Below are 47,163 nucleotides of genomic sequence, written 5' to 3'. Positions count from 1 at the left end.
TGATTGGTTGCCAGAGCGGTTGCGGGAGCCCCTTAACTCCTCCCCGCGTCATCCCGCACGAAGCGTGAGCCAGATGCGGGATCGGAGAGCCGAGGGCCTGTGAGGTGCGCTCCCCGGACGCCCCTTGAGCGCCGGGGCTCCCCGGTCCCGGATCTTCGGCCTGCGGCCTCGTCCGGGAAGACGCGGGGAGAGGCTGGAGCGCATGAGCCAGGCTGCCCCGTCGGCTCGCCTCGCGCCTGCTGAGGGCGCCAGTGGTTCCCGGTTCTGCGCTGCGCCTTGCCCGGGATGACGCCGGGAGAGGTATGCGCAAAGTCGTCCGTCACCGTAGCGTCCGGGTTTGACGGGCGGAGAGGGTGGCTGGCCCCGTCGGCCCGCCTCGCGCCCGCTGAGGTCGCCAATGGGTCCCGGCTCTGCGCTTGCGCGCGGCCGGGACGACGTCCTGAGAGGGAGGAACGGCCTTGCATCCCCTCGACCGTCACGCCGGGCAAGCGAAGCGCGACCCGGGGTCTATTGGTTGCCAGAGCGGATGTGAGATGCGCAAACCTCTCTCCTCGTCATCCCGCACGAAGCGCAGCGAAGATGCGGGATCGGAGAGCCGAGGGCGCTGGCGGCAGCACGCCCGAACAACACCACAACCGCCGGGGCTCCCCGGTCCCGGATCTTCGGCCTTCGGCCTCGTCCGGGAAGACGCGGGGAGAGGTTTGCGCAAGGGATGACGCCGGGAGAGGTATGCGCAAGGGAGGACGACGGCGGGCCTGCGGAAGATGCCGGGAAAAGGGGAGCCGGGAAAAGGGAAGGACAAAAACGAACGCCCACCGGTGGGAGGAGGTACCGGTGGGCGTCGTTTTGGGTGGCCGGTGAGGGAGGAGGAACACCGGCCGGTACGGGAGCGAAGCGTGGGAGGAGGATCGCTTGCTCCGTTGGTTGAGATATGGGGGAGTCGCGCCCCTGTTTAAAGAGACGATGTTGCATATCAGCCCTGCTTTTTGTGCAGAGCAGCATAAAATTTTGAAAGTTGATTTTTTTCAATAGCTTAAAAGAAAACGCCGCCCCCGAAGGGACGGCGTCTTCCGTTTGCGGTGCCCCCGCGAGGGCTGTGCGTCGTCTCAGCGGGTGTGGCTGCGGGCGATGAAATCGATATCGCCGCGGCCGATTCCCAGATCGCTGAGCTCGCGATTGGACAGGCGGGACAGCTCGTCATAGGTGCGACGGTACTGCTGCCAGGAATTGTACTTGCGAACGAGGGTGTTGAACATGATGTCGGTCCTGATGTCGGGGCTGGCGCCGGGGGGCCGGGGTGGCGCGGATTGGGCGCCAGCATCCCGAACCGCCGCACTGCGGCGAAGCCGGTGTTTCGTTGGGGTTGCGCCCGCCCGCCGGTCGGGAGGAGGGTACCGGCGGGCGGCGCGTTCGACTGACGGGTCCGGGAGGAGAAGACCCGCCGGTTCGAGATGGGATCAGCCGATCACCGCGCGGCGAGCGACGGTCGGGATCTCGCCACGCGAGATGCCGAGATCGTCAAGCTCGCGCGGGGTCAGGCGCGACAGCTCCGTGACGGTGCTGTGATAGGCCCGCCAGTTGCGGTATTTGCGAGCGAGGGTCGTGAACATGTCGAACTCCGTGATCTTTTTCTTATTGCTCCCGAAGCGGCCGCTCTTCGCTCATTTTTTGCGCTGCGTCATCGTTCGGTGACACTGATATGGGCTGCGTCGCGCCGTTTGTGAGGCGCTATTTTCGCATGCCCGGATTGCGGCTTTCGCCGAGGTCGCACACCCAGCGGGCATGCCCAAGAAAAAAGCGACGCCCGCCGGTGGGAGGAGGTACCGGCGGGCGTCGCAATGTCCGAACGGGATTGGGAGGAGGATATCCCGTCGGCAACACGTCAGGAGACAGGGGAGGAGGTCTATCTCCTTGAACGTGAACTGTTAACGGCTGGCGTTCCGGGCGATGAAGGGAATGTCGCCGCGGGCGATGCCGAGATCGTTGAGCTCGCGGGTGGTCAGCCGCGACAGCTCGGAAACGGTGGTCTGGTAGGTCCGCCAGTTGCGGTATTTGCGAGCGAGAGTGTCGAACATGGCAACCTCATATGCACGACATGTGGGAGTTGGCTGCCTGGGTCATTCCTCGTCAGCGCTCCGATCCGATGACCAGAAGGTAGTTTTTTCAGGTGCCGAAAAAAAGCGCAGATAGTGCACAGCAGCTATGCAGATTGTGCATCGCAAAATAGTTGCGCGCGCGCTCGTTATGCCGGCGACTCGGAAGAGCCGCCGGAGCGGGCGGAAAGGGCGCGCGGTTGACCGCGCGGCAGGGGAGAGCTAAGAGCCGAACCCCTGAGCCAATGCCATCTTTCACCGGGTTTCAGCCAAGGCCATGCGCGTCGACGATTTCGACTTCGAGCTGCCGCCGGAGCGCATCGCACTGCGCCCGGCCCGTCCGCGCGATGCCGCGCGCCTGCTGGTGGTGCGCCCGAACGGCGCGCCGCTGCCGGGCGAGGTGCTGGAGGATCGGGGCGTGCGCGACCTGCCGATGCTGCTGGAGCCGGGCGACGCGCTGGTCTTCAACGACACGCGGGTGATCCCGGCGCAGCTCGAGGGCACGCGCACGCGCGGCGAGGCGGTGGCGCGGATCGGCGCGACGCTGCACCTGCGCGCCGGAGGCGACCGCTGGTGGGCCTTCGTGCGCCCGGCCAAGAAGCTGATCATCGGCGACCGGGTACGGTTCGGCGGAGAAGGCAAGGCCTGCCTGCTCGGCACGCTGGACGCGACCGTCGCGGACAAGCGCGAGAGCGGCGAGGTGCTGCTCGCCTTCGACCTCGCCGGCCCGATGCTGGACGAGGCGATCGCCGCCGTCGGCCATATCCCGCTGCCGCCCTATATCGCGACCAAGCGCGGCGAGGACGAACAGGACCGGCAGGACTACCAGACGATCTTCGCGGAAAAGGACGGGGCCGTCGCCGCGCCGACCGCCGGCCTCCATTTCACCGACGATCTGCTGGCGGCGCTCGACGCGCGCGGCATCGAGCGGCACCGGGTGACACTGCATGTGGGGGCGGGCACGTTCCTGCCCGTCAAGGCGGACGACACCGACGAGCACCACATGCATGCCGAATGGGGCGAGGTGAGCGCGGAAACGGTCGCGGCGCTGCGCGCCGTGCGGGCACGCGGCAACAGGGTCGTCGCCGTCGGCACCACCTCGCTGCGCATCCTGGAAAGCGCGGCGCAGGGCGAGGAGGGGCTGGCGCCCTTTGCCGGCGAAACATCGATCTTCATCACGCCGGGCTACCGGTTCCGCGCCATCGACGCGTTGATGACCAATTTCCACCTGCCGCGCTCGACCCTGTTCATGCTGGTGTCGGCGCTGTCGGGCCTTGAGACGATGCGCAAGGCCTATGCCCATGCCATCGCCACCGGCTATCGCTTCTATTCCTATGGCGACGCCTCGCTGCTCTTCCCCAAGGATCCTGCATGACCGCGCCGTTTTCCTTCCGCCTCCTTGCAACCGACGGCATGGCCCGGCGCGGCGAGATCGTCACGCCGCACGGACGGGTCGCAACGCCGGCCTTCATGCCGGTGGGCACGCAGGCGACCGTCAAGGCGATGTATCCGGACCAGGTGCGGGAGCTCGGCGCCGACGTGGTGCTGGGCAACACCTATCACCTGATGCTGCGGCCGGGCGCCGAGCGCATCGCCCGGCTCGGCGGGCTGCACCGCTTCATGAACTGGCCGCACACGATCCTGACCGACTCGGGCGGTTTCCAGGTGATGTCGCTGGCGCAGTTGCGCAAGTTGACCGAGGACGGCGTCACCTTCCAGAGCCATATCGACGGCTCGCGCCATGTGATGACGCCGGAACGCTCGGTCGAGATCCAGCAGTTGCTCGGTTCCGACATCCAGATGCAGCTCGACGAATGCATCGCGCTGCCGGCGCCGCGCGAGGACGTGGAGCGGGCCATGCGCCTGTCGCTCCGCTGGGCGGAACGCTCGCGCGCGCAGTTCGAGACGATGGGCGGGCCGGGGCGCGGCCAGGCGCTCTACGGCATCGTCCAGGGCGGCGACGTGCCGGACCTGCGCATCGCGTCGGCTGAGGCGCTGGGGCAGATGCCGTTCGAGGGCTATTCGGTCGGCGGGCTGGCGGTCGGCGAGCCGCAGGAGGTGATGCTGGCGATGCTGGAGATCACCACCCCGGCGATGCCGGTGGACAAGCCGCGCTATCTGATGGGCGTCGGCACGCCGGAGGACATCCTGGAGAGCGTCGCGCGCGGCATCGACCAGTTCGACTGCGTGATGCCGACGCGGGCCGGCCGCCATGGCCTCGCCTATACCCGCTACGGCAAGGTGAACCTGAAGAATGCCCGCCATGCGGACGATCCGCGCCCGCTGGACGAGGCCTCGGACTGCCCGGCGGCGCGGGACTATTCGCGCGCCTATCTGCACCATCTGGTGAAGGCGGGCGAGGGGCTGGCCGCGATGCTGCTGACCTGGACCAATCTCGCCTATTACCAGACCTTGATGCGCGAGATGCGCGCGGCGATCGAGGAGGGCCGGTTCGAGGATTTCCGGGCGAAGACGCGCGAGGACTGGGCCCGCGGAGATCTGGCGCCGCGAGACTGACGGGCCTGCGCGCCGGCGGGCGCAACCGTCCCCGTGAAATCTTCCGCGCGCTTTACCATCCGTTCACGCGATCGGAGCTATCAGGCTGTATTCAATTGCTTATTCCCGAACCGGCGCTCCGTCCGGCCAGAGGATTTCCCGAATGCGTCACAAGCCGAAGGTGCGCGGCGAGCTTCGCTCGGCCCCCAGAGCCCCTTGTCGAATTCCCGCCATCATCGTCGACCGGGGCGTGTCGATCTCCTGCATGGTCGAGGATCTCAGCATCACCGGCTGCCGTGTGCGCCTCGCCGGCCAGCACATGCTCGCCGAGCGGTTTGCCTTCGAGTTTCCCCGGCGCGCCATCACGGTCGATGCGGAACTGGTCTGGATGCAGGGTGACGAGGCGGGCATCCGCTTCCTGCACAAGAAGGCGAGCGAGGCGCACGCGGTAGCCGGCAGGCCGCACGTTCCCCCGGTCGATACGTTCGATGAACGTGTCGAGATCGGTTAGAGCCGAGAAAGGAGCGCGGGCGTCGGCCAGCCGTCCGCCGGAATGCCGAGGCGCAGTTGCTCGGCCCGCACCGCCGCGCGGGTGCCGGCGCCGAGGATGCCGTCGATCTTGCCGACGTCATGGCCCCTTGCGGCAAGCTTTTCCTGCAACTGCTTCATCTGCGCGTCCGACAGGCCGGGGTCCGGATTGCCCGGATCGTAGCGGGGGGCGCCGGCGAGCCGCGTTGCCAGATAGGCGGCGGTCGTCGTGTAGATGAACGACTGGTTCCACTCCAGATAGACGCGGAAATTCGGGTAGGCGAGGAAGGCCGGGCCCTTGTGGCCCTGCGGCATCAGCAGCGCGGCGGGCAGGTTCGCCGCCGGCAGACGGCCCTGGCGGGCGGTGACGCCGGCGCTGGCCCATTCGCCGACGGTGGAGTCGAAGTTGAGGCCGGTCTTCTCCCAGGGCAGGCTGGCGGGCAGCTTGACCTCGGTCAGCCAGGGCTCGCCGGCGCGCCAGCCGAGGCTCTTGATGAAGCCGGCGGCGGTGAGGATCGTGTCCGGCGCACTGCCCTTGAGGTCGACATGGCCGTCGCCGTCGCCGTCCTTGCCGAAGCGGATGATGTCCGCAGGCAGCATCTGCACCTGGCCGATCTCGCCGGCCCAGGCGCCGGTGGTGCGGGCCGGGTCGAGGTCGCCATGGGCGACCATCTCGATGGCGGCGATGAGCTGCGGGCGGAAGAGCTGCGGCCGGCGGCAGTCATGGGCGAGCGTCGCCAGCGCGTTCACCGTGTTGAAATCACCCTGGACGGCGCCGAAATCGGTCTCCAGCGCCCAGAAGGCGGTGATCACCGGCGCCGGCACGCCGTAATCGGCCTCGGCCCTTGCGAAGATCGCGGCGTGCTTCTTCATGTTGGCGGCGCCGTGCTTCAGCCGGTAGTCGCTGACCGAACGCCTGGAGAAGGTGAGGAAATCCTGCTTGAAGACGCCTTGCGCGCGGTCGCGCGACAGCACCGTCCTGTCGATCTGCGCGCCGCCCAGCGTCTTGCGGATCGCCGCATCCGGCAGCCCCTTGGCGCGGGCTTCCTCGGCGACGCCGCTCAGAAACGCGCCGAAATCGCCGCCGCAGGGCGTGCCGGCCGCCGCCGGCGATGTGGCGAAGAGCGCAGCGAGGCAGGCGGCGGCAAGGGAGAGGCGAGGCAGGCGGCAGATCATCGGCGGGCCCTTTCGGCTGGACGAGTCGCCCCTGATCTTGCGGGAGGCGACCCTGCGGAAACAAGCCCGGCGCGGCAAAATTCCGCTCAGCCGGTACGCGAGCGTGGCTGCCGCTCGGCGAGATAGTCGACGGCGGCCTCGAAGGGCAGGGGGCGGCAGAACAGGAAGCCCTGGCCGAACTGGCAGCCGCGCTGGTGCAGGTAGCGGGCCTGCGCCCGCGTCTCGATGCCTTCCGCCACCACCATCAGGCCAAGGCCCGAGGCGATCGCCAGGAAGCCGTCGATGATCACCTCCGAGGAGCGGTCGCGGCCGATGCCTTCGACGAATTCGCGGTCGACCTTCAGCTCGTGGATGGTGAATTCGCGCAGGTGCTTGAACGAGCCGTAGCCGGTGCCGAAATCGTCCATCGAGATGCGGACGCCGAGGGCGGCCAGCATGTCGACATTGTCGCGGATCGTCTCCGCCGCGCGGGCGATGAACACGTCCTCGGTGATCTCCAGGGTGAGCAGCCGGGCGAGCTGCTGGTTCTCCATCACCAGCCGGCGCAGATCGTCCATGCCGCTGCGGGTCGCCAGCATGGATTCCTCCATGTTGAAGGAGATGCCGCGGCTGTCGAGGCCGAGCTCGGCAAAGCGCCGGAGATCCTCCACCACCTGCCGCGCGACCTTCATGGTGAAGTCGCCCTGCAGGCCGAACTCGTCGATCTTCGGCAGGAACTGGTCGGGCATCAGGAGCCCGCGCTGCGGATGGCGCCAGCGGGCGAGGGCCTCGAAACCGGCATGGGCATTGTCGGCGAGCGCGACCTTGGGTTGGTAATGCAGCACGAATTCGCCCTCGCGCAGCGCCCGCTCGACCTCCTCCCGCTCCTCCAGCCCGAAACGCTGCGGCGCCATCTGCGGCGAATAGATGGTGAAGGACGGCCGCTTCTCCTGTTTGGCGACATACATCGCCCGGTCCGCCGCCGCCATCAGCGCCTGCGGCCCGTAAGGAACCTCCCGGCTGCAGGCGACGCCGATGCTGGCGCCGACCCGGAGCTCGCGTCCGGCGTGGCGCACCGGCGTCACCGTCGCCTCCAGCACCCGCTTGGCGAACTGCTCGGGATCGCGGCTGCCTTCCCGCGAGACGATGGTGATGGCGAATTCGTCGCCGCCGAGCCGGGCGACCATGTCGCCGGGGCGCACCAGGGCGCGATAGCGCTGCGCCAGTTCCCGCAGCACCGTGTCGCCGGCCGCATGGCCATAGGCGTCGTTGATCGGCTTGAAACTGTCGAGGTCGATCAGCAGGAAGATGAGGTCGCCGTCGCTGCCGGCGGCGAGCGCCGCGCTGTCCATATAGGCGTCGAAGGCCTTGCGGTTGGCGACGCCGGTCAGCCCGTCATGGGCGGCGATGAATTCCAGTTCCGCCTGCTTCTGCTCGCGCTCGCGCGCCAGCTCGCGATTGCGCACCAGCGCCCGCTGGAGCTCCTGCACGGAGCCGGCGATGCTGCCGATCTCGTCGCGCCGCGCGGTGCAGGGCACCGGCGTCGACAGGTCGCCGCGCAGCAGCGCCTGGATGGCACGGACGAGACCGGTGATCGGCCGGGCAATGGCCCGCGAGGCGGCGATGCTGACCCCCACCACGACCAGCGCGGCGAACAGGGCGAGGATCAGGAAATGCCGGTTCAGCCGGTCGAAGGTGGCGCCGGCCTCGCTCATCGCCCTGCGGAACTGCTCGCTCGCCCGGTCGCCGATCGCCTGGGCATGGTGCTCGACCTCGGCATAGGTCTTGTGGCCGCCGCGGGTCGCCATCGCGCCGAGCGTGGCGTTGCGCAGGATCAGCAGCACCGCCTGCGAGGTGTTCTGGCGATAGGTGGCAAAGCCCCGCCGCAACTCCTCCGTCCCTTCGAGGCCGGCCCTGTCGAGCAGGGTAATGTCGATGGCCGCCCGCTCGAGCCCGTAATTGATCGCGCGCAGGGTCCCTTCGAGCTCGCCGCCGCGCACGCCGATCTCGCTCCACATCGACAGCTTGTAGAGATTTGCCTCGACGCTGGCCAGGTGATGGGACACTTCATGGGCGCGGTGCAGCACCGTCTCCAGCCGGGTGAGGTTGGCGACGATCGCCGCCCGCTGCTGGGTCAGCGCGTGCCAGGCGAGCATGACCATGACCGCAAGGGCGATCAGGGTCGCGAGCGGGGCCGCCATCACCTTGGCCAGGATCGGCCAGTTGGAGAAGCGGAGGCGGCCGGCCAGGCTATCCGGTCGGCGCATCTTCGAAAGCCCCCGCGCACAGGACGCGCTCGCCGTCCTCCAGCATGAAACAGGTGTGGAAGCCGATCGCCGACTTCGCAGTCTTCGGATGCGGGAAGAGCAGCAGGAACACCTTCTCGCCCGTTTCCAAAGCGGAGGCGACCGCAAGCTGCGTCCAGAACCGGCCCTCGATGTCGGTGATGTTGGAGACGTCGATGCCGACCAGCTCCGGATGGCCGGTGTCGAACCAACTGACGCCCGCGGTGGTGACGCCCCACAGGTGCAACCCGTTCGCCTCGCGCAGCCAGGGCGGATTGCGGAAATCCTCCAGGGCGGTTTCGAGACCGGCTTCGTCGATGTGCCGGCGCGCCAGTTCCGCCAGCTCCACCACATGGCTGCGCACCAGGTCGAGGTCGGCGCCGGCCGTGCGCGCGTGCAAGGCCTCGGCGGCGGCGACCGGCGACAGCGCCCCGTCGGCCTCGGCGAACGCGGCAGCAGGCAGGGCCGCCAGCAGGCTCAAGGCAACGGTCAGGGTTTGCACGGAACCAGTCATCCACTCCTCCAAACCGCTACTGAAACCGATACAACCGAGTCATGAAAGCGCCTTTAAGGCATGTTGTGAACTTTTTGCTACCAAGGTCGCGGACACGCAGTTGTGCCGGGTCCCGCAAGAGTTGCGAGGCTGCGGCCTGGGGCAACGAAACGCCGGCTGAGCCATTTTCGGGGAGGCGGAGGACCGCGCGCGACGGGCAGGGCATGCGCCGAGATCCCCTTGCGACAGACCGCGAGGGATGTCTGTGATCCATGTCACGAAGTGGGCGCCAGGGGCGCACCACACCCGCACCCTTCGGCTCGCCGGGGCGGCTGGCGAGAACGCACGGTCTTCCCATCACCCTCACGGCGCGGGACGGGCGCACATCGTCAGAACCGGAAAGTGTCAGAACCGGAAAGTGTCAGAACCGGAAAGTCGCGCCGATCAGCGGTCCAGTCATGTCGATGTCGAGCTTCATGCCGCCTCGGTCATAGTCGAGAGCCATGTGGCGATAGCCGGCGGACAGAAAGACGCGGTCGTTCACCCGGTAGTTCAGCGTCCCGACGGCCTGCCAGGTCAGGTTCGAGCCGGCGCCAAAGCCACCGACATCCGTATAGGCAATCACCGACCAGTCCGGCGCGAACTGCCACCGCGCCCGCGCCGCCAGCACCGGATCGAGCCAGGTATCGCTCTTGCTGGCGGCAAGGCCGGTGCCGCGGATATTGACGCTGGCGTCGATATGCCACAGGCGGGCGCCGGCCAAGAGGTCGAGCGTGAACTCGGGCCGGGCGACCACGGAATAGCCGCCGGCGAGCGTCGCAGAGAGTTGCCGCACCTGGCCGTGCACATCGAAGCCGAAGGGGGCGAAGGGCAGGGCGATGCGGTCCTGCTCGGTCACGGCCGACCAGGTGAAATCGCCGAAGATCACGAAGCGGTCGTAGCGGGCCGTACCGCTGACGAAGAAGGCGCCGTCGAGATTTTCGAGAATGTCGCTGAACGGACGGTCGAAGGAGGCGGTCGGCAGGAACGGGCGCGGCTTGACGGTGCCCGACAAGGAGGGCGCCCAGGCATAGGGCGTGACCTGGAAACGCCAGCCGTCCTCGGCATGGGCAGGGCGCGCCAGCAACTGGGCCGCTACGAGCAGCGCCGGCAGAAGGACGGCAAGGAACCATGCCCCGCGGGCGATTCGCCGGCTGACTATGGGCGTAGAGCCCTCTGATCGGTCAACCATGGGGCCGCTCCTCCTTGCAACGCGCGATCAAGCCCGCACCTTGCAATGCGCGATCAAGCCCGCAGCGCGGGCGGGCTGCGAAGGCGACACGAAAGCTACTGCCCCGCAGATCGACGCGTCAATCGCCCAAGCGGCAATTTGGCGACTTCTGTTGCCGTTTCGCCCGGGAGAGTGCCAGTTTCAGGCGGCCGAAAGACTTGGAGAATAGCCGTTCTCCTGCCCCTTCATCCAGTTGTCATGCCGGTATCACGAGGCGGGGGCATCTTGAATATTTCGTCATATCCGAACGTAAATTGTCGAAACTGACGATAGTCTTTCCTGTGGTTTGACAGCCCTGTCGAACACGACCCAGAATGACATGCGTTTCGGCATGTTCAGCGAGGTGTGTGATGCTTCTGTGCGCCTGTTGTTTCACTGGGACCCCCTATCAGGATCGGGTTCCGATGGCCTGCCGCTGCGGGGCGCCGGAAACGCTTGCCGCCTATCGCCGCATGGAGGTCGAACTGTCGCGCCGGGAGATGATCGGCGGCGCCGCCGCGGTCATGGGCATGTTCGCCGGTTTCGGTCTTGCTTCCTCGCACGCCCAGACGGGCGATCCGGGCCGGCCGCTGCTCCTCACCAATCTGCGGCTTTTCGACGGGCAGGAACTGTCGATCCGCGAGGATGTCGACATCCTGATCGAGGACGGCCACGTCTCCGCCTTGCCGCCAAAGGGGCAGGGACCGGCCGAGGCAATCCGGCTCGATTGCGGCGGCCGTGTCGCCATGCCGGGGCTGATCGACTGCCACTGGCACTCGACGCTGGCCAGCGTTTCGCAGGTCACGGCGCTCACCGGCGACATCGCCTATGTGCATCTTCTGGCCGCGCGCGAGGCCGGTGCCACGCTGTTGCGCGGCTTCACCACCGTGCGCGACGTCGGCGGCCCCGCCTTCGCGCTGAAGCGGGCGATCGACGAGGGCGTCGTCGCCGGGCCGCGGATCTTTCCCTCCGGCGCGCTGGTCTCGCAGACCTCGGGACATGGCGACTTTCGCATGCTCAACGACCTGCCGAGGGCCGACCGCGATCCGCTGAGCTATCCCGACCGGGTCGGCGTCACCGCGATCGCCGACGGCGCCGACGAGGTGCTGCGCCGGGTTCGCGAGCAACTGATGCGCGGGGCCAGCCAGATCAAGATGATGGCCGGCGGCGGTGTGTCGTCCGCCTACGATCCGCTCGACAGCACCCAGTTCACCGAGGCGGAGCTGCGCGCCGGCGTCGATGCCGCCTCCGACTGGGGCACCTATGTCTGCGTCCACGTCTACACGCCGAAGGGCATCCAGCGCGCCATCCGCGCCGGCGTGCGCTGCATCGAGCACGGCCAGCTCGCCGACGAGGAGACCGTCGCGATGATGGCCGACAACGGCATCTGGTGGTCGTTGCAGCCCTTCCTTTCCGACGAGGATGCCAATGTCCATCCCGATCCGAAGCAGCGCGCCGATCAGCAACGGGTCTCGGAAGGAACGATCCGCGCCTATGAGACGGCGAGGCGTCTCGGCGTGCGCTCGGCCTTCGGGACAGACATCCTGTTGAACCCCGGCCGGTCCGCGTCACAAGGTCGCCAACTGGCCAAGCTCGCCCGCTTCATGAGCCCGCTGGAGGCCCTGCGCGCAGCAACGGGGCGTGCCGGCGAGCTGCTTGCCATGTCGGGCGACCGCAACCCCTACCGCGCGCCGGTCGGGGTCGTGGCGCCGGGGGCGCTCGCAGACCTGCTGGTGGTCGACGGCGAACCCGAGACGGATCTCTCGTTCCTGGGAACGCCGGACACGTCGCTGCGGCTGATCATGAAGGGCGGCGAGGTGGTCCGCTCCAGCCTGTAGCGCGCGATTTTCGGCAAGTGGCATCCCGGAATCCCCGCACGCGCGCGGACCTGCTCCTAGAGCCCTTTCGGCCAATTCGAAGTCAATTCTGCTTCTCGATTGGAGCGGCGATCCGGCGTCGAAACGGTCGCCGCGCGATGCCTTCGCATCGGGCAAGATCGGTTCGGCGTCGGGTGCCCGCCAATCGGAAGCCCTGCGGGACGGGCGATTTTGCGCCAATTCCAGCGCAAAGCCCCTTGTCCGTATCCAGATACGGCCTGCATGCCTTTGCTTGACCTTGTCACAAAATCGCTCCGTCAGAATGGCTCCGAATTGGCCGAAAGGGCTCTAGGTGTTTTCCGGACTAGGCCTTGCCGGCGCTCTGACCCAAATTCGGCCGGACCTTTCCCGGGCCTCCGCCCCCTCCAGAGACCACGGACCAACGCCCATGAGCAGTGATCGCGACCAAGACATCGCCGAGGCCCATGCCCGCGATGCCGGCACCGTCCTTGCCGCCCTCGACACCACGCCGGCCGGCCTGTCGGCGAGCGAGGTCGCCGAGCGGCTCGCCAGATACGGGGAAAACCGGCTGCCGGCAGCGCCGCGCCGCGGGCCGCTGGTGCGCTTCCTCAGCCAGTTCCACAACCTGCTGATCTATGTGCTGATCGCCGCCGCCGCGATCACCGCGCTGATGGAGCATTACATCGATACCGGCGTCATCCTGGCGGTGGTCATCGTCAACGCAATCATCGGCTTCATCCAGGAGGGGCGGGCCGAGCAGGCGATGGACGCGATCCGCGACATGCTGGCGCCGCACAGTTCGGTTGTGCGCGACGGCCGGCGGCAGGGGATCATGGCGAGCCAGATCGTGCCCGGCGACATCGTGCTGCTGGAGCCCGGCGAGCGGGTGCCGGCCGACATGCGCCTGCTGGAGGCGGCGGGCCTGCGGATCGACGAGGCGCTGCTGACCGGCGAATCCGTCCCGTCCGAAAAGGAGACGCAGGCCACGGCCGCCGACGCGCCGCTCGGCGACCGGCACGGCATGGCCTATAGCGGCACGCTGGTCACCGCCGGCACTGGCCGCGGTGTTGCCGTCGCCACCGGCCCGGCCACCCAGATCGGCCGCATCAGCGGGTTGCTGTCGTCGGTCGAGACCCTGACGACGCCGCTGGTCCACCAGCTCGACGGCTTCGCCCGCTGGCTGACCCTGCTGATCCTGCTGGTCGCCGGCCTGGTGCTCGCCTGGGGCTATTATGTCATCCACATGCCGTTCGACGAGCTGTTCATGGCCGTGGTGGGCCTCGCCGTCGCGGCCATTCCGGAAGGCCTGCCGGCCGTCCTGACGATCACGCTCGCCGTCGGCGTGCAGGCGATGGCGAGGCGCAACGCCATCGTCCGCCGGCTGCCGGCGATCGAGACGCTGGGCTCGGTCTCGGTGATCTGCTCCGACAAGACCGGCACGCTGACCCGCAACGAGATGCTGGCGGCGACCGTCGCCACCTCGCGCCACCTGTTCGCCGTCACCGGCGAAGGCTACTCGCCGGAGGGGACGATCCGGCTCGACGACCGGGACGTCACGGCCGGCGAGCATGGTGTGCTCGCGGAAATCGCGCGGGCGGCCGCCCTGTGCAACGACGCGGCGCTGCATCCGCACGAGGAGGGCTGGCGCACCGAGGGCGATCCGATGGAAGGGGCGCTGAAGGCGCTCGCCGCCAAGATCTCCGGCGACGGCCACGAGCCCTATGGCGATCATGCGCGGCTGTCGGAGATCCCCTTCGACGCCGCCCATCGCTACATGGCGGTGCGCCATCGCAGCCCGGACGGCCACACGGACCTTCACGTCAAGGGCGCGCCGGAGCAGGTGCTGGCGATGTGCGCCGGCCAGCGCACCCCGGAAGGGGGGATCGAGCCGCTCGACAAGGACTTCTGGACCCGCGAGATGGACGCGATCGCCGGCCGCGGCCAGCGGGTGCTGGCGCTTGCCACCGTCGACGACGCCTGGCAGCCCTCCGGCGATCCGGCCGTGCTGCGCAAGGAGGACCTGGCCGGCCGCCTCATCATCCTCGGCCTTGTCGGGCTGATCGACCCGCCGCGCCCCGAGGCGGTGGTCGCCGTGGCCGAATGCCACGGCGCCGGCATCCGGGTGAAGATGATCACCGGCGACCATGCCGGCACGGCGGCGGCCATCGGCCGGCAGATCGGCCTGAAGAACCCCGACAAGGTGCTGACCGGCAACGATCTCGACGCCATGGACGATGCGGAGCTTTCGGCGCAGGTGGTGGAGACCGACATCTTCGCCCGCACCAGTCCGGAGCACAAGCTGCGGCTGGTGACGGCGCTGCAGGCGCATGGCCTGACCGTCGCGATGACCGGCGACGGCGTCAACGACGCGCCGGCCTTGAAGCGCGCGGATGCCGGCATCGCCATGGGCCGCAAGGGCAGCGAGGCGGCGAAGGAGGCGGCCGACCTGGTGCTCGCCGACGACAATTTCGCCTCGATCGCCGCCGCCGTGCGCGAGGGCCGCACCGTCTACGACAACATCAAGAAGGTGCTGAGCTGGACCCTGCCGACCAGCGGCGGCGAATCGATGACCGTCGCCCTGGCGCTGCTGCTCGGCATGGCGCTGCCGATCACCGCCGTGCAGATCCTGTGGGTCAACCTGATCACCGCCGTGACGCTGGGCATCTCGCTGGCCTTCGAGCCGACGGAGGACGGCACGATGCGCCGCGAACCGCGCCCGCGCCGCCAGCCGATCCTGGGCGGGGCGCTGCTCTGGCACATCGTCATGGTGTCGGCGCTGATCCTGGCCGGGGTCTTCGGCATCTATTTCTACGCCATCGACCGGGGATACTCGCAGGATGTCGCCCGCACCATGGCGGTCAACACGCTGGTGGTGCTGGAGATCTTCCACCTGTTCTTCATCCGCAACATCTACGGCACCTCGCTGACCTGGAAGGCGGTGCAGGGCACGCCGATCGTCTGGGCCTGCGTCATCATCGTGACGCTGGCGCAGTTCGCCATCACCTATGTGCCGACGCTGCAGATCGTGTTCGGCACGGCGGCGGTGCCGTTCTTCGACGGCGTGCTGATCGTGATGGTGGGCGTGGCGTTCTTCGCGCTGATCGAGATCGAGAAGCAGTTGCGGCTGGTGTTCCGCCGCAACGGCGACGGCGAGCACTGACAGGGACGGGGGACGACGGGGGCGGCGGCCGGGCGGGCGGCATGACAATGGAGCAGGCGGGCACGACACGGGAGGGAGGCGCGCAATGCTGCTGAGAGGCGAGGTGCTGGAGGGGATCAGGGCAGGGCGGATCAGCCTGCAGTTCCGCCGCTGGAGGCGCCGCACGGTCAAGCCCGGCGGAACCCTGCGCACAGCGATCGGCGTCCTTGCCATCGGCGACATCTCGCCGGTCGAGGCGGGTGCTGTGACCGACGACGACGCCCGCGCGGCCGGCTTCCCGGATGCGGCGGCGCTGCGCGACTGGCTGGATGGCGGCAGGCCGGGGACGCTGGAGCGGATCGAGGTGTCCTGGGGCGGCGAGGACCCGCGCGCCGGGCTGCGCGAAGAGGCCGGCCTCGACCCGCAGGCGCTGGCGGAGATCGCCGGGCGGCTCGATGCCATGGACGGGCGGGCACGCGAGGGACCCTGGACCGGGCGGATCCTGGATCTGATCGCCCGCAACCCGGAGCGCCCGGCGGCGGAACTTGCCGCCGCGATGGGCCTGGACAAGCTCGCCTTCAAGACCCGCGTGCGCCGGCTCAAGGAGCTCGGGCTGACCGAGAGCCTGGCGGTCGGCTATCGCCTGTCGCCGCGCGGGGCGCGCGTCCACGCGGTCCGGTCGGAGCGGCCTTGACGGATCAATAACCATTCGGTTATGAGATAAACCCATAGCCATGGAGTTATGGGTTTCATGCCGCACGCCGAAGACACTGCACAAGTCACTGGCCCAGACATTGGCCCAGACACTGGCCAAGACATTGGCCAAGACGCCCTCTTTCGCTCGCTCGCCGATCCGACGCGGCGGGCGATCTTCGAACGGCTGTGCCGCGACGGCGAGCAGAGCGTCGGCGCGCTGACGGCGCAGGCCGGCGTGTCGCAGCCGGCGGTTTCCAAGCATCTTGCGGTGCTGAAACAGGCCGGGCTGGTGCGCGACCGGCAGGCGGGGCGGCAGACCCACTACAGCGCCGATGTCTCGGCCCTCGCTCCGCTGGCCGACTGGACGCGGCGGATGACCGGCTTCTGGGAAGCCCGCTTCGACGCCCTTGAAGACCTGCTTGGAAGGATGGATCAGTGACGGATACCCATGAAGACACGCTGTCGGTCGTCGTCGAACGCGATATCGCCCACCCGCCGGAGCGGATCTGGCGGGCCTTGACCGAGCCGCATCTGATCGAGGAGTGGCTGATGAAGGGCGACTTCCGCCCGGCCATCGGCCATCGCTTCGGCTTTCGCGCCGACTGGGGCTCGGTCGATTGCGAGGTGCTGGACATCGAGCCGCCGCTCCTGCTCGCCTATAGCTGGGGCGACCATGATCTCAAGAGCATCGTCACCTGGACGCTGACCCCGACGCGCGGGGGAACGCGGCTGCGGATGGAGCAGACCGGCTTCCGCCGCGACCAGCCGCGCTACTATGGCGGCGCCAAGGCCGGCTGGCCGCATTTCCTCGATGCGCTGGAAGAGGTGCTGGCGCGCATGGAGTGACCGGCTCCACCGCGACCTGAACCACACCGTCCCCCCAAACCTGGAACTTGTCATGACCCGAAACGGATGGATCCGACAGACCCACCGCTGGCTGTCGCTCGCCTTTACCCTGGCGGTCCTCGCCAATATCGCCACGAACCTTGCCGGCACGGCCTCCGTCTGGGTGGGGGTGCTGGCGCTGGTGCCGCTGATCCCCCTGATGCTGACGGGCCTGTGGCTGTTCGCCCAGCCGTGGCTCGCACGGCGGGACGGCACAGCGGCAGCGACCAGAGAGGCCCGTCCCTAATCCCGCCGCAGCGGCGCGATGAAGGGGCTGTCGAGCAGGCGGGCGGCATCGAGATGGTGCGGCGCGATCCGGCCACGGTCCGGCAGGGCGCCGTCGGCGAGCAGCGTCAGCAGGCTGGCGGCATAGCCGGTGGCGACCGAGGTCAGCGCGTTGAACGGCCCGTAGGCGGCATTGGGCGCGAAGCGGTAGCGCAGCGTGCGCTCTGCCTGCTGGCGGCCACGCTGGCCGCGCGCGGTGAGGACCACATGCAGCACGTCGTCCTCGATCAGCGGCAGGCCGTTGGACAGCAGCGTGCGCAGCAGGTCGCGGCGATGGCGCAGGCCGAGATCGTCAAGCAGGAAGCGCATGTAATCGAGATGGCCCGGATAGCGCAGGGTCTTCACCGTGACGTTGCGCGGGGTGAAGCCGGCGAGCGCGTCGAGATCGGCAAGCCCGCCGGCGGTGACGAACGCCTCGTAGCCGATGCCGTCGAAGGTGAGGCGCTCATACTCCTCCAGCGGCGTCAGTTCGACCGCGGCGCCGTCGCGGATGGCGGCGCTCGGGCGGGTGTATTCCTCGATCAACCCGTCGACATTCCAGATCTGGCCGTAGCCGAGCCGGTTGGTGGGATGGCGCGGGATGGCACCGACCCGGATGACGAGATCGGAGACCGGCGCGAAGTCCTTGAGCAGGCCGCAGGCGAGCACGCCGATCAGCCCCGGCGACACGCCGCAGCCGGTAAGCACCGCGCGGTGGCCGGCAAGGGCGTCGAGGCTGTGGCGCGCGGCCCGGGGCGTCGGGATGAAGTCGAGATAATGCGCCTTCACCAGCAGGGCCGCCTCGGCGACGCGGGCGACGGCCTGGTCCGGCACCGCCGCGACGACGATGTCCTGCCCCTCGATCAGGCGGTGCGCCTCCTCGCCGGGGGCGAGATGGCGCAGGGTCAGCGGCAGGCCGAGGCCCTGCAGCCGGTCGAGCGCGTCGTCGGACCCGTCGACCACCTGCACGGCGAAGCGGCCATGGCCGGCAAGGACGGTGGCAAGCGCCGTGCCGACATGGCCGGCGCCGAACAGGGTGAGCTTGACCTGCGACATTTGCTAGCCCTTGAACCTGGCGACGAAGGCCTGCAGGCGCGGGTTCGTCGGTTCGAGGATGACCTCGGCCGGGCTGCCCTCGGCGGCGATGACGCCCTGATCGAGGAACAGGACGCGGCTTGCCACCTCGGCGGCGAAGGCCATCTCGTGGGTGACGATGGCCATGGTCATGCCGGCCTCGGCAAGGGCGCGGATGACGGCGAGCACCTCGCCGACCAGTTCCGGGTCGAGGGCGCTGGTCACCTCGTCGAGCAGCAGGACTTCCGGGCGCATGGCGAGGGCGCGGGCGATGGCGACGCGCTGCTTCTGGCCGCCGGACAGGTGATTGGGATAGGCCGAGTGCTTCTCGGCGAGCCCGACCTGTTCGAGCAGCGCCATCGCCTCCTCTTCCGCCTCGCGGCGCGGCCGCTTGCAGACGATCACCGGACCCTCGGTGACGTTCTGCAGCACGGTCTTGTGCGGAAAGAGGTTGAAGTGCTGGAACACCATGCCGACATGGCGGCGCAGCGTGCCGATGCCGAGGTCCTCGCCGCGATCGCGGAAGCCGTCGCGCACCCGCTTCTGGCGGAAGCGGATCTCGCCGCCGGTCGGGGCCTCCATCCGGTTGAGGCAGCGGATGAAGGTGGACTTGCCCGAGCCCGACGGGCCGATCAGGGCGACGACCTCGCCGCGCGCAAGGCCGAGGTCGAGACCTTTCAGCACCTCGTGATGGCCGAAGGTCTTGCGCAGGCCGATGGCCTCGATGACGGGGGCGGGCGCGGCGGACAGGGATGTGGCGGTCATCTGGATCTCCTCAGTCGCTGACGCGCAGGCGCTTTTCCACCCAGTCGGCGATCTGCGTCATGGGCAGGAGCATGGCGATGTAGAGCACGGCCATGACGGTGTAGGATTCCAGCGGGCGGTAGGTCTGGCCGTTGACGACGGCCGCCATATAGGCGAGGTCGGCGACGGAGATGACCGAGACCAGCGAGGTGTTCTTGAACTGGATCACCGACTGGTTGATGAAGGACGGCAGCATGCGCTTGAACGCCTGCGGCAGGATGATGCGATGCATCGCCTGCCAGGGGCTCATGCCGATGGCGGCGGCCGCCTCGCGCTGGCCCTTGTCGATGGAGACGATGCCGCCCCGGAAGATCTCGGCGTAGAAGGCGCCGACATAGAGCGACAGGGTCAGCATCGCCGCGACGCGGTTGTCGATGTTGCCACCGACCAGCAGCGGGAAGGCGTAGTAGAACCACAGGAGCTGCACCAGCAGCGGCGTGGTGCGGAAGATCTCCTGATAGACGCGGGCGATGAAGCTGAGCATGCGCCAGCCCGACAGGCGCATCGAGCAGGTGAGGAAGCCGATCAGCACGCCGAAGACAATCGAGCCGACCGTGTAGACCACACTGATCCACAGGCCCCACATGAAGAGGTCGCGGTACTGCCAGACCGAGTGGAAATCCCAGGTATAGGTCACGGCTGCGCCTCCCTGCCGGGACGGCGCGGGGCCTGTCGCGTCGCTGTCATTGTCTCGGGTCCTCTGGTTTCTTGTTCGTGTGGACGATCACGCCGCATCGCGGCCGCTCCTGTCCATGGCTTGAGGCAGTGTCCTATGCGGCGCGCGGGCGCCGCAATGCAAAGCAAGGGCGCCGGCTTAGCGCATTTCTTGGAAGCTGGCGGCGGCATCGGCGAAGCGGCCGAGGATCGCCGCGATGGTCTCGCGGCTGGCATCCGTCACCGGCACCATCGGCAGGCGCAGCTCCGGACCGGCGAGATTGGCAAGGGCGAGCGCCGCCTTGACCGGGCCGGGGTTGGACTCGATGAAGAGGCCGTCGGCGAGCTCGGCGACCAGCTCGTGCAGGGCGAGCGCGCGGGCGGTGTCTCCCGCCTCCCAGGCCTTGACCATCTCCACCATCTCGCGCGGGGCGACATTGGAAACGACGGACGTGACGCCGACGGCGCCGAGCGACAGGAACGGCAGGGTCAGGGCATCGTCGCCGGAATGGATGATCAGCCGGTCGCCGCAGGCCTGGCGCAGCCGGGTGACGCGGGCGGAGGAGCCGCCGGCCTCCTTGATGGCGACGATGTTGGCGTGGCGCTCGACCAGCCGGGCGCAGGTTTCCGGCGCGATCTCGACGCCGCAGCGGCCGGGCACCGAATAGAGCACGATCGGCAGGCTGGTCGCCTCGGCGACGGCGCCGTAATGGGCGAGCAGGCCGGCCTGGGTCGGCTTGTTGTAATAGGGCGTGACGACGAGCACCGCGTCCGCCCCGGCGGCCTCGGCGCGCGTCACCTTCTCCACGGTCTTGCGGGTGTCGTTGGCTCCGGCGCCGGCCAGCACCATGGCGCGGCCGGCGGTCAGCGCGACGGTGCGGGCGATCAGGTCCTCGGCCTCCGCCTCGGACAGGGTCGCCGCCTCGCCGGTGGTGCCGACCGGCACGAGGCCGGCGACGCCCGCCGCGAGCTGGCGCTCCACCAGCGCGGCGAAGGCGGCATGGTCGACCTCGCCGTCGCGGAACGGGGTGACGAGGGCGGTGAAGACGCCGCGGAAACGGCTGGCCATGTCGGTCATGGAAGATCCTCCTTGCAGAAGTCAGTTTGAATTGGTGTCGGCGAGCGCATAGCGCCCGTTGGCGGGACGGCGGGCGGCGAGCCACTGGGCGGCGGCGAGCGCCCCTTCGGCATAGGCGGCGAGGGTGTGGACGCGGTAGCTGAGCAGCAGTTCGGCGGAGCCAAGGTCGAACCGGAGCTCGTTGACGCCGACCGTGTCGCCCTCGCGGGTGACGCGGATGTCCGGCTCCGGCGCGTCGAAGCCCATGGCGGCGGAGCGGGCCTCGCGCACCGTGGCGGCGAGCCAGCGCGAGGTGCCGGAGGGCTCGGCCTTCTTGCGGGCGTGATAGACCTCGCCGACGCCGGCCTCACCGCCGGGCATCAACCGGGCGAAGCGGCCGGCGATCTGGCGGAAGGCCTCGAAGCCGAGGGCGAAATTGGCGCTGACCACCATCGGCCGATGGGCGGCGAAGGCGGTGAGCGCGGCGTCTTCTTCGGCGGAAAAGCCGGTGGTGCCGATGACCATCGGGATCGGCTTCTCGCCGACCTCGCCCTGCAGGGCGAGCGAGGCGGCGGGCGAGGAGAAGTCGACGATCACGTCGCAATGGCTGTTCATGGCCGCGTCCGAGGGGCGGTACTCGATGCTGCCGCCGGCGACCGGCGTGCCGACCAGGGCCGAGCGGGGCGAGACCAGCGCGGCGGCCAGCTCCAGCCCGGGACTGGCGAGGACGAGTTCGACGAGGCGGGTCCCGACGCGGCCCGACGCGCCCATGACGGCGATGCGCATGGCGGGTTCCCTCAGTCGATCACCACCTTCGGCTCGCTCATCTCGCGCAGGGCGATGCGCACGCCCTCGCGGCCGAGGCCGCTGCGCTTGACGCCACCGAAGGGGACGTGTTCGGCGCGGAAATCCGGGCCCTCGTTGATCATCACGCCGCCGACGATCAGCTCGCGCGAGAACAGCTTGACCATGGCATGGTCGTTGGTGAAGACGCCGGCCTGCAGGCCGTAGGCGCCGGCATTGACCTCGGCGATGGCGGTGCGGGCGTCCGAGAAGGTGCGGATGGCGATGACCGGGCCGAAGGTTTCCTCGGCGATGATCGGCGCGTCGGCGGCGACGTCGCGCAGCACCGTCGGGGCGACCAGCGTGCCCTTGCGGCCGCCCCCGGCGAGGAGACGCGCGCCCGAGGCGAGGGTGGCGCCGACGCGCTCCTCGACCAGCCGCGCGGCGGCCTCGTCGATCACCGGCCCCATGTCGGTGGCCTCGTCCGCCGGATCGCCGGCACGGACCCCGGCGACGGCGGCGACCAGCCGATCGATGAAGGTCTCGGCGATGGCGGAGTGGAGATAGAGCTTCTTCACCGCCGCGCAGCTCTGGCCGGCGATCTCGAAACGATGGCCGATGGCGGTGGCGACGGCGCGGTCGAGATCGGCATCCGGCAGGACGAAGAGCGGATCGTTGCCGCCGAGTTCCATCAGGCAGCGGACGAGGCCGCTGGCGGTCTTCAGGGCAAGGCCGGCTGCGGGACCGCCGGTGAAGGAGAGCAGGTCGATGGGCGCGCGGGCCAGCGCCAGCGCCGCCTCGGCACCGCCATGCACCACCTGGAACAGATCGCGCGGCCAGCCGGCGCGCACGGCGAGCTCGGCAAGGCGGGCGGCGGCGAGCGGCGCCTTGGGCGAGGGCTTGGCGACCACCGCATTGCCGGCGGCGATGGCGGGCCCGAGCTTGTGGCACAGGAGATTGACCGGATAGTTGAACGGGGTGATCGCGCCGACGACGCCGACCGGCTGATAGGTGATGGTGGCGAGCCGGTCGGCGCCGCCCTCGACAATGGCGCAGTGCAGCGCCTCGCCGTCGAGGAAGGTGGCGGCATCGCCGGACAGTTTCAGCGTGTTCTGGGCGCGGCGGACCTCGTTGCGCGCCTCGCGGATGGTCTTGCCCATTTCCGCGCAGATGGTGGCGGCAAGGGGTTCCGCATCGGCGGCGATCTCGGCGGCGAGCGCGTTCAGCAGGGCACGGCGCTCCGCCGGGGTCGAATGGCGGAACTGAGCCTGGGCGCGGCGGGCGCGGGTGAGCGCGGCGAGGATATCGGCCGGGGAACTCGCCGGCAGGCGGGCGACCTCGGTCCCGTCGAACGGGTTACGGACGGCGAAGTCGGGCTCGGTGTGCAGGGCGGCGGTGGACAGCTTGGTCATGTCTGGCTCTCGTCAGGCAGGGAGGGGGCGGGCGCCGGGGCGGCGAGCGCGGCGATGGGAACGGGGCGGATCGGCCAGCGCTGGCCGGTGAACGCGCCGGGGGCGAAGGGAGTGGTCGCACCGGTCAGGCTGCTGGTCAGGGCGGCGGTGTTGGCGGCGCAGAACCGGCCCTGGCAGGCGCCCATGGCGAAGCGGCCGCTCAGCTTCAGCTCGCGCGGGGACAGACCTTCATCCTCGGCAAGCAGGCGCTTGAGGTCGCCGACGGTGCGGCCCTCGCAGCGGCACAGCACCGTGTCGTCGGCAAGGTCGGCGGGGGACACCGGCGCCAGCGGCGCGAAGGCGCGGGCGATATGGCCCTGGGCGGCGCGGTGGCGGGCAAGGGCGGCGGGCTCGGTTTCGGCATCGGTGGCCTGCCGCCCGGTCGGGGAGGCGAGGCGGGCCGCGATCCGCTCTCCGGCGGCAGTGCCGTCGGCGATGGCGGCCGGGGCGCCGAGCGCGGCGCGGCAGTCGCCGATGCGCAGGACCAGCGGGCGGCGCGGCGACGCCGCCGCATCCTCGGGCAGGCCGAAGGCGTTTTCGGCAAGCCCGTCATGCAGGGCGATGCGATCGGCGGCAAGGCTGTGGCTGGCGCCGCGCCGGTCGGTCCAGGTGGCGACAAGGGTCTCGCCCTCGCCCTCGCTCTCGGCTGCGATCCGCCGCAGCACGGCGCCGCGATGCCAGGGCACGCGGGCGCGGGCAAGGGTCGCGAGATAGCCCGCCGCCTCGCGCAGCAGGGCCGGATGGGCGATGAGGGCAAGACCTGCCGACCAGCGCCGCAGCGGGTCGCCCGCCTCGAGAATGGCGAGCGGCGGATGGCCGAGGCCGGTCATCTGGGCGGCGACGGCGAGCAGCAGCGGGCCGGAGCCGGCCAGCACCACCCGGCCGGCGGGAGGGCGGCCGGTCTCCTTCATCAACACCTGCAGCCCGCCGGCGGTGACGACGCCCGGCAGGGTCCAGCCGGGACGCGGCAGGATGCGCTCGACGGCGCCGGTGGCAAGCACGAGCGCGCGCGGGCGCAGCGACAGGACGCGGCCGGCATTGCGATCCTCGATCAGCGCCAGGCCGTCGGCCTCGAGCCCGAGAAACAGGGTTTCAAGGCGCAGGTCGAGGCCGGGTGCGGAGGTGAGATCGGCGAGGAGCCGGCGCCAGCGCTGCCGGGAGGAGGCCGGTTGCGGCACCGGCGCGGCGCCGCCGACCGGCTGGCGGAAGATGGCGCCGCCGAGGCTGGCGCGCTGGTCGACCAGCGTGACGGACAGGCCCTGACGGGCGCAGGCGCTGGCGCAGGCCATGCCGGCCGGGCCGCCGCCGACGACCAGCACATCCATCGCCCGTTCGATCTTGCGGGGGGCGTCAGGCCGCATCGCCGGGCTCTCCCTGTACGAGGTGGAGGGGTGCGGGGTGGAGGGGCTCGACGCGGGCGCCCGCCTCGGCCCTGGTCAGGCAGGCCTCGCGCGGCACGCCGGCGACCCGCACGGTGCAGGCCTGGCAGGCGCCGATGCCGCAGAAGTAGCGGGCCGACTGGCCGACGGGATCGCGCCCCAGCGAGACGATGCCGGCGGCGGTGAGGGCGGCGGCGATGCTCTCGCCGTCCGAAAACGGGATCGGCCGCGACATCCAGAAGAAGGTGGGACGGGTCATGCGGCGGCCTGCAATTCGGCGAAGCGGGAGGGCGCGAAGGGGGCAAGGTCCAGCGCCGGCGCCGTGCCGCAGACGAGATCGGCAAGGGCGGCGCCGGTGACCGGACCGAGGCAGATGCCGTCACCCTCGAAACCGGTGGCGAGAAACCCGTTGGCAAGGCCGGGCAGGGGGCCGACCAGCGGCAGCCCGTCGCGCACGGCGGTGCGGGCGCCGGCAAAGCCGCGCAGCAGGCGCACGCCGGCAAGGCCGGGCACCAGCGCGACCGCGTCGGAGAGGATGCGGGAGACGGCGGCAAGATCGGTCTCGCGCTTGTCGCCATGGTCCTCGCGGGTGCCGCCGATGAGGAACTGGCCGGTGCGCAGCGGGTCGACGACGAGGCCGAAGCCGCGCGCGGCGGAGGCGGAGGCCTGCTCGCCGCCGGCGTCCAGCGCGCGGGTCTGGCTGCCCTTGGACAGGAGATAGCGCCCGGACATGATCGAGCCGGGCATGGCGCGGCTCAGCGCCAGGTCGCGCTCGGTGATCAGCAACTGGCCCTTGCGCGGGGTGAGCACGGCTTGCAGGCCGAACAGGGGCGCGGTGCCGTTGCCGGTGGCGAAGACGAAGGCATCGGCGGCGATCCGGCCGCGCGGCGTCTCGACGGCGCGAATGCGCCCGCCGGCCGCGTCGATGTCGAGCCGGGTCACCGGGCAGCCGCGCAGCACCGGCACGCGGGCGGCGGCAAGCAGTTGCCGCACCACCTGATAGCCGATGGCATGGCCGTCGCCGCGCACCTCGATGACGAGGCAGGCGGCCGCCGACAGGGCGGGAAAGCGCGCCTGGATCGCCGGCGGCTCGATGGCCGCGACCGCGACGCCGGCCTGGGCGAGGGCGGCGGCATGGGCTTCCAGCACCGCGCGTTCGGTCGGGCTCGCGGCGACGATGAAGGTGGAGCGGGGATGGAACAGGCCGGCAAGCGGTGCGTCGTCGCCCTGAAGGCCGGTTCCGGGGTCCGGGTCGAGCCCCGCCAGCCGGCGATAGAGGGCGATGCCCTGGAGCGCGGCCTGCATCAAGGGGCCCGGACGCTTGCTGGCGACGGAGACGGCGCCGTCGGCGGCGCCGGAGGCCTCGGCGGCCGGGGCGAGCGCGTCGAGCACCGTGACATTGAGCCCGCGCCGCGCCAGGAAATAGGCGGCGGCGCTGCCAATGATGCCGGCACCGGCGACGACAACGGAAGCGGGTTGCGGATGCGCAGTTGCCACGGGCTGACCCCAGGGGTTGAACATGGGGGCAAGTGTGGCGGGGCCGGCGGGGAAGCGTCGATACAAGATGACGGGCGAGCTTGCTGCGGAATTTTGTATCGGCTAAGGGGGAGGCAGCCCCTATGGCGGTGCGGCAGGGAGACACGCATGGCCAAGATCAGCCTGACGCTCATCCAGACCTTCTACCAGGTCGCCCGGCACGGATCGTTTTCCGGCGCGGCGCGGGAACTGAATCTCAGCTACCAGTCGGCGGCCAACCATGTGCGCCGGCTGGAGCAGATCCTCAACGGCCGGCTGATCGAGACCGAGCAGGGCGCCAAGCGGATCGCGCTGACGCCGCGCGGCCGGGCGCTCTACAACCTGCTGCATCCCGAACTCGACATCATGCTGGAACGGCTGACCAAGCTGATCGAGAACCAGCGCTCGGCGCTGCGCGTCGGCATGCCGCAGGCGATCTTCTTCTATCTGTTCCCCAAGGTGCTGACGCGGTTTCGCGAGGAATTCCCGGAGATGGAATTCGCCGTCTACGAGCGCGACACAGTGCTGGCCGAACTGGTCAAGAACGGCAGTCTCGACGTGTGCATCTCCGAGCGCTATTTCGGCGATCCGGTGGTGCCGCAGCGCCTGCTCGGCAGCTACCGGCTGAGTCTCGTCTATCCGCGCGCCTGGGGCGCGGCGCCGGCCCCGGCCGAGGTGCCGGCCTGGGCGCGCGGGCGCGCCTTCATCACCTACGAGCCCGGCCAGACACTGCGCAACCTCGCCGTCGACTTCCTCGGCCGCGACGGGGCGCAGGTGCAGCCGGCGATCTCCACCTCCGGCAGTTCCTCGGTGAAGCGCTGCGTCGAGGAGGGGCTGGGCTTCTCCATCATCCCGTCCTGGTGCATGCAGGGCGAGGAAGCGGCGATCGCCAGCGTCAGGCTGACCAACCTGCCCGAGGTGCGGGTCTATTTCGGCAGCGCCGGCTTCCTGCAGAAGCACCCGAGCGTGCAGCGGCTGTTCGCCGACTGCCAGGCCGAGCTGGTCGGCCCGGTGCTGGAGCCGCCGCGCGGCGGCGATCTCGCCCATCCGGCGCTGTAGGCGCCCTCGGATTATCCGGCGCCGTGAGCGCCATTGGTCCTTCCAACATATAAAAAACTGCGTAAGGGCGGCGGCGTCTCTAGCATTGTTCCCACCCCCGCGCCCGCTAGGCTTGACCCCGGCCAACAGTGCTGCCGGGCCGCGCCACCAGACGGGCACCGGCCAACGATACGTCGGGGAACAACGGAGGTCCTTTACCCATGACATTCCTGAAGAAGCTGTGCAGTGTCGTCGCCATGACGCTGGCCATCGGCGCCGCGAGCGCCGCCGTCAGCACCGCGAGCGCCGGCACCATCGAGGAGATCCGCGCCCGCGGCGTGCTACGCATTCCCGGCATCCTCAACGAGGTGCCGTATTTCAACAAGGATCCGCGCACCGGCGAATGGCAAGGTTTCGTCATCGACATGGCGAGCGACATCGCCAAGATGCTGGACGTGAAGCTGGAAGTGGTGGAGTCGAGCTGGTCCAACGCCATTCTCGACGTGCAGAGCGGCAAGGTCGACATGGCCTTCGCGGTGACCGCGACGCCGGTGCGCGCCATGTCGGTGTCGTTCTCCGACCCGACCTATTACAACAGCTTCATCATCGTCTCGGCCAAGGACGAACTGACCGGCAAGACCTGGGGCGAGTTGAACGACCCGAAATACACCTTCGCCGTCGATCTCGGCTCGGCGCAGGACCTGATCACCCAGCAGTATCTGCCCAAGGCCAATGTGCTGCGCTTCAAGACCCGGGACGAGGCCATCGTCGCCGTCACCACCGGCAAGGCGGACGGCCTCGTCAACACGATGCTGAACGGCCTCGTCATCTCCAAGAAGGCGCCGACGATGGGCTCGGTGAAGGTGCCGACGCCGGTTCTGTCGACCCCCTCCGTCATCGCCCTCAACTACAGCGCCGACGAGACGTTCAAGAGCTTCGTCTCGGCCTGGGCCGAGTACAACCGCCGCATCGGCAACAACCAGACCTGGATCGTCAAGAGTCTGGAGCCCTTCGGCATCACCCTGACCGACATGCCCGTCGGCTTCGGCTTCGGCGGCTGATCCGGATCCGATCCTCACCCCATCGACCTTTCGCCCCCGCGCCACCGGCGCGGGGGTTTTCGTTTCCGGGACGGGTTGTCGGATGCTACGCTGCGCCCAAGGAGGAGAACGACTTGGCCGATCCCTCGCAGCATGTCGCGCATGTCGTGAAGACGGCGACCGACTCCAATTCCGCCGCCCGCTCACGGCTGGCCGCTTCCTGGCGCCGGTCGCTGGACCATTACGGCCTCGATCCGGGCGAACGGGATGCGGTGCGGCGCATCAGCGGCGAGGCGCTTGCCGAACGCCGCGCCCGCTACGAGGCGATCCTGAGGATCGCTGCGCCGCGGCTGGATGCGCTCTACCAGCTCGTCAGCGCCTCCGGATGCGGCGTGTTGCTGACGGATGCCGAAGGGGTGGTGCTCGATCTGCGCGCCGCCGACGGCGATGCCGAGGTGTTCGAGGCCTGGGGCCTGGTGCCCGGCTTCGACTGGTCCGAAGCCTCTGAAGGCACCAACGGCATCGGCACCTGCATCGCCGAACAGCGCCGCGTCATCATCCACCGCGACGAACATTTCCGCGCCCGCAACACGTCGATGAGTTGCATGGACACGCCGATCTTCGGGCCCGAGGGGGAGCTGATCGGGGCGCTCGACGTCTCCTCGGCGCGGGCCGACCAGACCGAGTCCTTCAACCGGCTGATCGCCGCCATGGTCGCCCAGACCGCCCGCCAGATTGAGGTCGACAGTTTCCGCGCCGCCTTCCCGCAGGCCCGCATCATCGTCACCGATGCCGACGACAGCGAGACCGCGATGCTGCTGGCGGTGGACCGCGACGACATCGTGCTCGGCGCGACGCGGGGGGCGCGCAAGGCCTTCGGGCTGGGGACCAGCGGCCCGATCCGCCGGGTGCCCGCCTCGGACCTGTTCGGGCGCGAGGACGGACCGACCGGCTTCGAGCGGGCCGAGCGGGCGGCGGTGATGCGGGCGCTGTCGCGCAGCGGCGGCAATGTCTCGGAGGCGGCCCGTGCCCTCGGCGTCGGGCGCGCCACGCTCTATCGGCGCATGAACCGGCTCGGCATCGGCGAAAACGAAAGCTGACCTGTCTCGATTCCGAGACAGGTCCGATCGCCGACGTCCGCGTGCCGGCTGATCGCCCTCCGTTCCAGCGGTAGTTTCCGCCCATCCCGGCGGAGGACCGGGAGACACGGAGGAAACCCATGAACGAGATGGTCCGGATCGCGAGCGGCTATAGCTCGCCGTTCAAGCTGCGCTACGACAACTTCATCGGCGGGGGCTTCGTGCCTCCGGTCAAAGGGCAGTATTTCGACAACATCACGCCGATCACCGGCGCCAAGGTCTGCGAAGTGGCCCGCTCCACCGCCGAGGACGTGGACCTGGCGCTCGACGCCGCCCATGCCGCGCGCGAAGCCTGGGGCAAGACCTCGGCCGCCGAACGCTCCAATATCCTTCTCAAGATCGCCGACCGCATCGAAGAGAATCTCGAGCTGATCGCCACCGCCGAAACCTGGGACAACGGCAAGCCGATCCGCGAGACCATGGCCGCCGACATCCCGCTGTCGGTCGATCACTTCCGCTATTTCGCCGGTGTCCTGCGCGGCCAGGAAGGCACCATGTCGGAGATCGACCACGACACGGTCGCCTATCACTTCCACGAGCCGCTCGGCGTCGTCGGGCAGATCATCCCGTGGAACTTCTCGATCCTGATGGCCGCCTGGAAGCTGGCCCCGGCGCTCGCCGCCGGCAATTGCATCGTGATGAAGCCGGCGGAGCAGACGCCCGCCGCGATCATGGTCCTCGCCGAATTAATCGCCGACCTGCTTCCCGCCGGCGTCCTCAACATCGTCAACGGCTACGGCGCCGAGGCGGGCGACGCGCTGGCGCGCTCGACGCGGATCGCCAAGATCGCCTTTACCGGCTCCACCGCCACCGGCCGCAAGATCATGGAGGCCGCCACGGTCAACCTGATCCCGGTGACGCTGGAACTGGGCGGCAAGTCGCCGAACATCTTCTTCTCCGACGTGATGGCGCAGGACGACGCCTATCTCGACAAGGCGGTCGAGGGCTTCGTGCTGTTCGCCTTCAACCAGGGCGAGGTGTGCACCTGCCCGAGCCGCGCGCTGGTGCAGGAGGACATCTACGAGGCGTTCATGGAGCGCTGCATTGCCCGCGTGAAGGCGATCCGGCAGGGCGACCCGCGCGACATCGAGACGATGGTCGGCGCGCAGGCCAGCAAGCAGCAGCATGACAAGATCATGTCCTACTTCACCATCGGCGCGGAAGAGGGCGCCGAGGTGCTGGTCGGCGGCGATGCCGCCAGCTTCGACGGCGAGATCGCCGGCGGCTATTACATCCAGCCGACGATCCTCAAGGGCCACAACAAGATGCGGGTCTTCCAGGAGGAGATCTTCGGCCCGGTGGTCAGCGTCACCACCTTCAAGGACGAGGCGGAAGCGCTCGCCATCGCCAACGACACGATGTATGGCCTCGGCGCCGGCGTGTGGACCCGCGACGGAACCCGCGCCTATCGTTTCGGCCGCGCCATCGAGGCGGGCCGGGTGTGGGTCAACAACTACCACGCCTATCCGGCGCATGCGGCCTTCGGCGGCTACAAGCAGTCGGGCATCGGCCGCGAGACCCACAAGATGATGCTGGACCACTATCAGCAGACCAAGAACATGCTGGTCAGCTACAACCCCAACAAGCTCGGCTTCTTCTGAGGCCGCAAGCTCCGGGACCTGGCCCGGCCGGACCACCGGCCGGGTCGTTTTGCTTGCCTCCGGCCGGAACTCCCACCGGAGGTTATCCGGGAAGCGGCTCCTGGGCGCAGCGCCGGCGGATTTCCTCGAAAAGCGGCACCAGGCCGGCATTCGCCGCCTCGACCTCGCGGTGCCGGGCCAGGAACTCTCCCATCACGTCGCGGATCTCCTCAAGGACCGCGGCTTCATCGATCCGCGTCAGCCGGCCCGCCTGCAGCACGAACGTCCCGTCGACCATGACATCGGTGACCGAGGAGCCGTTCTCGCAATAGACCAATTGGCGGACGGCGTCGGAATTGGGCGTGAAGGCCGTGCCCGATGTCAGATCGAGGAATGCGAGGTCCGCCTTCTTGCCGGGGCGGATCGAGCCCGTCTCGTGGTCGAGCAGCGCGGCTTTCGCCCCGCCAAGCGTTGCCGCGTGCAGCACCTCATGCGCGGCGAGCCAGCGCTCCGGCGCCGTGTCCTGCAGGGTCTGCACCAGGGCGGCGACGCGCATCACGTCGAAGATGCGCATCGTGTCGTTGGACGAGGCGCCGTCGGTGCCGAGCCCGATATTCACTCCGCCGTCCAGCAGCTTGCGAACCGGGCACAGGCCCGAGCCCAGCTTCAGGTTGGCGATGGCGTTGTAGGAGACGGACACTCCGGCCGCGCCCATGCGGGCGATGTCGTCGTCGCTGATCCAGACCGCATGGGCCATCAGCACGCCCGGATGCAACAGGCCGAGGTCGTCCATGTACCTGACCAGCGAGCCGCCGAACACCTTGGCGCCGGTGACGGCCTGCACCCGCGTTTCCAGAACATGCGTGTGATAGGGCACCGCGTGCTGCCGGGCGAGGTCCATGCAGGCAAGCATCAGGTCGGGCGTGCAGCGCTGCGGCCCGGACGGGGCCAGCATGAAGCGCAGGCGGCCGTCATGGCCGCCATGCAGATGGCGGAACACCTCCTCGCAATAGGCGGTGTAGTCCCGCGCTGTCGGCAGCGGAAACTCGAGCGCGGCCTGGATGTCCGGCGGGACCACCTCGCGACCGAAGGCGAGCGTGTCGAGATAGGGCAGGTTCATCAGCCCCGAGGAGACGTTGGCGCGGATGCCGATGTCGCCATAGGCGCGGAACACGGTGGCCAGCCGTTCGAGATCGTGCTTCGGCGGATCGAAGAAATCGTCGCTGATCATGGTCACGCCGCCGCGCAGCGACTCGATGGCGACCAGCATCGAGCGCAGATAGAGCAGGCGCAGGCCGACAGGCTCGGCGGCGAAGAACGGATAGGCGTAGCTCAGCCAGGTCTCCAGCGCCATGCGCTCGTAGCGGCCGCGAAAGAACATCTCGCTGGAATGCAGATGGGCGTTGACGAGGCCCGGAATGACCAGCTTGCCGCGCGCCTCGTGCACCATGGCATCCGGGGGCGGGGGCAGGTCGCGGGCGAGCTCGGCGATCCGCCCTTCGCGCAGCAGGATGTCGAGGCGCTGCGGCTGAAGCCCTTGCGGTCCCTCGAGCGTCAGGACCTCGGCGCCGCGGATGAGACAGGCCCGCATCACAGCCGCCCCAATTCGTTCGGGCCCGAGGCGGTGGAGCGGCGGCCGAGCCGCGCGCTGAGCCACAGGCCGGCGACGGTTGCAAGATAGGGCAGCGCCAGCAGCAGGGCGGACGGGACCCTGTCGCCATAGAGCAGTTGCGCGCGGATGCCGAGGGCGCCGGCGAAGGCGAAGAAGAAGGCGGCAAGGGCCGCGCCGACGGGATGGCCGGCGCCGAAAATGACGGCGGCAAAGCCCATGAAGCCGCGCCCGGAGGTCATGTTGACCGAGAACATCTGCAGGCTTCCCGCCGCAAGCTCGGCCCCGGCAAGGGCGCAGAAGGGGGCGCCGAGCAGCAGCGCCCACAGGCGCATCAGGGTCGGGCTGACGCCGATGGCGCGCGCCGCGAACGGATGCTCGCCGCAGGCGGACAGGCGCAGGCCGAAGCGGGTGCGGCACAGGACCAGCCAGGTGCCGAACACCAGCACGGGCATGAGTGCGACGAGCACCGACAAGCCGCCGAACGCCCCGAATGCCGGCCCGATCCGCGGCAGGCCGAAGGGCGCGTTGACCGCCGCTTCGCTGCCGAAGATCGCCGTCAGGGCAAGAGCCGTGCCGCCGAGCCCGAGCCCGGTGATGCCGAGGCCGGCAATGATCTGATTGGCCTTCAGGATCTCCACGACGAACCACAGCAGCGCCGACAGGGCGCAGCACAGCAGCACGGCGACGGCCAGAGCCAGGGGCAGGGAGCCGGTGAGCCGGATCGTGACGATGGTGGCGCAGGCGCCGACGATCATCAGCCCTTCGAGGCCGAGGTTCCACACGCCGGCCCGCTGGGCGATGACCCCCGCCAGCGCGACATAGACGATGGGCGTTCCGGAGCGCAGGAACGCGACGATCAGGTCTTCCATCGGGACCTCCAGCGGGACAACACGCCGCGCACGGCGTCGGCACGCGCGGTGATGAAGAGGGCAATCGAGGCGTTGATGATCTCGATCGCCGCCGCCGGCAGTCCGGCAACGATCGGCAGATACAGGGCCGCCGAGGCCAGCGCGCCGAAGAACAGCGCGACGACGACGGTGGCGAGCACCGAGAGCGACGACACCAGCCCGATCAGGATCGCGGTGAAGCCATGGGTCGGCAGGAAGCCGCTGGCCAGCCGGCCGTTCGGCCCGAGCAGTTCGATCGACCCGGCAAGGCCGGCGAGCCCGCCGGAAAACAGGAAGGCGCTAATGGCGATGCTTTCCACCCGCGCGCCTTGCCAGGCGACCATCGACGGGTTCCGTCCGGCAAGCCCTGAGAGGATGCCGAACGCGGTGCGGCGCGTCAGCCACCATCCGAGCAGCACGACGAGGACCGCGGTCGCCAGGATGACGGGCGAGGTTCCGGTCGTCTCGGAAATCCGGTGCGCCGCATCGATGGGGCGGGAGGAGGTGGCCTGGCCGGAGCCGGACGGATCCTTCAGCGGTCCGGAGGTCACATGGACCAGAGCCAGTGCGGCAATGAAGTTGCCCATCATCGTGGTGATGACTTCGTCGGCGCCGGCGCGAACGCGCAGCAGCGCCGGCCACAGCGCCCACAGGGCACCGCCCGCCATGCCGGCGGCAAGGCAGAGCGGCACCGCCACGAGGGGCGATGTGCCGCGCAGGGCCTCGGCCGCGAAGGCCGCGGCGATCGCGCCCATGTAGAACTGTCCCTGCGCGCCGATGTTGAAGAAGCCGGCGCGGAAGCAGATCACCACCCCGACCGAGGTGATGAGCAGGGGCAGGGCCCATCGCAACACGTGGTCGAGCGCGCGCGGCCGGAACAGCGCGCCCTCGATCACGCCTTGCAGCGTTTCGGTGGCGGACAGTCCGACGGCCGCGAAGATCAGCGCGCAGAGCAGCAGCGCCGCGAGGATGAAGGCAAAGGTCCGAAAGACGACGGCAAGCTGAGTGGTCATGGCGCCAGATCCTCCTGCCCGTGTCCGCCGGCCGCGATCATCGCGTCGCCGACCGCCCGGATGTCGTAAGGGGGCGTAAAGCTGCCGACGCTCCTGCCCGAGGCGAGGACGACGACCTTGTCGCAGATATCGAAGAGCTCATCGAGGTCCGAGGAGATGATGAGAACGCCCGCCCCGCGATCGCGCGCGCCGCGCAGGGCATTCCACACCGCCGCCGTCGCGCCGATGTCGAGGCCGCGCGTCGGCTGGGCGGCGACGATGAGCCGGGCCTCGGCATCGATCTCGCGCGCGAGGATCACCTTCTGCGCATTGCCGCCGGACAGGGAGCCGGCGGGCTGGTCCGGGCTGCGATAGCGGACATCCCAGGCCTGGAACGCGGCATCGGCATCGCGGCGCAGGGCGCGCGGACCTGCCGGGGAAAACAGCGACCGGCCGACGAGGCGCGCGGCGCACCAGTTCTCCCACAGGCTGCTGGTCAGGCTGAGACCTTCGACATTGCGCTCGAACGGGATGATCCGCAGACCGGCCTTGCGGCGCGCGGCGAGCCCCTGGCGCGCGAAGCGCTGCGCGCCGATCTCGATCTCGCCGGCGGTCAGCGGTGCGAGGCCGGCGATGGCGGCGACCAGATCGCGCTGGCCATTGCCCTCGACGCCGGCAATGCCGACGATCTCGGCTTCGTCGACATCGAGGTCGACGCCGTGGAGGCCATGGCCATAGGGCCCGCCCGGCACCGTGGCCCGGCGGATGCGCAGGGCCCCGGCCCAGCCCGGCCGTCTTGCGGGCGGGGTTGAGGAGGCGTGGGTGGTTTCGCCCTCGCCGGTGAGGGCGGCGCGGTCGGCGGCATCGATCGTGCCGGCGCTGTCACCGATGATCAGGCCCGACAGGGCGGAGGGTTCGAGGCCCACTGTTGCGACCGGTCCGGTGACCAGACGGCCGCCGCGCAGGACCGTCACCGTGTCGGCAACCGCCAGCACTTCCCGGATCTTGTGCAGCACCAGGAACACCGTCACCCCGCGCGCCTTCAACCCGCGCACCCGGGCAAACAGCCGCTCGATGCCCTCGGGCGCCAGCACGGCGGTGGGCTCATCAAGGATCAGCAGCCGCGCATCGGAGACCATCGCGCGGGCGATCTCGGCAGATTGCTGGGATTCGACCGGAAGGTCCTGGATGCGCGCATCCGCCTTCAGGTCGATGCCGATGTCGTTCAGCCAGGACTGCCAGTGCCGCTCGATCGCCTTGCGCGAGAAGATCCCGCGCCGCGGACTGACGAATTGCAGCACCTCCGCCACCGTGAAGGAGGGCGGCAGGGCAAAGCTCTGATGCACCAGTTCGACACCGGCGGCGCGCGCGGAAAGCACATCGCCGGGCGGGACCTTCTCGCCGAAGATCAGGACGTCGCCCTGCGCCGGGGCGACCAGCCCCGCCGCGACGCGCGCGAATGTCGTCTTGCCCGCGCCGTTCTGTCCGACGATCGCGTGAATGAGCCCCGGCTCGAAGCGGGCCGAAACCCCTTCGAGAGCGGTGAAGCTCCCGTAGCGCACCGTGACATTGCCGGCGTCGAGGGCGGGCGCCGAAGCGCCCGCCGGTTGGGGTCCTGCCATCTGCGGTCAGAGGTTCGTGTTGAACTCGACCACCAGCGATCCGTCGAGGATCGCGGTGCGCGCCTGATCGACCTCCGGCATCGCGGCTTCGGCCATGGCGTTGAGCTCGGCCGGTCCCTGGGCGATGAACTCCGGGTTGCGGATGAAGTCGATCACGCCGGTGCCAAGGCCGGTCGGCACATGGCCGGCCTGCCAGTCGGGCGTCAGCGCCCGCTGCGCTTCGTTGTAGAGCGAGGCGCCGAAGTCCAGGCCGACGATGGAGATGAGGCTCTTCGGGGCCAGGGTGAACTGCGCCGGGTCGAGGCAGGAGACCAGGCGCCCCTCGCGCTCCTGGGCGGCGGCGATGATGCCGAAATCGGTCGCGGCGGCGTCGGTCTGGATGAAGTCGATCCCGTCCGAATACATCTGGGTGGCGATCTCCTGGCCCTTGGCCGGATCCTGGAAACTGCCCGCGAAGGCCACCGTCGCGGTAATGTCCGGATTGACCGACTGGGCGCCGGCCTTGAAGGCGTTGAAGTCGGCGTTGATCGGCGGGATCGAGATGCCGCCGATGAAGCCGAGCTTGCCGGAGCGCGACATGCGGGCGGCGAAGATGCCCGCAAGATAGCAGCCGAGATAATAGTCGTAGGAGACCGTCGTGACGTTGGGAATCGCCGGCTCGAAGGGGTCGGCGAAGAGCTGGATGAACTTGGTGTCGGGGAAGTTCGGCGCGACCTCCCGGATCGGCTCCGCCACCTCGTTGAAGGTGGAGACGACGATCGAGGCGCCGGCCTCTCCCAGGGTGGTGAAGCTGGTCTCGTAGGTCGCGGGGTCCTGCGCGTAGATGGCGCGTGCCCGCATGCCGGTTTCGGCGGCGAACTGGTTCAGCTTGCCGATCATCGAGTCCACCGGGCCGGCATCGCCGGCCGCCTGGGTGTGGACGAGCGCGATCAGTCCGCCTTGCGCGCGGACGGCCGAGGGGCCGAGAAGGCCGGCGGCGAGAAGAAGACCGCCGGAGGTCTGCAGCAGTCGGCGGCGGGTGAAGGTCGACGTGGTCATGGGTTCATTCCTCTGGTGCGGCGGGCTGGATTATCGTTGGTGTCGGCGAGCAGGATGCCGGAGTCATGATCATGACATCCTGTGCCGTGATCGCATCAAGTGCCCAGATCGATGCGATGAAGTCTTGCCATGCGGGATCGGCATACATGGCGGCGCGGCGGGCCTCCCGGTCGGCGAGGCTGTGATAGGCCCAGATCAGCACGATCGTGTGCAGGCGGCCGATCTCCGAGACATAGAGGCCGACGAAGCGGCCAAGATGCCGCTTCTGGATCGGCAGCCCGTCGCTCTCGTATTTCGCGAGCCATTTCGGCACCGTGCCGGGACGGAAGGTGTAGGTGCGATGTTCGACGATCACTGCGCGTCCTCCAGAATGAAGTCGGAAGCCCGCTCGCCGATCATCACGGAAGGGGCGTGGGTGTTGCCGCTGGCGATGATCGGCATGATCGAGGCGTCGGCCACGCGAAGCCCCTCGACGCCGCGCACCCTCAGGCGGGCATCGCAGACGGCCAGCGGATCGCCATCGGTGCCCATCTTGCAGGTGCCGACCGGATGGAACGTCGTCATCGCCGTGGCGCGGAGCCAGTCCTCGAGCGCGGCATCGCTGTCGACGGCCGAGCCGGGCGCCAGCTCCGCTCCCCGGAACGGCGCCATCGCCGCCTGTGCGACGATGTCGCGCGTCTTGCGGATGGCCGCGATCATGGTGCGGACGTCGAACTCGTCGGCGAGGTAGTTGGGCATGATCCGCGGCGGGCGCAGCGGGTCGGCGCTCGCCAGTTCGATCTTGCCGCGGCTGGCCGGATTGACCGGACCGACGCGGATGGTGAAGCCGTGGTTCGCCTCCACCGCCTGCCGCCGGAACGGATTGGGGAAGTTGAGGTTGGCCGTCTTCTCCAGCGCCGGCATGAAATGCAACTGGACGTCCGGCGCCGCAAGGCCCGGATGGGTGCGCAGGAAGGCACCGGCCTCATAAGGAAAGGTGGTGACGATCCCCGTGCCGAGGAACATGCCCTGCAGCATCGACAGGGTCAGCCTGTCGGCGCGCAGGTCGCGATAGAGCGTGATGGGCTGCGGGCATTCCCAGCTCATCACGCAGTCGACATGGTCCTGCAGGTTGTGGCCGACGCCCGGACGGTCGGCGCGCACGGCGATGCCATGCTCCGCCAGATGCGCCGCCGGCCCGATGCCCGACAGCATCAGCAGTTGCGGCGAGTTCACCGTGCCGCCGGACAGGATCACCTCCCGGCCGGCCTTCACGGTGACCTCCGCGCCCCTGGCGCGGTAGCGCAGGCCGGTGACCTTGGTGCCCTCGAAGGTCAGTCCGGTGACGAGCGCCCCGGTCACGATCCGCAGATTGGGGCGGCCCCTGGCGGGGGTCAGGAAGGCGGAGGCCGCCGACCACCTGCGCCCTTTGCGGATGTTGAAGTCGTAGCGTCCGACGCCGTCCTGGGCTTCGCCGTTGAAGTCGTCATTGATCGGCAGCCCGGCCTGCGCGCCCGCCTGAAGGAAGGTGTCGAACAGCGGATTGGGTCCGCGCGCCCGGCTGACGACGAGTTCGCCGGCCTGCGAGTGGTAGTCGTCGTTGCGGTCCTCGTGCCGCTCCGACCGGCGGAACGCCGGCAGCACGTCCTCGTAGCTCCAGCCGGGCAGGCCAAGCTGTGCCCAGCGGTCATAGTCGTGCCGGTTGCCGCGCACATAGATCATGCCGTTGATGGTCGAGGTGCCGCCAAGCGCCTTGCCGCGCGGCCAGTACAGCTTGCGCCCCTTGAGCTGCGGCTGCGGCTCGGTGAAATATTTCCAGTTGTAGATGCCGTAATGGAACAGCTTGCCCATCAGCATCGGCAGGCGCACCAGTGGGTTGCGGTCACGCGGCCCGGCTTCCAGCAGCAGCACCTGGAAGCGCCCGTTCGCCGACAGCCGGTTGGCCAGCACACAGCCGGCGGACCCGGCCCCGACAACGATGAAATCAAAGCTCTCTGTCATGGCTTACCAGTCGATGGGAGGCACGCCCGCGCCCGCCAGATGCGCATTGGCCGCGGCGAAGGGATTGGGGTGCGAGAGATAGTCGTCGGCGAAAGCCGGGTGAGGGCGGTTGAGGACGATGTGCCGGCCCATTGCGGCAAGGCCGGCCTCGGCGAACAGGGCCTGCGCGGCCGCGCCAAAGCCGAGAAAGGCAACCGGCGCCTCGGAGCGCGCCACATGGCGCAGCACGGCCAGCATCAGCGGCCGCCACAGCGGCAGATGCCCGCGCGCCTGGTGCGGATCGATGTCCCGCCGAAACCGGGACAGGGTCAGCGAGGCGTTCAGCAGCAGCACGCCCTCTGCCTCGTGACGGTCGGACAGGGCGCCATGCGCCTCCACCGCGATCTCGCCCGTCTCGATCAGGCGCAACAGCGCCGGCCAGTCCGCGAAGCTGCGGGCAAGCTCCGGCCGGCCAAGGCGCGCGGCAAGCAGCGACTGGGTATAGGCCCGCACCGAGGCCGAGAACATCCTGTCGAGATCGCGCCAGGCAAGGGCTGCGCCGATCTCGAAGGCGCGGCCGGTGGCCGAGGCCGGCTCCGGATAGGGGTCCTGGCCGAGGATGACGGCGCGCACGCCGGAGGGCGCCACCTGGTCGAAGGCGCGCAGCAGATGCGCCCCGGCGGGGGCGCCGGGAAAGATCCGGCCCTTGCGCGGCGGAAACACCGGCTCCCAGGGCTCGATCTCCAGCGCCGGATCGATCGCCGCGAAATCGAGGGCGGTATCGCCCAGCACCGCGTGCCAGGAGGGCGGCAGGTCGCCCTGCCAGCCGGCCAGAACCTCGCGCATCGCCTCGGACAGTCTCTGCGGCATATCGCCCCTCCCATTCGCCTTCGATGTGAGCGAATCTTGACGACTTCGTCAAGTTTTTTCGATCAGAAATCTGACGAAATAGTCAGGTTCTCAGATCGCCTTTGCCACGGTCCCGCCGCGTGCTAAGGAGGGGAGAGACAAGGGTGGAAACGATGAAAAGCCGGGAAAAATCCAGAACCTTCATTGCAAAGGACGAATCCGAGGGGCGGATACGGGCGCGCAATGAGCGGCTGATTCTTGACGCATCGGTCAGATTGTTTTCCGCCAAGGGCTATGACGGCACGACGATCTCGCAGATCGCCGAGACCGCCGGACTGCCGAAGGCGAACGTCTATTACTACTTCTCGACCAAGGCGGCGATCTACGAGCGGCTGATCAGCGAGGTGCTGCAGGACTGGGACTCCGCCCTGCGCCTGCTGGACCCGGAGCTCGACCCGCGCGAGGCGCTGTTCAATTATGTCGCCGGCAAGCTGGAATTCTCGCGCCGGCATGGCGAGAAGTCGCGCTTCTTCGCCGGCGAATTGCTGCGCGGGGCGACCTTTCTCAGCCCGCGCCAGAAGCGGCATGTCCAGGCGGTGACGCGGGAGGCCTGCGAGGTGGTGCAGCGCTGGGTCGACGAGGGCAAGTGCAACCGGGTCGACCCGCGATACCTGTTGATCATGCTGTGGTCGACCACCCAGTACTTCGCCGATTTCGCGCCGATGGCGGCCACCACGCTGGAAGTGCCGAAGCTCCGCAAGAGCGATTTCGACGAGGCGGCCCGGCAGATCATCGCCATGCTGGGCCTGTGGCCGGCGAGGTGAGGGGCAGGGCGGGGTCCTGGGCGATGCTGTTGTCCCGGCCCTGATCCTTGCGCGCATGCCGTTTCGCTCACGGTCGCGGCGTCACCTGCCGGTCGCGCAGCAATCCGCTCATGGCGGCGAGACCGATGGCCGCGAAGGGCACACAGGACGCGAAGATCCATCGGGCGACCTTGGCAGCATCGGCGGCTGTCTCCATCGACAGCAGACCCGATGCATTCGCCACGATCCCGACATAGGCGGCGCCGAGAGCGTAGCCGAGCCTCTGCATCGTGGGGATCGCGGCGGAAATCCGCTCAACCTCGTCGGCCTCGACGAGCCTCATCGTTCGCCTGAGAATGAACGTCCAGGCCATCCCGAAGCCGGCACCCTCCATCGTCGCATAAACCGCGATCAGCCAGACGGGGCCATTGGGAACCGCATGGAGAAAGCCGAGGATGCTGAGGGCCACCACCGCCATGCCGAGAGCGATCGCCAGCCGGTCGAACCGCTCGGCCAAGCCGCTGACCAGAACGGCCATCACCGACCAGCCGATGGACGAACAGGCTATGATGTAGCCGGCGGTCAGCGCGGAGACGCCATGGATCGCCGTGACCAGGAGCGGCCCGAACGCGGTGACGGCGATGGTCGCCATCGACATGGACACGATCATGATCAGCGCGGCGCCTGACGGGCGCGTGGGATCGACCGGGCGAGGCGGAAGAAGGCGGTTGGCCCCTGCGCGCTGGTCCAGCCACAGAAATCCGATCAGGCAAGCAAGGCCTGCGGCAACGGATGGGACCGTTCGCAGGACCGAGACCTCGACGCCGCCAAAGGCGACCAGGACGACGGCGAGGCACAACAAGGCCAGACGCCTGACAGGGAGCCCGGCAGCGTCGGCCGTGGATCGTGTCACGCCCGCCTCGTTTCGCAAGACGATCCAGAGGGCGAGGGCGAATGCCTGGCAGGCAAAGAAGGCGAAGCCCCAGCGCCAGGTCGCATAGTCCACGAAGACGCCGCCGACCAGCGGCCCGGCGAACGCCGAGACGCCCCAAAGGGTCGAAACGGCAGCCATGGCACGCGCGATGTAGCGGCGCGGGAAGATCAGGCCGACTGCGACGAAACCCATCGCCACCAGACCGCCGCCGCCGATGCCTTGCAAGGCGCGCCCTGCCAGAAGCAACGGCATGGTCGGGCTGACGGCGCTGAGGAGGCAACCGAACCCAAACAGGATGGCCGCCAGGCTCATCGGCGCGCGCAGGCCGAAGCGCAGGATCAGCAGCGCGCTGGCCGCCCCCGCGACGATCGACCCGATTTCGTAGAGCGAGACCGACCAGCCCACCAGGGCGGCGCCGCCGATCTCGGCCACGATGGAGGGGAGCATGGTGGCGACGATCAGGCTGTCGGCCGCGTGCAGCCAGACGGCGAGGCAAACCAGGGCCAGAGATGCGGCATACGGGCTTCCGACAAACTCCCTCCATGACACGAAAGTCTGCGTGTCATTCCCTGCCTCGGTGTTCATGCCTGCCATGTCCGTCTCCTGTTGACGGACATGCTGCTACGACCTCAACATTGGTTGAGGTCAAGGAGGTTTCGTATGGCGAAGAAGGAATTGTCCGTCGGCGAACTCTCGCGCCGCAGCGGGTTGCCCGTCTCCACGCTCCACTTCTATGAGCGCAAGGGGCTGATCGCATCCGAAAGGACGTCGGCCAATCATCGGGTCTATCGGCGCGAAATCCTGAGACGGGTGACGGTCATAAAGATTGCACAGAGCGCGGGCGTCCCACTTGCCGAGATCGCCGAAGCCCTGTCGCAACTGCCAAGGGATGCGTCCCCCGACACACATGACTGGGAGCGCATCGCCGAAAACTGGCACGACGGTCTGACGCGGCGGATCGAACTGCTCACGGCGCTGCGCGACAAGATGGCGATATGCATCGGCTGCGGATGCCTGAGCGTGCAGCGCTGCCCTCTGGTCAACGAGAATGATGAACTGGCGAAAGACGGCCCCGGTGCCCGACTGATTCAGGGCGTGTGACGTCAGGACCCGTGACTTCAGGACCCGTGACCGGCGGGTCTTAAAGCCGCGCTCCTCCTAGCATATCATTGCCGGGCCAGACGCCGTTTCCGGGACAATATGAGTCCACGAGTTAGCTGAACGCAGCAACGACCGTTTCAATGGGGAGAAACAGCGTGCGGCTGTCTTGCGGGTACTCGATGAACTCGGCGCAGCGGAGGTAAAACCGCTTGGCGGCATCGTCCTTTGCATGGACCAGCACAGCGCCAATGCCGATGCTCTGGGAGGCGAGGGCGATCCGGCGCAACGCATCCGAAAGAATATCGGCGCCGAGACCTTTCCCCGCGTCATCGCGATCGACCGCCAAGCGCCCGATCACGGAGACCGGAATCGTTTCGGGCGCATTGCGCCGTACCTTGCCGGGAGCGGCCCCGCGCTCGACCGCTCCGGCCGAGATACAGAAATAGGCGACTACCCGATTTCCCCGGCAGACGACATAGGTGCGGGAGAAGCGGCTTTCGTCCTTCAAGGCTCGGTGACGCAGCCAGTCATTCAGCGCTGGCTCGCCGCAGTCGAAACCCGACACGTCGTGTTCAGCGGTCAAGGGAACGGGAGCCGAGAGATGAATGTCGGGGCGCTCCGATGCGCCCTCTACTTCTGCCATGCCGGCACCCGGCGCAGCAGAGACCGCAGCTTCGGCCCCGGTGCGGGCGGATTGTCGAGCGCGTGCATGAAAGCATCGTAACGCTCGCAATCGAGCACGAACAGCCGTTGGTCGAGCAGCACATCAATCGCCTGCCGCCGGGCGCTTTCGACCATGAACTCCGTGCGCGTCTTGCCCAGCACCGCTGCCGCATCGTCGATCAGTTGACGGGTGTTCGCCTCAATCCGCAGATTGATGCTCCCCTTCGTCTCGGCAGCCGAAGAGCGCTCGGCGACCATTACGGCCTCCTGATCGGGGCTTTCGGAGGAGGGACTGCGAGCTTTCGACATGCCCGAAAATATGCTGGCCCGTATCTACAATGTCAATACGGGCGGCAGTCGTGCGCGGCGCCGCCCTTCAGGTGCGGCGGCCGAGGTTTCGGGAGACATTTCGCACTCGGATCCCAGCGGGCGACTGCGGGCCGGCCGGTCAGACCGCCCCAGCGGAAGCGCCGAGCGAACCGGGACTGCCATGAGCGAAAGGATGGCGGCCGGAGTGCGACGAAACGCAGAACGACGTTTCCGCGATTACCCCCTATGCTTCGCCGAACAGAGCCATGAACAAATTGCCCTGAAAGACCGGTTCCGGTCGGTTCGAGTGGATTTCACCCCCCAGGAGTTTCGGCAGTGGACATCCCGCGCATCTTCAACATCACCGAAAGCGCCCATCGCATCCACAACCCGTTCACGCCCGAAAAGCTCGCCACTCTCGGAGCGGCGTTGCGCCTGCCCCCGGGAACTCGCGTGCTCGACCTCGGAAGCGGCTCGGGCGAGATGTTGTGCACCTGGGCCCGCGACCACGGCATCACCGGCACCGGTGTCGACATGAGCCGGTTGTTCACCGAGCACGCGAAACTGCGCGCTGAAGAACTCGGCGTGGCCGATCGAGTCGAGTTCATCCACGGCGACGCAGCCGGCTACGTCGCCGACGAAAAGGTTGGTGTGGCAGCCTGCGTCGGAGCCACTTGGATCGGTGGGGGTGTCGCCGGCACCATTGAGCTTCTGGCGAAGAGCCTTCTCCCTGGCGGGATCACCCTCATCGGCGAACCATACTGGCTGCGAAGGCCGCCGACGGAAGACGTCGCCAAGGCATGCCGCGCCGGTTCCATCTCGGACTTTCTCTTGCTTCCGGAACTTCTTTCGTCGTTCGGCGACCTCGACCACGACGTCGTGGAAATGGTCTTGGCAAATCAGGACGGCTGGGACAGGTACGAAGCAGCCAAGTGGCTCACCATGCGCCGATGGCTCGATGCAAATCCCGAGGACGAATTCGCGAAAGATGTTCGAACCCAATTGGCCTCGGAACCGTTGCGACACGCCAGCTACACGCGTGAATACCTGGGCTGGGGCGTGTTCGCGCTGATGGCACGGTGATAGAAAGAGGGCACAAGCTGCCTCTATTGCGCCGAATGAGCTGGTAACTGCCACCAAGATATCTGGGGCTGCGGCGTAGAACAGGGGGGCGCCATGTGGCTTTGGGGCCTGCGGTTTTCGGCGGTGATTGGGTGACAAACGGCGATGATATCGGGCTCCCGGTGGGCAGACCGCGAGATCTGCCGACCCTTGCGTGCTGGAAGACGAGGGCAGGACGGCATATAAACGAGCAGCGGGTATTAATTACGGACAGTCCATATGGACCCTCTCAGCGATGTGATAGCTCTGCTCCGGCCGAACACGGCCATCTCCAAGCCCATTACCGGGCGGGGTCACTGGGGCGTTCGCTATGCGGCTTACGACGCTCCAGGCTTCACGATCATTCTGAAAGGCGCATGCTGGATCGCTTTCGAGGGAGAGCAGCCCCTGAAGCTGGAAAAGGGCGCCTTTCTCCTTCTGCCTGCAACCCCGGCCTTCACCTTGAGCAGCCATCCCGCCATCGCCTGTGAGCCGCGCGACCCGATGGACGTGCCCGCCCGCCATGGCGAGCAGGAGGGAGAGGCGGACTTCGAATCGCTGGGCGGCACCTTTCGCATCGAGGCGGCCAACGCTCCGCTCCTGCTCGCCCTGCTGCCGCGGATGATCCATGTCCCACCCTCGGAAGGGCGATCGGTGCGGTTCAGGCGGGTGATCGACCTCATCATGGAGGAATGCAGCGGCGACGAGCCGGGCAAGGACATGATCCTCCGGCGGCTGCTGGAGGTTTTGCTTATCGAAGCCTTGCGCTTGCGCGGTGTCGCGACCGACGATGATCGCGCCGGTCTTCTCAACGGGATGCGCGATCCTGCTCTGGCGCGCGTCCTCGGCGCCATGCACGCCGATGTACGCGCCGACTGGACGGTCGCCGGTCTCGCCCGGATCGCCGGGCAGTCGCGCTCCGCCTTCGCCGCGCGCTTCGGCGCGGTCCTCGGCTGCGGTCCGATCGAATATCTCGTCCGCTGGCGGATGGCGCTGGCGAAGGACGCCCTGCTACGGGGAACCAAGACGCTGGACCGGATCGCCGACGAGATCGGCTACGAATCCGCCAGCGCCTTCAGCACGGCCTTTCGAAAGCGGCTCGGCTGTCCACCCGGAAAATTTGCTCGGAGCAGCAGTGCCGGTGAACCGGCTAGGATCGAGAGCGAGCCACGCTGAAGTCTCGATACCAGGCTGCCTCTGCCGATATGGACGATTGGAAAACGATAATGGACTTTGGATTATATATCGTCTCGACCTTTGAAGCTATCACGGAGCCATCCGAAACGAATGGAAGCTCCCATGCAAACGATCCTGATCACCGGCACATCCTCGGGCTATGGCCTTGAAACGGCGAGGTATTTCCTCGACAAGGGCTGGAATGTCATCGCGACCATGCGTCGCCCCGACGCCGCTCTTCTGCCGGTTTCGTCCAACCTGCGCATGCTGCCGCTCGACGTGACGAGCGAAGAGAGCATCGTCGCCGCCATCGAGGCCGCCGGGCCGATCGACGTGCTCGTCAACAATGCCGGCATCGGCGTCGTCGGAGCCTTCGAGGCGACGCCGATGGCGCATATCCGCAAGGTGTTCGACACCAACACGTTCGGTGTCATGGCGATGTGTCAGACCGTCATTCCGCAGATGCGCGGACGCCGATCCGGCGTCATCGTCAATGTGACATCGAGCGTTACGCTGGCTTCCATGCCGCTGGCGGCCGCCTATACCGCCAGCAAGCAGGCGATTGAGGGCTTCACCGGCTCGCTCGCCCATGAGCTTGGCCACTTCGGTGTCCGCGCAAGGCTGGTGGAACCGGGCTATGCTCCGACGACCCGGTTTGCGCACAACACCGATCTGCGCGTCGAGGATCTCATCCCTGCGGCCTATGCCGGTTTCGCGGCGCCGATCTTCGAAGCCTACGCCAAGCCGGCGCAAACGACGAAGGAAACGGATGTCGCAGAGGCCGTCTGGGCCGCCGTTCACGACACGTCCGGCCGGCTTCAGTTTCCCGGTGGAGCTGACGCTGTCGCCCTTTATCAGGCCCGCCACGGCTGAGGTCGTGCTCCGCTCGATCCTGCAGAGTGGGAATATCGGCGGCATTCGGCGGTAGTTCGTTCGCCTGAAGCGCTATTTTGACCGAGATGGCGGAGCATCGCGCAGGCATTTCGGACCCGCAGGGTTCGCAAGGCCAAGGGTATAACCCGCAAGAACAGATGGCAATTGACGGGGAGATCCGGGGAGGGCCGGAAACACGTCGAGACGCCGTGGGAAATCAAGGATTTGTGCGGGGTTTGACGGGGTTGTGCAGCGGAAAGCCGCGCGCCGTCGATCGGATAGGCAGCGCAAGATCACTTGGCAATTCGAGCCCAAAAGACCGGCCGGCGCTCGATATCGAGCGGCAAGAACGGCGGAAAACCGCCAACCACCACTTTGATGGTGGGAACTGAAACACCTGATTGGCCGACGCGTTCCCACCACAAGAAAATGGCGGATTTCTGCGAAAGTCCGCCGCCATGCCGTCTCCAAAAGGTGCCGAAGGTGGGAAATTTCAAATCGCGCCGAAAGCGCCTATTCGACGGGCTCCAGGCCGGCCAGCAGCGCGGCCAGGGCGAGGCGCAGCTCGCCGGTCTCAGGGATTGGCTTGGTGCCGCGCTCCCATGTGGA

Annotated in this window: 45 protein-coding genes; 18 read left to right on the top strand and 27 right to left on the bottom strand. The window is 68.4% G+C overall.

Features of this window, described 5'->3' with window-relative positions:
• Positions 1 to 1,106: 1,106 nt before the first annotated feature.
• The 3 genes from TSB10P1A_RS16400 to TSB10P1A_RS16390 form a co-directional block, all read right to left on the bottom strand.
• Positions 1,107 to 1,256, bottom strand: coding sequence for a DUF1127 domain-containing protein (locus tag TSB10P1A_RS16400; protein ID WP_186389025.1), 150 nt, complete (start codon positions 1,254 to 1,256; stop codon positions 1,107 to 1,109).
• A gap of 201 nt (positions 1,257 to 1,457) precedes the next feature.
• A complete protein-coding gene (locus tag TSB10P1A_RS16395; protein WP_186389024.1) occupies positions 1,458 to 1,610 on the bottom strand; it encodes a DUF1127 domain-containing protein in 153 nt (50 codons plus the stop codon).
• Positions 1,611 to 1,925: 315 nt separating this feature from the next.
• Positions 1,926 to 2,075 carry a DUF1127 domain-containing protein gene (locus tag TSB10P1A_RS16390; RefSeq protein WP_186389023.1) on the bottom strand — a complete coding sequence of 50 codons (150 nt, stop codon included), beginning with the start codon at positions 2,073 to 2,075 and terminating at the stop codon, positions 1,926 to 1,928.
• Between the two features lie 295 nt (positions 2,076 to 2,370).
• Between TSB10P1A_RS16390 and queA the strand changes: the two genes are divergently transcribed.
• From queA to TSB10P1A_RS16375, 3 genes are all read left to right on the top strand, one after another.
• The gene (queA, locus tag TSB10P1A_RS16385) at positions 2,371 to 3,468 is read left to right on the top strand and encodes a tRNA preQ1(34) S-adenosylmethionine ribosyltransferase-isomerase QueA (RefSeq protein WP_186389022.1); all 1,098 of its coding nucleotides are present in this window, start codon (positions 2,371 to 2,373) and stop codon (positions 3,466 to 3,468) included.
• Complete coding sequence (gene tgt / locus TSB10P1A_RS16380) at positions 3,465 to 4,610, top strand: tRNA guanosine(34) transglycosylase Tgt (protein ID WP_186389021.1); 1,146 nt, start codon at positions 3,465 to 3,467, stop codon at positions 4,608 to 4,610. Before queA ends, tgt begins: the two co-directional genes overlap by 4 nt.
• A gap of 142 nt (positions 4,611 to 4,752) precedes the next feature.
• Positions 4,753 to 5,100, top strand: coding sequence for a PilZ domain-containing protein (locus tag TSB10P1A_RS16375; protein WP_186389020.1), 348 nt, complete (start codon positions 4,753 to 4,755; stop codon positions 5,098 to 5,100).
• On the opposite strand, the gene TSB10P1A_RS16370 is transcribed toward TSB10P1A_RS16375, so the two are convergent.
• From TSB10P1A_RS16370 to TSB10P1A_RS16355, 4 genes are all read right to left on the bottom strand, one after another.
• The gene (locus TSB10P1A_RS16370) at positions 5,097 to 6,293 is read right to left on the bottom strand and encodes a lytic murein transglycosylase (protein WP_186389019.1); all 1,197 of its coding nucleotides are present in this window, start codon (positions 6,291 to 6,293) and stop codon (positions 5,097 to 5,099) included. The genes TSB10P1A_RS16375 and TSB10P1A_RS16370 overlap by 4 nt on opposite strands.
• Positions 6,294 to 6,379: 86 nt before the next feature.
• Positions 6,380 to 8,539 (bottom strand): bifunctional diguanylate cyclase/phosphodiesterase, encoded by a 2,160-nt coding sequence (locus TSB10P1A_RS16365; protein ID WP_186389018.1) that lies wholly within the window; start codon positions 8,537 to 8,539, stop codon positions 6,380 to 6,382.
• A complete protein-coding gene (locus tag TSB10P1A_RS16360) occupies positions 8,523 to 9,071 on the bottom strand; it encodes a hypothetical protein (RefSeq protein WP_186389017.1) in 549 nt (182 codons plus the stop codon). The genes TSB10P1A_RS16365 and TSB10P1A_RS16360 overlap by 17 nt, the downstream gene beginning before the upstream one ends.
• 400 nt (positions 9,072 to 9,471) lie before the next feature.
• Positions 9,472 to 10,281, bottom strand: coding sequence for a hypothetical protein (locus TSB10P1A_RS16355; RefSeq protein ID WP_186389016.1), 810 nt, complete (start codon positions 10,279 to 10,281; stop codon positions 9,472 to 9,474).
• Positions 10,282 to 10,724: 443 nt separating this feature from the next.
• Between TSB10P1A_RS16355 and TSB10P1A_RS16350 the strand changes: the two genes are divergently transcribed.
• From TSB10P1A_RS16350 to TSB10P1A_RS16325, 6 genes are all read left to right on the top strand, one after another.
• A complete protein-coding gene (locus tag TSB10P1A_RS16350) occupies positions 10,725 to 12,137 on the top strand; it encodes an amidohydrolase family protein (RefSeq protein ID WP_186389015.1) in 1,413 nt (470 codons plus the stop codon).
• A gap of 427 nt (positions 12,138 to 12,564) precedes the next feature.
• The gene (locus TSB10P1A_RS16345) at positions 12,565 to 15,297 is read left to right on the top strand and encodes an HAD-IC family P-type ATPase (protein ID WP_186389014.1); all 2,733 of its coding nucleotides are present in this window, start codon (positions 12,565 to 12,567) and stop codon (positions 15,295 to 15,297) included.
• An 85-nt stretch (positions 15,298 to 15,382) separates the two neighbouring features.
• Positions 15,383 to 15,970 carry a winged helix-turn-helix transcriptional regulator gene (locus tag TSB10P1A_RS16340; RefSeq protein WP_186389013.1) on the top strand — a complete coding sequence of 196 codons (588 nt, stop codon included), beginning with the start codon at positions 15,383 to 15,385 and terminating at the stop codon, positions 15,968 to 15,970.
• Positions 15,971 to 16,018: 48 nt separating this feature from the next.
• A complete protein-coding gene (locus tag TSB10P1A_RS16335) occupies positions 16,019 to 16,411 on the top strand; it encodes a helix-turn-helix transcriptional regulator (protein WP_244293151.1) in 393 nt (130 codons plus the stop codon).
• Complete coding sequence (locus tag TSB10P1A_RS16330; protein WP_186389012.1) at positions 16,408 to 16,818, top strand: SRPBCC domain-containing protein; 411 nt, start codon at positions 16,408 to 16,410, stop codon at positions 16,816 to 16,818. Before TSB10P1A_RS16335 ends, TSB10P1A_RS16330 begins: the two co-directional genes overlap by 4 nt.
• A 52-nt stretch (positions 16,819 to 16,870) precedes the next feature.
• A complete protein-coding gene (locus TSB10P1A_RS16325; RefSeq protein WP_186389011.1) occupies positions 16,871 to 17,104 on the top strand; it encodes a hypothetical protein in 234 nt (77 codons plus the stop codon).
• On the opposite strand, the gene TSB10P1A_RS16320 is transcribed toward TSB10P1A_RS16325, so the two are convergent.
• The 9 genes from TSB10P1A_RS16320 to TSB10P1A_RS16280 all read right to left on the bottom strand — a co-directional run bounded on the left by TSB10P1A_RS16320 (position 17,101) and on the right by TSB10P1A_RS16280 (position 25,820).
• Positions 17,101 to 18,177, bottom strand: coding sequence for a saccharopine dehydrogenase family protein (locus tag TSB10P1A_RS16320; protein WP_186389010.1), 1,077 nt, complete (start codon positions 18,175 to 18,177; stop codon positions 17,101 to 17,103). The genes TSB10P1A_RS16325 and TSB10P1A_RS16320 overlap by 4 nt on opposite strands.
• Positions 18,178 to 18,180: 3 nt before the next feature.
• Positions 18,181 to 18,960 carry an amino acid ABC transporter ATP-binding protein gene (locus TSB10P1A_RS16315; protein WP_186389009.1) on the bottom strand — a complete coding sequence of 260 codons (780 nt, stop codon included), beginning with the start codon at positions 18,958 to 18,960 and terminating at the stop codon, positions 18,181 to 18,183.
• 10 nt (positions 18,961 to 18,970) lie between these two features.
• Complete coding sequence (locus TSB10P1A_RS16310) at positions 18,971 to 19,636, bottom strand: amino acid ABC transporter permease (RefSeq protein ID WP_186389008.1); 666 nt, start codon at positions 19,634 to 19,636, stop codon at positions 18,971 to 18,973.
• A 177-nt stretch (positions 19,637 to 19,813) separates the two neighbouring features.
• Positions 19,814 to 20,731, bottom strand: a complete 918-nt coding sequence (gene dapA / locus TSB10P1A_RS16305; protein WP_186389007.1) for a 4-hydroxy-tetrahydrodipicolinate synthase — start codon at positions 20,729 to 20,731, stop codon at positions 19,814 to 19,816.
• 21 nt (positions 20,732 to 20,752) lie between these two features.
• Positions 20,753 to 21,496 carry a 4-hydroxy-tetrahydrodipicolinate reductase gene (locus TSB10P1A_RS16300; protein ID WP_186389006.1) on the bottom strand — a complete coding sequence of 248 codons (744 nt, stop codon included), beginning with the start codon at positions 21,494 to 21,496 and terminating at the stop codon, positions 20,753 to 20,755.
• Between the two features lie 11 nt (positions 21,497 to 21,507).
• Positions 21,508 to 22,905, bottom strand: coding sequence for an aldehyde dehydrogenase family protein (locus tag TSB10P1A_RS16295; protein WP_186389005.1), 1,398 nt, complete (start codon positions 22,903 to 22,905; stop codon positions 21,508 to 21,510).
• The gene (locus TSB10P1A_RS16290; protein ID WP_244293150.1) at positions 22,902 to 24,305 is read right to left on the bottom strand and encodes an FAD/NAD(P)-binding oxidoreductase; all 1,404 of its coding nucleotides are present in this window, start codon (positions 24,303 to 24,305) and stop codon (positions 22,902 to 22,904) included. The genes TSB10P1A_RS16295 and TSB10P1A_RS16290 overlap by 4 nt, the downstream gene beginning before the upstream one ends.
• Positions 24,295 to 24,582: a 2Fe-2S iron-sulfur cluster-binding protein gene (locus TSB10P1A_RS16285; protein ID WP_186389004.1), complete on the bottom strand. Its 288-nt coding sequence runs from the start codon at positions 24,580 to 24,582 to the stop codon at positions 24,295 to 24,297. Before TSB10P1A_RS16285 ends, TSB10P1A_RS16290 begins: the two co-directional genes overlap by 11 nt.
• A complete protein-coding gene (locus TSB10P1A_RS16280) occupies positions 24,579 to 25,820 on the bottom strand; it encodes an FAD-binding oxidoreductase (protein WP_244293149.1) in 1,242 nt (413 codons plus the stop codon). The genes TSB10P1A_RS16285 and TSB10P1A_RS16280 overlap by 4 nt, the downstream gene beginning before the upstream one ends.
• Positions 25,821 to 25,967: 147 nt before the next feature.
• On the opposite strand from TSB10P1A_RS16280, the gene TSB10P1A_RS16275 reads away from it, so the two are divergent.
• The 4 genes from TSB10P1A_RS16275 to adh all read left to right on the top strand — a co-directional run bounded on the left by TSB10P1A_RS16275 (position 25,968) and on the right by adh (position 30,656).
• Positions 25,968 to 26,897 (top strand): LysR family transcriptional regulator, encoded by a 930-nt coding sequence (locus TSB10P1A_RS16275; RefSeq protein ID WP_186389002.1) that lies wholly within the window; start codon positions 25,968 to 25,970, stop codon positions 26,895 to 26,897.
• A gap of 200 nt (positions 26,898 to 27,097) precedes the next feature.
• The gene (locus TSB10P1A_RS16270; protein WP_186389001.1) at positions 27,098 to 27,937 is read left to right on the top strand and encodes a transporter substrate-binding domain-containing protein; all 840 of its coding nucleotides are present in this window, start codon (positions 27,098 to 27,100) and stop codon (positions 27,935 to 27,937) included.
• A gap of 113 nt (positions 27,938 to 28,050) precedes the next feature.
• On the top strand, positions 28,051 to 29,016 hold the full coding sequence (locus tag TSB10P1A_RS16265) for a GAF domain-containing protein (RefSeq protein ID WP_186389000.1): 966 nt from the start codon (positions 28,051 to 28,053) through the stop codon (positions 29,014 to 29,016).
• A 119-nt stretch (positions 29,017 to 29,135) separates the two neighbouring features.
• Positions 29,136 to 30,656 (top strand): aldehyde dehydrogenase, encoded by a 1,521-nt coding sequence (gene adh, locus TSB10P1A_RS16260; RefSeq protein WP_186388999.1) that lies wholly within the window; start codon positions 29,136 to 29,138, stop codon positions 30,654 to 30,656.
• An 82-nt stretch (positions 30,657 to 30,738) separates the two neighbouring features.
• Here adh and TSB10P1A_RS16255 read toward each other — a convergent pair whose 3' ends face one another.
• The 8 genes from TSB10P1A_RS16255 to TSB10P1A_RS16220 are packed head-to-tail and all read right to left on the bottom strand — an operon-like array spanning position 30,739 to position 39,615.
• A complete protein-coding gene (locus tag TSB10P1A_RS16255; RefSeq protein ID WP_186388998.1) occupies positions 30,739 to 32,226 on the bottom strand; it encodes an amidohydrolase family protein in 1,488 nt (495 codons plus the stop codon).
• Positions 32,226 to 33,116 (bottom strand): ABC transporter permease, encoded by an 891-nt coding sequence (locus tag TSB10P1A_RS16250; RefSeq protein WP_186388997.1) that lies wholly within the window; start codon positions 33,114 to 33,116, stop codon positions 32,226 to 32,228. The genes TSB10P1A_RS16255 and TSB10P1A_RS16250 overlap by 1 nt, the downstream gene beginning before the upstream one ends.
• Positions 33,104 to 34,147, bottom strand: coding sequence for an ABC transporter permease (locus TSB10P1A_RS16245; protein WP_186388996.1), 1,044 nt, complete (start codon positions 34,145 to 34,147; stop codon positions 33,104 to 33,106). The genes TSB10P1A_RS16250 and TSB10P1A_RS16245 overlap by 13 nt, the downstream gene beginning before the upstream one ends.
• The gene (locus TSB10P1A_RS16240) at positions 34,144 to 35,748 is read right to left on the bottom strand and encodes an ABC transporter ATP-binding protein (RefSeq protein ID WP_186388995.1); all 1,605 of its coding nucleotides are present in this window, start codon (positions 35,746 to 35,748) and stop codon (positions 34,144 to 34,146) included. The genes TSB10P1A_RS16245 and TSB10P1A_RS16240 overlap by 4 nt, the downstream gene beginning before the upstream one ends.
• A gap of 6 nt (positions 35,749 to 35,754) precedes the next feature.
• Positions 35,755 to 36,786 carry a BMP family ABC transporter substrate-binding protein gene (locus TSB10P1A_RS16235; RefSeq protein WP_186388994.1) on the bottom strand — a complete coding sequence of 344 codons (1,032 nt, stop codon included), beginning with the start codon at positions 36,784 to 36,786 and terminating at the stop codon, positions 35,755 to 35,757.
• 4 nt (positions 36,787 to 36,790) lie between these two features.
• Positions 36,791 to 37,141, bottom strand: coding sequence for an NIPSNAP family protein (locus tag TSB10P1A_RS16230; protein ID WP_186388993.1), 351 nt, complete (start codon positions 37,139 to 37,141; stop codon positions 36,791 to 36,793).
• Positions 37,138 to 38,766, bottom strand: coding sequence for a GMC family oxidoreductase (locus tag TSB10P1A_RS16225; protein ID WP_186388992.1), 1,629 nt, complete (start codon positions 38,764 to 38,766; stop codon positions 37,138 to 37,140). The genes TSB10P1A_RS16230 and TSB10P1A_RS16225 overlap by 4 nt, the downstream gene beginning before the upstream one ends.
• A gap of 3 nt (positions 38,767 to 38,769) precedes the next feature.
• Positions 38,770 to 39,615 carry a uracil-DNA glycosylase gene (locus TSB10P1A_RS16220; protein ID WP_244293148.1) on the bottom strand — a complete coding sequence of 282 codons (846 nt, stop codon included), beginning with the start codon at positions 39,613 to 39,615 and terminating at the stop codon, positions 38,770 to 38,772.
• A gap of 152 nt (positions 39,616 to 39,767) precedes the next feature.
• On the opposite strand from TSB10P1A_RS16220, the gene TSB10P1A_RS16215 reads away from it, so the two are divergent.
• On the top strand, positions 39,768 to 40,418 hold the full coding sequence (locus TSB10P1A_RS16215) for a TetR/AcrR family transcriptional regulator (RefSeq protein WP_186389026.1): 651 nt from the start codon (positions 39,768 to 39,770) through the stop codon (positions 40,416 to 40,418).
• A gap of 67 nt (positions 40,419 to 40,485) precedes the next feature.
• On the opposite strand, the gene TSB10P1A_RS16210 is transcribed toward TSB10P1A_RS16215, so the two are convergent.
• Positions 40,486 to 41,925 (bottom strand): MFS transporter, encoded by a 1,440-nt coding sequence (locus tag TSB10P1A_RS16210; RefSeq protein ID WP_186388991.1) that lies wholly within the window; start codon positions 41,923 to 41,925, stop codon positions 40,486 to 40,488.
• A 45-nt stretch (positions 41,926 to 41,970) separates the two neighbouring features.
• Between TSB10P1A_RS16210 and soxR the strand changes: the two genes are divergently transcribed.
• A complete protein-coding gene (soxR, locus tag TSB10P1A_RS16205) occupies positions 41,971 to 42,432 on the top strand; it encodes a redox-sensitive transcriptional activator SoxR (RefSeq protein WP_371515138.1) in 462 nt (153 codons plus the stop codon).
• A 112-nt stretch (positions 42,433 to 42,544) separates the two neighbouring features.
• Here soxR and TSB10P1A_RS16200 read toward each other — a convergent pair whose 3' ends face one another.
• Together TSB10P1A_RS16200 and TSB10P1A_RS16195 are read right to left on the bottom strand one after the other, a co-directional pair.
• Positions 42,545 to 43,075 (bottom strand): GNAT family N-acetyltransferase, encoded by a 531-nt coding sequence (locus tag TSB10P1A_RS16200; protein WP_186388989.1) that lies wholly within the window; start codon positions 43,073 to 43,075, stop codon positions 42,545 to 42,547.
• Positions 43,063 to 43,404: a DUF1778 domain-containing protein gene (locus TSB10P1A_RS16195; RefSeq protein WP_186388988.1), complete on the bottom strand. Its 342-nt coding sequence runs from the start codon at positions 43,402 to 43,404 to the stop codon at positions 43,063 to 43,065. The genes TSB10P1A_RS16200 and TSB10P1A_RS16195 overlap by 13 nt, the downstream gene beginning before the upstream one ends.
• Positions 43,405 to 43,740: 336 nt before the next feature.
• Between TSB10P1A_RS16195 and TSB10P1A_RS16190 the strand changes: the two genes are divergently transcribed.
• From TSB10P1A_RS16190 to TSB10P1A_RS16180, 3 genes are all read left to right on the top strand, one after another.
• A complete protein-coding gene (locus TSB10P1A_RS16190) occupies positions 43,741 to 44,487 on the top strand; it encodes a cyclopropane-fatty-acyl-phospholipid synthase family protein (RefSeq protein ID WP_186388987.1) in 747 nt (248 codons plus the stop codon).
• A 258-nt stretch (positions 44,488 to 44,745) separates the two neighbouring features.
• On the top strand, positions 44,746 to 45,681 hold the full coding sequence (locus TSB10P1A_RS16185) for an AraC family transcriptional regulator (RefSeq protein ID WP_186388986.1): 936 nt from the start codon (positions 44,746 to 44,748) through the stop codon (positions 45,679 to 45,681).
• A gap of 123 nt (positions 45,682 to 45,804) precedes the next feature.
• Positions 45,805 to 46,554 (top strand): SDR family oxidoreductase, encoded by a 750-nt coding sequence (locus TSB10P1A_RS16180; RefSeq protein ID WP_186388985.1) that lies wholly within the window; start codon positions 45,805 to 45,807, stop codon positions 46,552 to 46,554.
• Positions 46,555 to 47,163: the final 609 nt, after the last annotated feature.

The organism is Stappia sp. TSB10P1A (genome assembly GCF_900185725.1).
Taxonomy (GTDB): Bacteria; Pseudomonadota; Alphaproteobacteria; order Rhizobiales; family Stappiaceae; genus Stappia.
The sequence above is the reverse complement of the archived record's forward strand: the minus strand, read 5'-3'. Positions and strand labels throughout refer to the sequence as shown.

Excerpts from the sequence above, each read along its gene's own strand:
- TSB10P1A_RS16400 (WP_186389025.1), bottom strand. The coding sequence starts at position 1,256 with ATGTTCAACACCCTCGTTCGCAAGTACAATTCCTGGCAGCAGTACCGT.
- TSB10P1A_RS16395 (WP_186389024.1), bottom strand. The coding sequence starts at position 1,610 with ATGTTCACGACCCTCGCTCGCAAATACCGCAACTGGCGGGCCTATCAC.
- TSB10P1A_RS16390 (WP_186389023.1), bottom strand. The coding sequence starts at position 2,075 with ATGTTCGACACTCTCGCTCGCAAATACCGCAACTGGCGGACCTACCAG.
- queA (WP_186389022.1), top strand. The coding sequence starts at position 2,371 with ATGCGCGTCGACGATTTCGACTTCGAGCTGCCGCCGGAGCGCATCGCA.
- tgt (WP_186389021.1), top strand. The coding sequence starts at position 3,465 with ATGACCGCGCCGTTTTCCTTCCGCCTCCTTGCAACCGACGGCATGGCC.
- TSB10P1A_RS16375 (WP_186389020.1), top strand. The coding sequence starts at position 4,753 with ATGCGTCACAAGCCGAAGGTGCGCGGCGAGCTTCGCTCGGCCCCCAGA.
- TSB10P1A_RS16370 (WP_186389019.1), bottom strand. The coding sequence starts at position 6,293 with ATGATCTGCCGCCTGCCTCGCCTCTCCCTTGCCGCCGCCTGCCTCGCT.
- TSB10P1A_RS16365 (WP_186389018.1), bottom strand. The coding sequence starts at position 8,539 with ATGCGCCGACCGGATAGCCTGGCCGGCCGCCTCCGCTTCTCCAACTGG.
- TSB10P1A_RS16360 (WP_186389017.1), bottom strand. The coding sequence starts at position 9,071 with ATGACTGGTTCCGTGCAAACCCTGACCGTTGCCTTGAGCCTGCTGGCG.
- TSB10P1A_RS16355 (WP_186389016.1), bottom strand. The coding sequence starts at position 10,281 with ATGGTTGACCGATCAGAGGGCTCTACGCCCATAGTCAGCCGGCGAATC.
- TSB10P1A_RS16350 (WP_186389015.1), top strand. The coding sequence starts at position 10,725 with ATGGCCTGCCGCTGCGGGGCGCCGGAAACGCTTGCCGCCTATCGCCGC.
- TSB10P1A_RS16345 (WP_186389014.1), top strand. The coding sequence starts at position 12,565 with ATGAGCAGTGATCGCGACCAAGACATCGCCGAGGCCCATGCCCGCGAT.
- TSB10P1A_RS16340 (WP_186389013.1), top strand. The coding sequence starts at position 15,383 with ATGCTGCTGAGAGGCGAGGTGCTGGAGGGGATCAGGGCAGGGCGGATC.
- TSB10P1A_RS16335 (WP_244293151.1), top strand. The coding sequence starts at position 16,019 with ATGGGTTTCATGCCGCACGCCGAAGACACTGCACAAGTCACTGGCCCA.
- TSB10P1A_RS16325 (WP_186389011.1), top strand. The coding sequence starts at position 16,871 with ATGACCCGAAACGGATGGATCCGACAGACCCACCGCTGGCTGTCGCTC.
- TSB10P1A_RS16320 (WP_186389010.1), bottom strand. The coding sequence starts at position 18,177 with ATGTCGCAGGTCAAGCTCACCCTGTTCGGCGCCGGCCATGTCGGCACG.
- TSB10P1A_RS16315 (WP_186389009.1), bottom strand. The coding sequence starts at position 18,960 with ATGACCGCCACATCCCTGTCCGCCGCGCCCGCCCCCGTCATCGAGGCC.
- dapA (WP_186389007.1), bottom strand. The coding sequence starts at position 20,731 with ATGACCGACATGGCCAGCCGTTTCCGCGGCGTCTTCACCGCCCTCGTC.
- TSB10P1A_RS16300 (WP_186389006.1), bottom strand. The coding sequence starts at position 21,496 with ATGCGCATCGCCGTCATGGGCGCGTCGGGCCGCGTCGGGACCCGCCTC.
- TSB10P1A_RS16295 (WP_186389005.1), bottom strand. The coding sequence starts at position 22,905 with ATGACCAAGCTGTCCACCGCCGCCCTGCACACCGAGCCCGACTTCGCC.
- TSB10P1A_RS16290 (WP_244293150.1), bottom strand. The coding sequence starts at position 24,305 with ATGCGGCCTGACGCCCCCCGCAAGATCGAACGGGCGATGGATGTGCTG.
- TSB10P1A_RS16285 (WP_186389004.1), bottom strand. The coding sequence starts at position 24,582 with ATGACCCGTCCCACCTTCTTCTGGATGTCGCGGCCGATCCCGTTTTCG.
- TSB10P1A_RS16275 (WP_186389002.1), top strand. The coding sequence starts at position 25,968 with ATGGCCAAGATCAGCCTGACGCTCATCCAGACCTTCTACCAGGTCGCC.
- TSB10P1A_RS16270 (WP_186389001.1), top strand. The coding sequence starts at position 27,098 with ATGACATTCCTGAAGAAGCTGTGCAGTGTCGTCGCCATGACGCTGGCC.
- adh (WP_186388999.1), top strand. The coding sequence starts at position 29,136 with ATGAACGAGATGGTCCGGATCGCGAGCGGCTATAGCTCGCCGTTCAAG.
- TSB10P1A_RS16255 (WP_186388998.1), bottom strand. The coding sequence starts at position 32,226 with ATGCGGGCCTGTCTCATCCGCGGCGCCGAGGTCCTGACGCTCGAGGGA.
- TSB10P1A_RS16250 (WP_186388997.1), bottom strand. The coding sequence starts at position 33,116 with ATGGAAGACCTGATCGTCGCGTTCCTGCGCTCCGGAACGCCCATCGTC.
- TSB10P1A_RS16245 (WP_186388996.1), bottom strand. The coding sequence starts at position 34,147 with ATGACCACTCAGCTTGCCGTCGTCTTTCGGACCTTTGCCTTCATCCTC.
- TSB10P1A_RS16240 (WP_186388995.1), bottom strand. The coding sequence starts at position 35,748 with ATGGCAGGACCCCAACCGGCGGGCGCTTCGGCGCCCGCCCTCGACGCC.
- TSB10P1A_RS16235 (WP_186388994.1), bottom strand. The coding sequence starts at position 36,786 with ATGACCACGTCGACCTTCACCCGCCGCCGACTGCTGCAGACCTCCGGC.
- TSB10P1A_RS16225 (WP_186388992.1), bottom strand. The coding sequence starts at position 38,766 with ATGACAGAGAGCTTTGATTTCATCGTTGTCGGGGCCGGGTCCGCCGGC.
- TSB10P1A_RS16220 (WP_244293148.1), bottom strand. The coding sequence starts at position 39,615 with ATGCCGCAGAGACTGTCCGAGGCGATGCGCGAGGTTCTGGCCGGCTGG.
- TSB10P1A_RS16215 (WP_186389026.1), top strand. The coding sequence starts at position 39,768 with ATGAAAAGCCGGGAAAAATCCAGAACCTTCATTGCAAAGGACGAATCC.
- TSB10P1A_RS16210 (WP_186388991.1), bottom strand. The coding sequence starts at position 41,925 with ATGGCAGGCATGAACACCGAGGCAGGGAATGACACGCAGACTTTCGTG.
- TSB10P1A_RS16200 (WP_186388989.1), bottom strand. The coding sequence starts at position 43,075 with ATGGCAGAAGTAGAGGGCGCATCGGAGCGCCCCGACATTCATCTCTCG.
- TSB10P1A_RS16195 (WP_186388988.1), bottom strand. The coding sequence starts at position 43,404 with ATGTCGAAAGCTCGCAGTCCCTCCTCCGAAAGCCCCGATCAGGAGGCC.
- TSB10P1A_RS16185 (WP_186388986.1), top strand. The coding sequence starts at position 44,746 with ATGGACCCTCTCAGCGATGTGATAGCTCTGCTCCGGCCGAACACGGCC.
- TSB10P1A_RS16180 (WP_186388985.1), top strand. The coding sequence starts at position 45,805 with ATGCAAACGATCCTGATCACCGGCACATCCTCGGGCTATGGCCTTGAA.